Annotated in this window: 43 protein-coding genes (1 of these 43 running past the window's edge); 21 read left to right on the top strand and 22 right to left on the bottom strand. The window is 62.2% G+C overall.

Translation table 11 applies throughout. The features are described from left to right. Positions 1-526 carry the 5' portion of an outer membrane protein assembly factor BamD gene (locus tag ACE04A_RS05740; RefSeq protein ID WP_448715834.1) on the bottom strand. It extends 158 nt beyond the left edge of the window, so the window shows 526 of its 684 coding nt (coding positions 1-526); it begins with the start codon at positions 524-526; its stop codon lies off the left edge, out of view. A gap of 156 nt (positions 527-682) precedes the next feature. Here ACE04A_RS05740 and tssJ point away from each other — a divergent pair, with 156 nt between their 5' ends. The 5 genes from tssJ to ACE04A_RS05715 all read left to right on the top strand — a co-directional run bounded on the left by tssJ (position 683) and on the right by ACE04A_RS05715 (position 12,660). Further along, positions 683-1,300, top strand: a complete 618-nt coding sequence (tssJ, locus tag ACE04A_RS05735) for a type VI secretion system lipoprotein TssJ (RefSeq protein ID WP_259252459.1) — start codon at positions 683-685, stop codon at positions 1,298-1,300. A 64-nt stretch (positions 1,301-1,364) separates the two neighbouring features. Further along, positions 1,365-2,711 (top strand): type VI secretion system baseplate subunit TssK, encoded by a 1,347-nt coding sequence (gene tssK, locus ACE04A_RS05730; RefSeq protein WP_448715833.1) that lies wholly within the window; start codon positions 1,365-1,367, stop codon positions 2,709-2,711. Between the two features lie 16 nt (positions 2,712-2,727). Then, the gene (gene icmH, locus ACE04A_RS05725; RefSeq protein ID WP_100853056.1) at positions 2,728-3,507 is read left to right on the top strand and encodes a type IVB secretion system protein IcmH/DotU; all 780 of its coding nucleotides are present in this window, start codon (positions 2,728-2,730) and stop codon (positions 3,505-3,507) included. Beyond that, a complete protein-coding gene (gene tssI / locus ACE04A_RS05720) occupies positions 3,504-12,134 on the top strand; it encodes a type VI secretion system tip protein TssI/VgrG (protein WP_485819930.1) in 8,631 nt (2,876 codons plus the stop codon). The genes icmH and tssI overlap by 4 nt, the downstream gene beginning before the upstream one ends. A 25-nt stretch (positions 12,135-12,159) precedes the next feature. Then, entirely contained in the window at positions 12,160-12,660 is a 501-nt protein-coding gene (locus ACE04A_RS05715; protein ID WP_279996466.1) for a hypothetical protein, read from the top strand. Between the two features lie 72 nt (positions 12,661-12,732). Here ACE04A_RS05715 and ACE04A_RS05710 read toward each other — a convergent pair whose 3' ends face one another. The 17 genes from ACE04A_RS05710 to ACE04A_RS05630 all read right to left on the bottom strand — a co-directional run bounded on the left by ACE04A_RS05710 (position 12,733) and on the right by ACE04A_RS05630 (position 30,735). Next, positions 12,733-13,593, bottom strand: a complete 861-nt coding sequence (locus ACE04A_RS05710) for a hypothetical protein (RefSeq protein ID WP_448715784.1) — start codon at positions 13,591-13,593, stop codon at positions 12,733-12,735. Continuing rightward, positions 13,578-14,438 carry a hypothetical protein gene (locus tag ACE04A_RS05705; protein ID WP_448715783.1) on the bottom strand — a complete coding sequence of 287 codons (861 nt, stop codon included), beginning with the start codon at positions 14,436-14,438 and terminating at the stop codon, positions 13,578-13,580. Before ACE04A_RS05705 ends, ACE04A_RS05710 begins: the two co-directional genes overlap by 16 nt. Continuing rightward, positions 14,423-15,283 (bottom strand): hypothetical protein, encoded by an 861-nt coding sequence (locus ACE04A_RS05700; protein ID WP_448715782.1) that lies wholly within the window; start codon positions 15,281-15,283, stop codon positions 14,423-14,425. The genes ACE04A_RS05705 and ACE04A_RS05700 overlap by 16 nt, the downstream gene beginning before the upstream one ends. Continuing rightward, positions 15,268-16,128, bottom strand: coding sequence for a hypothetical protein (locus tag ACE04A_RS05695; RefSeq protein ID WP_448715781.1), 861 nt, complete (start codon positions 16,126-16,128; stop codon positions 15,268-15,270). Before ACE04A_RS05695 ends, ACE04A_RS05700 begins: the two co-directional genes overlap by 16 nt. Positions 16,129-16,193: 65 nt before the next feature. Beyond that, positions 16,194-16,997, bottom strand: coding sequence for a hypothetical protein (locus ACE04A_RS05690; protein WP_448715780.1), 804 nt, complete (start codon positions 16,995-16,997; stop codon positions 16,194-16,196). Beyond that, positions 16,966-17,817: a hypothetical protein gene (locus ACE04A_RS05685; protein ID WP_279996460.1), complete on the bottom strand. Its 852-nt coding sequence runs from the start codon at positions 17,815-17,817 to the stop codon at positions 16,966-16,968. The genes ACE04A_RS05690 and ACE04A_RS05685 overlap by 32 nt, the downstream gene beginning before the upstream one ends. 63 nt (positions 17,818-17,880) lie before the next feature. Further along, positions 17,881-18,660, bottom strand: a complete 780-nt coding sequence (locus tag ACE04A_RS05680) for a hypothetical protein (RefSeq protein WP_448715778.1) — start codon at positions 18,658-18,660, stop codon at positions 17,881-17,883. Positions 18,661-18,725: 65 nt separating this feature from the next. Further along, positions 18,726-19,505, bottom strand: coding sequence for a hypothetical protein (locus ACE04A_RS05675; RefSeq protein WP_448715777.1), 780 nt, complete (start codon positions 19,503-19,505; stop codon positions 18,726-18,728). Positions 19,506-19,568: 63 nt separating this feature from the next. Next, complete coding sequence (locus ACE04A_RS05670; RefSeq protein WP_485819929.1) at positions 19,569-20,372, bottom strand: DUF3304 domain-containing protein; 804 nt, start codon at positions 20,370-20,372, stop codon at positions 19,569-19,571. Continuing rightward, on the bottom strand, positions 20,341-21,192 hold the full coding sequence (locus ACE04A_RS05665; RefSeq protein ID WP_448715775.1) for a hypothetical protein: 852 nt from the start codon (positions 21,190-21,192) through the stop codon (positions 20,341-20,343). Before ACE04A_RS05665 ends, ACE04A_RS05670 begins: the two co-directional genes overlap by 32 nt. Then, entirely contained in the window at positions 21,185-21,886 is a 702-nt protein-coding gene (locus ACE04A_RS05660) for a hypothetical protein (protein ID WP_448715774.1), read from the bottom strand. The genes ACE04A_RS05665 and ACE04A_RS05660 overlap by 8 nt, the downstream gene beginning before the upstream one ends. A 95-nt stretch (positions 21,887-21,981) precedes the next feature. Then, positions 21,982-24,300, bottom strand: a complete 2,319-nt coding sequence (locus tag ACE04A_RS05655) for a T6SS phospholipase effector Tle1-like catalytic domain-containing protein (protein ID WP_448715773.1) — start codon at positions 24,298-24,300, stop codon at positions 21,982-21,984. Then, positions 24,293-25,072: a DUF3304 domain-containing protein gene (locus ACE04A_RS05650; RefSeq protein ID WP_279996449.1), complete on the bottom strand. Its 780-nt coding sequence runs from the start codon at positions 25,070-25,072 to the stop codon at positions 24,293-24,295. The genes ACE04A_RS05655 and ACE04A_RS05650 overlap by 8 nt, the downstream gene beginning before the upstream one ends. Beyond that, complete coding sequence (locus ACE04A_RS05645) at positions 25,065-25,847, bottom strand: DUF3304 domain-containing protein (RefSeq protein WP_485819928.1); 783 nt, start codon at positions 25,845-25,847, stop codon at positions 25,065-25,067. Before ACE04A_RS05645 ends, ACE04A_RS05650 begins: the two co-directional genes overlap by 8 nt. Positions 25,848-25,851: 4 nt before the next feature. Beyond that, positions 25,852-26,832, bottom strand: a complete 981-nt coding sequence (locus tag ACE04A_RS05640) for a DUF4123 domain-containing protein (RefSeq protein WP_448715770.1) — start codon at positions 26,830-26,832, stop codon at positions 25,852-25,854. A 5-nt stretch (positions 26,833-26,837) separates the two neighbouring features. Further along, positions 26,838-29,786 carry a type VI secretion system Vgr family protein gene (locus ACE04A_RS05635; RefSeq protein ID WP_448715769.1) on the bottom strand — a complete coding sequence of 983 codons (2,949 nt, stop codon included), beginning with the start codon at positions 29,784-29,786 and terminating at the stop codon, positions 26,838-26,840. A 73-nt stretch (positions 29,787-29,859) separates the two neighbouring features. Then, positions 29,860-30,735: a hypothetical protein gene (locus ACE04A_RS05630; RefSeq protein WP_448715768.1), complete on the bottom strand. Its 876-nt coding sequence runs from the start codon at positions 30,733-30,735 to the stop codon at positions 29,860-29,862. 192 nt (positions 30,736-30,927) lie between these two features. On the opposite strand from ACE04A_RS05630, the gene ACE04A_RS05625 reads away from it, so the two are divergent. The 5 genes from ACE04A_RS05625 (at position 30,928) to ACE04A_RS05605 (ending at position 38,810) form a co-directional block, all read left to right on the top strand. Beyond that, positions 30,928-31,770 carry a M15 family metallopeptidase gene (locus ACE04A_RS05625; protein WP_404976451.1) on the top strand — a complete coding sequence of 281 codons (843 nt, stop codon included), beginning with the start codon at positions 30,928-30,930 and terminating at the stop codon, positions 31,768-31,770. A 10-nt stretch (positions 31,771-31,780) separates the two neighbouring features. Continuing rightward, positions 31,781-33,175 (top strand): hypothetical protein, encoded by a 1,395-nt coding sequence (locus ACE04A_RS05620; RefSeq protein WP_448715767.1) that lies wholly within the window; start codon positions 31,781-31,783, stop codon positions 33,173-33,175. 65 nt (positions 33,176-33,240) lie between these two features. Beyond that, on the top strand, positions 33,241-37,032 hold the full coding sequence (gene tssM, locus ACE04A_RS05615; protein WP_485819927.1) for a type VI secretion system membrane subunit TssM: 3,792 nt from the start codon (positions 33,241-33,243) through the stop codon (positions 37,030-37,032). Then, a complete protein-coding gene (tagF, locus tag ACE04A_RS05610) occupies positions 37,029-38,012 on the top strand; it encodes a type VI secretion system-associated protein TagF (RefSeq protein ID WP_259252477.1) in 984 nt (327 codons plus the stop codon). Before tssM ends, tagF begins: the two co-directional genes overlap by 4 nt. Before the next feature lie 3 nt (positions 38,013-38,015). Beyond that, the gene (locus ACE04A_RS05605) at positions 38,016-38,810 is read left to right on the top strand and encodes an OmpA family protein (RefSeq protein WP_485819926.1); all 795 of its coding nucleotides are present in this window, start codon (positions 38,016-38,018) and stop codon (positions 38,808-38,810) included. Between the two features lie 129 nt (positions 38,811-38,939). On the opposite strand, the gene tssA is transcribed toward ACE04A_RS05605, so the two are convergent. After that, complete coding sequence (gene tssA, locus ACE04A_RS05600) at positions 38,940-40,088, bottom strand: type VI secretion system protein TssA (RefSeq protein WP_448715765.1); 1,149 nt, start codon at positions 40,086-40,088, stop codon at positions 38,940-38,942. Positions 40,089-40,279: 191 nt separating this feature from the next. On the opposite strand from tssA, the gene ACE04A_RS05595 reads away from it, so the two are divergent. The 4 genes from ACE04A_RS05595 to ACE04A_RS05580 all read left to right on the top strand — a co-directional run bounded on the left by ACE04A_RS05595 (position 40,280) and on the right by ACE04A_RS05580 (position 43,350). Beyond that, complete coding sequence (locus ACE04A_RS05595) at positions 40,280-40,534, top strand: hypothetical protein (protein WP_259252479.1); 255 nt, start codon at positions 40,280-40,282, stop codon at positions 40,532-40,534. 81 nt (positions 40,535-40,615) lie between these two features. Continuing rightward, positions 40,616-40,885, top strand: a complete 270-nt coding sequence (locus ACE04A_RS05590; RefSeq protein ID WP_268079729.1) for a PAAR domain-containing protein — start codon at positions 40,616-40,618, stop codon at positions 40,883-40,885. A 152-nt stretch (positions 40,886-41,037) separates the two neighbouring features. Further along, complete coding sequence (locus ACE04A_RS05585; protein ID WP_485819925.1) at positions 41,038-42,525, top strand: NfeD family protein; 1,488 nt, start codon at positions 41,038-41,040, stop codon at positions 42,523-42,525. A gap of 39 nt (positions 42,526-42,564) precedes the next feature. Next, positions 42,565-43,350, top strand: a complete 786-nt coding sequence (locus ACE04A_RS05580; RefSeq protein WP_448715763.1) for a slipin family protein — start codon at positions 42,565-42,567, stop codon at positions 43,348-43,350. Between the two features lie 55 nt (positions 43,351-43,405). On the opposite strand, the gene relB is transcribed toward ACE04A_RS05580, so the two are convergent. Then, on the bottom strand, positions 43,406-43,720 hold the full coding sequence (gene relB, locus ACE04A_RS05575; RefSeq protein WP_448715762.1) for a type II toxin-antitoxin system RelB family anti-toxin: 315 nt from the start codon (positions 43,718-43,720) through the stop codon (positions 43,406-43,408). Positions 43,721-43,939: 219 nt separating this feature from the next. Here relB and ACE04A_RS05570 point away from each other — a divergent pair, with 219 nt between their 5' ends. From ACE04A_RS05570 to ACE04A_RS05540, 7 genes are all read left to right on the top strand, one after another. Next, entirely contained in the window at positions 43,940-44,995 is a 1,056-nt protein-coding gene (locus ACE04A_RS05570) for a glycosyltransferase family protein (protein WP_485819924.1), read from the top strand. A 336-nt stretch (positions 44,996-45,331) separates the two neighbouring features. Continuing rightward, positions 45,332-45,745, top strand: a complete 414-nt coding sequence (locus ACE04A_RS05565) for a helix-turn-helix transcriptional regulator (RefSeq protein ID WP_448715760.1) — start codon at positions 45,332-45,334, stop codon at positions 45,743-45,745. Between the two features lie 410 nt (positions 45,746-46,155). Beyond that, entirely contained in the window at positions 46,156-46,356 is a 201-nt protein-coding gene (locus tag ACE04A_RS05560; RefSeq protein ID WP_448715759.1) for a hypothetical protein, read from the top strand. Then, positions 46,357-48,411: a type I restriction-modification system subunit M gene (locus tag ACE04A_RS05555; protein ID WP_485819923.1), complete on the top strand. Its 2,055-nt coding sequence runs from the start codon at positions 46,357-46,359 to the stop codon at positions 48,409-48,411. Next, positions 48,408-49,754, top strand: coding sequence for a restriction endonuclease subunit S (locus tag ACE04A_RS05550; protein ID WP_448715757.1), 1,347 nt, complete (start codon positions 48,408-48,410; stop codon positions 49,752-49,754). The genes ACE04A_RS05555 and ACE04A_RS05550 overlap by 4 nt, the downstream gene beginning before the upstream one ends. A 52-nt stretch (positions 49,755-49,806) precedes the next feature. After that, positions 49,807-52,932, top strand: coding sequence for a type I restriction endonuclease subunit R (locus tag ACE04A_RS05545; RefSeq protein WP_485819922.1), 3,126 nt, complete (start codon positions 49,807-49,809; stop codon positions 52,930-52,932). Positions 52,933-53,544: 612 nt separating this feature from the next. Then, a complete protein-coding gene (locus tag ACE04A_RS05540) occupies positions 53,545-54,306 on the top strand; it encodes a reverse transcriptase domain-containing protein (protein WP_448715755.1) in 762 nt (253 codons plus the stop codon). A 215-nt stretch (positions 54,307-54,521) separates the two neighbouring features. Here the strand turns inward: ACE04A_RS05540 and ACE04A_RS05535 are convergent. Together ACE04A_RS05535 and ACE04A_RS05530 are read right to left on the bottom strand one after the other, a co-directional pair. After that, positions 54,522-55,726 (bottom strand): IS3 family transposase gene (locus ACE04A_RS05535; RefSeq protein WP_448716133.1). Its coding sequence is split into 2 segments (ribosomal slippage): positions 54,522-55,402 and positions 55,402-55,726, totalling 1,206 coding nucleotides; the frame shifts between segments, so codons are not numbered across the junction. 488 nt (positions 55,727-56,214) lie between these two features. Then, positions 56,215-57,078 carry a hypothetical protein gene (locus ACE04A_RS05530; RefSeq protein WP_485819921.1) on the bottom strand — a complete coding sequence of 288 codons (864 nt, stop codon included), beginning with the start codon at positions 57,076-57,078 and terminating at the stop codon, positions 56,215-56,217. Positions 57,079-57,671: the final 593 nt, after the last annotated feature.

Here is a 57,671-nt window from a genome sequence, read left to right as displayed (position 1 = left end):
GCGCCGTAGCCGCGGGCACGGCGGGTTCCACCTTGCGTTGTTGTTGGCGACGCGGCGGCGGACGGCGGCCTTCGGGAAACAGCACGTCCTGCCCCAGCGTTTCACGCATGGCGGCGGCCAGCGCCACGGCATCCGCACGCGCATTGCCGGCCAGCAACGCATCGGCGCGCAGGTCAGCCAGGGACTGCATCGCCACGCGCAGGCCGCCCACCGCACGCACCGTCTTGGCCACGAAATCCTGCGGATCGCGGCTTAGCGTTTCGTCGGCGGCAACAATGGCCTGGCCGTATTTCTGTTCGTCAAAACGGATCTTCGCAATGTAGGACCAGGGCTCGCCCTTGGTCGGATTGCGTTGGGCAATCTCTTCAAACTGCGCGACGGCCTGATCCGCGCCCTTCTGCTCCAGCGTCTTTTCCGCTGCGGCCATGGACTGCTTGTATTCCGCATCCGACTGCGGTTTTACCGACGCACAACCGGCCATCAAAGCGATGAGGCCGGCAACAACGACGAGGCGGGGAAAGGGCATTTTTTAAGCACCTAGCAAGGTTGTAACTAGGGGCCGTATTTCAACAACCTTTTGTTAGTACAGCGCTACAGCGCGTGTCTTCATGTTACTCGCGTCGAATTTGCACGCATCGTGCAGCCATCTGTATTGCTTCACACACTTCCGGTATAAAGGGCCATGTCCAAACATATCCATTTATCACGTTTGTTCGCAGTGGCCGCTTGCACGCTCGCAAGCACCGCCATCACTGGATGTGCGGCCGTTTCGGCCATCGGCGCGGTGGCGGGTTTGACCGGTAATGCGATGGAGATGGCGGGCTTGAAAAAACAGGAAAACGCGCCCGTTGATGTGAAATTGACGGTGCACGCCGGAGAAAATTTGAACGCCGGCAGCGGACAAGCGACGGCGGTAGTTACAAAAATATACTACCTGAAGAATCCTGAGCAATTCCAACGTGCGCCGCTCACGCAATTGATAGACACTGCGCAGGAGAAAACCGCGCTGGGGGAAACGGTGCTGGGTTCGCGCGAGCTCACGCTCACGCCGGGACAGCGTGTCGAGACCGTTGAAAAAGTCCCCAAGCAGGCGGAATACATCGCGGTTGCCGGGCTGTTCTATGCGCCGGCGCCGATGCGTTGGAAGTACGTATTCAAAGTCGACGACGTTGAAGACAGTGGCATTGTCCTGGGCGCGCACGCCTGCGCGCTGACAGTCGCCACTGGCAAACCCACGTTGCCGGCGGGCATGCCACCCTACGACCCGTCCCGCCTTTCCGGCGTGCAGTGTCCCGGTTGACGCGCACCGCGCGACTGCCCGCCTTCTATATATATAGAGATAGAAAGACCTGAAGGAGCGTCACTTGAGTTATTCAGCCAAAGTCCTCTGGGGTGAGGGCTTGTTCCTCCGCCCGCAGCATTTCCAGCGGCAGGATGCGTATCACGAAGACCGCCTGGCCGAGATGGCCCGCGCGCTGCATCCCTATGCCTGGGGCCTGCGCTCGGCGCGTTTCGATGCCTCGGCATTGGCCAACGGCATGTTGCGCGCCATTGAAATGACGGCCGTGTTTCCCGACGGCGAGCTCTATAACGCGCCCCACGGCGACGAGCTGCCCCCGCCCGTTGCGCTGCCCGCGCTGGATGGCGTGAGCGAAGCGGTGTTCTATCTGGCCATTCATCCGCTCAAGGCCATCGGCGGCAACTACCGCGACGGCCAGGCGGCAGCCAGCTTCGACACCCGCTACACGCACGACAACGCCCCCGCGCCCGATCTGTACACCGGCGCCACCACCGCCGAACTGACCTACCTGCGCAAAGACGTGCGGCTGATTTCCGAATTCGAGCCGCGCGACGAACTGCTGGCGATTCCGGTGGCGCGCGTGCGCCGCACGGCCAGCGCCGGCTACGAACTGGACACCTCGTTCATTGCGCCCAGCTTGTCGCTGACGGCCTCGGGCGCGCTGCACGAACAACTGCGCCGCCTGCTGGACGCGCTACAGGCCAAGGTCAACGCGCTGTACGGCTTTCATCGCGAACCCAGCAAGAACATCATTGAGTTCCGCTCGGGCGACGTGGCTTCCTTCTGGCTGCTGCACACCGCCAACGAAGCCTACGCCACGCTGTCGCACCTGTTCCATCACCCGCAACTGCATCCCGAACGCCTGTTCCAGGAACTGGCGCGGCTGGCGGGCGCGTTGATGACGTTCTCGAAAGTGCATACGCTGGCCGACCTGCCGGTGTACCGCCACGACGCCCCCGGGCCGGCGTTTGCCCGCATGGATGAAATTCTGCGCGACCTGCTGGAAACGGTGATCTCGACGCGCTACTTCTCCATCGTGCTGGAAGAGCTGCGGCCGTCGTTCCACATGGGTCGGCTGGATTCCGACAAGCTCGACGAAACGACCTCGCTCTACCTGTCGGTGCAAGCCGCGATGCCCGCCCGCGAGCTTTCAGAAAGCGTGCCCATGCGCTTCAAGGTGGGCGCCCCGGAAGACGTCGACAAGCTGGTGCTGTCCGCCATGCCGGGCGTGCCGCTGACCTATACGCCGCAAGTGCCGCCCGCCGTGCCCGTGAAGCCCGGCGCGGTGTACTTCGCGCTGCAAACACGCGGTTCGCTTTACGACCGCATGCTGCAAGCGCGCAGCATCGCCATCTATGCCCCCGCCGGCATTCCCGAACTCAAGCTGGATTTGATCGCAGTTACCCGCTGACAGGAACGACATCGCCATGACCGCTGACGCCCCCTCTCTGATGCCCGGCGCAACGCTGCCTCAACGTGCCGCCGAATTCCATGCCAGCCGGCCCGCCAAGTCTTTGCTGGACCTGCTCTACGACGGCTTCCTGATGCTGTTCCTGGTCAAGAGCGGGCAGGAGCCCACCGACGCCGCCGCGTTCTCGGCGCGCGTGCAGCAGTTTCTGGCCGACTACGAACGCGCCGCCAAGAAGCTGGATATTGCGGCGGAAGACATCTACGCCACCAAGTACGCCTTCTGCGCCGCAGTCGACGAAACCGTGCTGAATTCCGGCTTCGCGATACGCGACGCCTGGATGTTGCAACCGCTACAACTGACCTTGTTCGGTGAGCAACTGGCGGGCGAGAACTTCTTTGCGCGCCTGGAAGACTTGCGCGCGCAAGGCGCGCCGCGCCTGCAATCGCTAGAGATCTATTACATGTGCCTGCTGCTGGGCTTCCAGGGCAAGTACCTGATCGAAGGCCAGGAAAAGCTGGGCTACCTGACGGCGCGGCTGGGCGACGAGATCGCGCTGCTGCGCGGCAAGCGCACCGGCTTCGCGCCGCATTGGCCCCTGCCCGACAAGGTTGCCCACACGCTCAAGCGCGACGTGCCGCTGTGGTCGATCATGACGGTGTTCGCCCTGCTGGGCCTGCTGGCCTTCCTGGGCATGGGCCACTTCCTGAATACGGAAATGCAGACGGCGATGGCGCCGTATCACGACATCGTCAAGCTGGGTCCCCGCGCCGCGCACCTGACCATCTCGCTGCCATGAACGCTTTGCCTTCGAACCCGTCAACCGCATCGGCCTACTCGTCGATGAACATCGCCACCCTGTCGCAACAAGCGCGCATGCTGCGCGTCAGCACGCCGCTGGATGCTGAACTGGTGGCCGAACAGATGACGTTGCGCGAAGGCGTATCGCGCCTGTTCACGCTCACGCTGGACTGCCTGGCGGCCAGCGCCGAGCTTGATGTGGCGTCTTTGCTGGGCAAGGAGATCAGCGTCAGCCTGCTGCTGGCGGACGGCTCGATGCGCCGCTGGCATGCCGTCGTTGAAGGCGTGGATGCGTTGGGCGCTGATGGCGGCCTGGCCCGTTACCGCCTGCACGCCGCGCCCTGGCTGGCCGCGCTGGCCTTGCGGCGCGACAGCTACATCTATCAAGACAGGTCGGTGCAGGACATCGTCAGCGAGATTTTCGCGGACTATCCGCAGGCGGCCTTTGCGTTTGAACTTAGCGACACCCTGCCCCCGCTTGCGACCTGCACCCAGTACCGCGAGTCAGACCTGCAATTCGTCCAGCGCATCCTGGCCGAAGCGGGCCTGTCGTATCGCTTTGAACATCAGCAGGATGACGGCCAAGCGGCGGGTGGCGGCGCGCGCCATCGCGTCGTGATCTTCGACGCGGGCGCGGCGCGCCCCGAAGACCCGGCGTCGCCCCTGCGCTTTCATCGCAGCGACGCCACTGAAACCCGCGACAGCATCACGCATTTCTCGGCGGCGCAGGCCGTGCGCCCCAACGCCGTGGCGCGCGCCGCCTGGAACGAACGCACGCTGACCGCGCATGCCGCGCAAAGCCGTTCGCCCGTGCAGGTGGAAGCCTTGCCGGTGCTGGAAGACTACGACTACGCCGGACACGGCCGCTACGCCGATGACGACGCCGCCGAACAAAGCGCGGCGCGTTCCCTGCGCGCCCATGAATCGCGCATCGTGCGGTTTGCGGGCGCGGGCACCGCGCGGTCCCTGGCCCCCGGTCGCTTGTTCGCGATGACCCAGCATGAGCGCTATGCCGACGGCGGCAGTGGTGGCGGCGAAGGAGACAGCAAGCAGGCGATCGATGAACTGGGCGGCAACCGTTATGTGGTGCTGGAGGTGGTGCACGAAGCCAGCAACAACCTGGGTTCCCAGGCCACCCAGGTGCTGAACACCGCCGACATGGAACGCGGCACCTACCGCAACCGCTTCACCGCGCAGCCCGAAGCCGCCGCGCTGATTCCCGCCTGGCGCCCCCGCCCCACCGCCCCCGAGAGCCTGGCCGCCGTGGTGGTCAGCGCCAGCGACGCCCCCATCACGTCGGACCGCGACCTGCGCGTCAAGGTGCAATTCCCCTGGCAGCGCGGCGACAAGCCCCTGACGGGCGGCCTGCCGCATCGCACGCATGGCGACGCCAGCGGCAACGCCCCCGGCGACGAACGCTCGGGCACCTGGCTGCGCGTGGCCAGCGCCCAAGCCGGCCCCAACTGGGGCGCGCATCACCTGCCCCGGGGCGGCACCGAGGTCATCGTGGAATTTATCGATGGCGATATCGACAGGCCGGTTGTTGCCGGTCAGCTTTATAACGACGCCGATCTTCCGCCCTGGTCCGCCGGCGAGAATGCCGAGACCAATCATGCGGGCGTGCTGAGCGGATGGCATAGCCAAGGCCTGGACGGCGCGGGCCGCAACCAATGGGTCTTTGACGACACGCGCGGCAAACTGCGCACGCGGCTGGCCAGCTCCACCGCCGCCACCCAGCTTGGGCTGGGCCATCTGGTTGAACAGGACCTGGACGACGCCAACCGTGGCGCATGGCGCGGCACGGGCTTTGAACTGCGCTCGGACGCCTGGACGGTCTTGCGCTCGGGCCAGGGCATGCTGGTGTCGGCCACCGCGCGCGAACAAGCCAAGTCCACCCAGGCAGACGCGCAAGAAGCCTTGCTGCTGCTGCGCGGCGCGCAAGACGCATCGCGCCGCTTGAATGACAGCGCCGGCCAGCATCAGGCACGCCCGATGGCGGCGGCCGAGGGCTACGACGAACTGCTTGCCGCGCTGGACCCAGAACAAGACGGGCGCTATACCGCCCAGGTCAACGGCCAGGCCGCCGGCAAGGCCGCGAGCGGCCAACGCACCGACTCGGCCGCCGTTGAACGCATCAACGGCCCGCATCTGCTGATCGACGCGCCGAATTCCCTGAACCTGGCCACCCCCGCCAGCGCCGTGCTGCATGCGGGCGAACACCTGCACGCCACCGCGCAGTCAGACGCGCACGTGGCCGCGCAGCAAACGTATTCGGCGGTATCGGCGCGCTCGGCCAGCGTGTTCGCGCAGCAAGGCCCCATTCGCGCCATCTCGGCGCAGGCACCGGTGTCGCTGCACGCGCACACCGACATCCTGGAAGCGCTGGCAGGTCAGGACATCACCGTGACGTCGTCGGCCGAAGGCATCGAGATCTTGGGCAACCAGCGCGTGACCTTGCAGGCCGCGGGCGGCAGCGTCACGCTGGACGGCGCTGACATCGTATTCAAGGGGCCGGGCCTGTTCTCGGTCAAGGGCGCCACGCACAACTTCGTGGGCCCTGGCAGCGACGCCGCCAACCTGCCCGCCTTGCCCAGCACCACCGTCGACGACCCGCTGATCGTCAGCGCGGAACTGGTCCACAAGGACGGCGCGATGGCCTCTGCCGCCAAGAAGGCGGCGTCTGGATTGATGGCGGGCTTCGGCGGTGCAGCCGGTGCTGGCGCTGCCGGCGTTGGGACGGCTGGGCTGGGCGACATCATGCCCAGCGGTTTGGCGGAACTGGGCCAGAAGGCGGCGGGCGCCGCGTCCAAGCTGTCGCAGCTTGCCGGCCAGGCGAATACGCTGGCCGGGATGGCCAAGAACCCGATGGGCGCGCTGTCTGCCGCGCCGGGCTTGCTGGGCAACACCAGCCCTGCCATGGGCGGCTTGCTCAATACCGCCAAGAACACCATGGGCATGGTCTCGCAGGCGCGGGCCTTGGCCGCGAATCCCATGTCGGCCCTGCCGACTGCGTCGAAGCTACTTGGCTCGGTAGCCCCGGGTGCAAGCGGCATGATCGATTCCGCCGCATCAGCGGCCGGCAAGGTGTCACAAGCCGCCGCGCTGATCAAGGACCCGTCGGCCGCACTGCCGGCTGCCACGGAAATGCTGGCTTCGGTTGCGCCGGAAGGGGCATCGAAGATGATTTCCGGAGCGGCGACGTTCGCGGGAATGGGGTCGGGTGCGGGGTCGGGTGTTGGAACAGACGCTGGCGCAAGCGCTGTTGCGGGCGGAACTGCCTCGCAAGCATCTGCTGCCGAAGCCACGTCCGTGGCTGGCGCCGCACCGGCAACGGCCGCTGCGCCGAGTGCGGCGACTGGCGGTACGGTGCAAGCACCGCAGGCGCCTGCCGCATCCAGCCCATCTACTGCACCTGCCGCATCTGCTGCACCTGCCGCACCTTCCACATCCACTGCATCCGCCACATCCGCCGCGCCCTCCGCTGCTGATCCGGCTGCCAGCTCACCCACCGTCGCGTCAGCACCTTCGGTTGCAAGCACGTCCCCATCCGCGTCGCCGCCTGTCGCCAGCGCTGCACCGGACGTAGCCAGTTCCCCCTCGGGTATCACGACGCCCGCGAGCGATGCGGCGCAAGCGTCCCCGACGGTGACCGCTAGTGCTGCCGGTACGGCAACCAGCGCTGCACCGGTGAATGCCGCTACGGCTGCGCCCGCCGCTGGGGCTGCCGCTGTAGATACACCTCCCGCCGATTCGCTTGGCGCGTCACCCATGACAATGGCAGGTTCCGCATCAGCGCCATCGGTCGCAGGCGCGGGTGCATCCTCCATTGCACCTTCAATTGCGACGGCAGGCGCATCCTCGGTTGCCCCGTCGATCGCGACGGCTGGCGCATCTTCCGCCGCCCCCGCGATTCTGGCTACCGGCGCGGCGGGCAGTGCGTCTTCATTGGCCGCTTCGGCCGTACCCACGGGTGCGGCTTTCGATGCGCCCTCCTTGGGTTCGGCTTCAGATTCCTTCGTAGCACCTACCGGTCAAACCGCCGTATCGCCCTCCTCGTTGCCTTCCTCCCCCGTCTTCACGGCGTCCACGGAAAGCGCCGCCTTGCCCGACCTTGCCGCTTCGGCCGCGCCCACGCAAACCGACCCGGCAATAGGCGGCGTCATGGCAGCCACCGCAACGCCTCAGACGATCGTCGCGACAGACCTCGGCATGCCAACTGTCGGCACCAGCCAGATCGCAACGTCCATCCCTGCCGACGCAACCATCAATGCCTTGCCTGCCGGCTCGCTTTCCGGTGCTGATGCCAGCACGGTAGCCACGACGCTTGCCAGCGCGTCCGACATGACGCTGGACGTGGCAAGCGCATCGACGACATCCAATGCGGCAGGCACAGGCTTTTCGCAGTGGTCCACGCAAGACACCGCGGGCATGCCCGATGCCTTGGCGTCTGTACAAGACAACCCGACGCCCACGATGACGGACGCCACATCGACGCTGGCGACAGCGGACCACACGCCGATAGCTGCCGCCGCAACGCTCGCGAGCGCTTCCGGCAGCGGCAGTGGCAATGGCAGTGGCAATGGCCTGCTCACCGCCGCCGTCGCAACAGCAGGCGCAGCCACCTCGCTGCGCGCGCTCGCGGGTGAACAAGGCCAAGCGCGCAGCACCGGCGCTTCCGATGCATCTGGCACGTCTGCTACATCCGATGTGTCGGCCGCTTCTCCTGCTTCGGCCAACACGCCTGGTTCGACTCATTCCTCTGCGTCTGCTGCCACTTCGGCGTCGGACTCCTCTTCTTCTTCGGCCTCATCCCCTGCTTCCGTCAGCCCAACTGGATCCGTCGATTCGGTTGCCAGCGATGCCCCAGCGGCTACGACTGCGGCTGCGACTACGGCTACGGCTGCGGCTGCGGCCGCGTTCCACGCGACGGCAAACGCCGAATTGACGACGCGCGCGCCGTCGGAACCGACGCCTGCTGATGCCCGCATCGCGGCCGGCTCTGCCGCGCTTCACGTCACATCCGACACCGCGTCCGCCCAGGCCAACGGCAGTGCCGCACGCTCGGCGCACGCCGCCAGCCCCACAACCGCCGCGACGACACCTTCCTCGTCGTCCTTCACCGCCCCCGGCACGCCCGTTGTGCAAGACTCGGCTTCAGTCGACGCTCACGCCGATGCTCGCGCAGCGCATAGCGAGTCCGCATTGCCCAGTACCGCGGTGCTTGCATCCCTGGCGGCTAGCGCAGGCGCATTGTTTGCCAGCGCGGCTAATGCAACCAGCAATGCGGCGAACGCGGCATCGTCGGCCACCGCTGCTGGCGGCGCGATGTCTGGCGCCATCGACCTGGGCAACGTTGATGCACAAGCCCCGGCCACGTTGCAAGGCGTCAACCTGCCCGACGCCACAAGCGGCGCGGCGGCGTCGTCCGCCGCAGGCATGGCGCATGACGAAACGCTTGTGCAACTGACTGGCGCGGACCAAGGCACGAGACTGGCGACGAACACTTCCGTCGATATCTCCGCTGACGCAGCAAGCGTTGCCACGCCTGATGCCGACACATTGATCGCATCAAGCAACACCATGCCGACCTCCGGCATCTCCACGCAAACACCTGGCTTCGTTTCCAACACGCAGAGCCCCCTGCCGCAAGGCGCGGGCCTGCCCGGCGGTTCAGGCGACGGTGGGCTGAACCTTCCCGGCACACAAGCCTCTGCTGGCGCAAGCGCGGCGTCCGGCGTGGCGGGCGTCGGTGCGGGTGCGGGTACGAGTGCGGGTGCGGGTGCGGGTGCGGGTGCGGGTGCGGGTGCTGGTGCTGGTGCTGGTGCTGGTGCTGGTGCTGGTGCCGCTAACGCGGGCTTGGGCGCCTCCGGCAGCAGCGCGGCAGGCTCGACCACCGCGACGACTACCGCCGCGACCAGCGCCGCTAACGGCTCCACCAACAGTGCCGCCACCGCCACCGCTCCCTCGACAGCCCAGACTGGCGCCGACACAAGCACAGCAGCCTCTGCCCCCGCGAACGCCGGCACAGCCTCCGTCGCCGGAGACGCTAAGATTGCCGGTGGGTCCGGAAGCGAATCCGCCTCTGTCGCCTCGGCAGGCGCAGGCGCCGACACGCCCGCCGCCGCTGCGGGTGCAAGCTCGACCAACGCCGTTAGCGGCACGGCGCCGGATGCCTCGGCAGACACCGCTGGCAGCGCTGCCCACGCACCAGCCAATGCGACCGGTGACACAACGGGCAATGCGACCGGCAACGCGTCGGCCAGCGCGTCATCAGCCAATACATCGGCCAATGCGCCCGCCAGTGCTTCCGCCGACGCATCGGCCAACGCATCGGCCAGCCCATCCGCCAATCCGTCAACCAACACACCGACTGGCGGATCCGGCCATGGCGCGGCCAACGCACCCGCCACCGCCACCTCGCCCGCGACAGCAACGGCTAGCACCGCCTCCACCAACGGCGCGTCGCCCTCAACCACCCCCACCTCGCCCGTCACCAGCACTCCCGTCCCCAAAGCGCCCACCGCAACCCCTCCCGCCTCGGCAGGCACGGCAATCACCGCCGCCCCCGCCACGCCGGACGCGAACCTGGGCAGCGCTACCGCGCGCGCGGCGGGCATGTCCGACAGCACCCCCGCCACCCGCGCCACGGATCTTTCCGCCGTGGGCGGCGCGGGCGCATCGGCCGCCGCCACCACCGCAAGCGGCTCCGGCGCGTCGGGCATCGCCGCCGTCGCGGGCGCTGGCGGGCTGGCGACGTTCGCGCAGCAAGCCAGCGCCGCGTCCACCGCCCTATCCAGCGCGTCCACGTTTGCGGCGGGCGGCGTCAGCGCCAACGTCAGCGCGGCCATCGTGCCGGTCATGACGCAGGCGCTGAACGCCAGTGGCGACCGCATGGCGGCCCTGAGTTCCGCCGTGGACACGCTTTTCACCCTGCCCGACGTCAAGCAAGCCAACATCCCGTCGGTGGCAGGCGCCATCCTCAGCATGCCGGGCCTGTCTTCGTCGTCGGTGCCGAGCGTGATCGGCGCCATCCTGCAATCGCCCACGCTGGCCACCGAGACGCTGCCCAAGGTGGCCGAGGTGCTGATGAAGATTCCCGGCGTGGCCGATTCCCCGCTGCCGCAGATTGCGCGCGACGTGCTGGACTCGGTCGGGCTGGGTCCCGTGGCGCGCACCCAGGGCACGAACCTGCCCGGCGGCACGCCGCCTGCCGATGGCTCCGGCCGCGTCGTGCCCGGCGTATCGACCTATCGCGCCCGTCAGGACGGCGCGCGCCTGCAATACGTGAACCTGGACCAGGTTGCCGAACGCTGGAACGACGGCAACGCGCTGACCACTACCGAACGGCAGTCGAACCGCCCCCGCATCCACGTGGAGTTCAACCGGCCCGGCCAGCACCGCTTCACCATCACCGTGAAGGCCGACCCGGCCAACATCCCCTACTCCGCCCGTGAACGCGGCCGCCGTGCCAGCTATCAGGAACCGCACAGCAACCCGCGCAGCTACGTCACCAACGCCGACGGCACCCGCATCGTGGACGACATCGCGCTGCCCGCCGCCGGCCTGAACCTGTACCTGTTCGAGGTGCGCGACGAACGCGGCCAACTGATCAAGACCGAGCGCGTCGAGACCGTGCGCCGCCTGTACATCCAGGAAGTCATGTGCATGAGCGCGCGTCCGGCACATCATCTGGCCGATGTCACGCCGGTCACCGCGGAATTCGCGCTGCACGGAATCGACATGATCCAGCTTCCGCGCCTGCAATTCCGGGGCCGCTCGGCAGTTGACGCCGCCGACACCCCCGAGTCCCAGCACGCCATCATGGACGCTGTCCGCGCCGTCTACGCCAGTTCCGCCGGCAAGCAGCGCGAGCCCTACACGCTGGTGGTCTGCCACGTCGACCGCCTGGCCGCGCCGGGCGTCAGTGGCGCCATGCGCCTGCCGGTGCCCGCCGGCCCGGGCGGCCGCGTCATGACCGTGCCCATCGTCAACGACGACCGCAGCCAATCCAGCCTTTGGTACGAGTTCGACGCCAGCGACGACTGGCTGGTGCACGCGCGCTACATCCACACCGACGCCTCGGGCGCCGAGCGGTCGATTCCGATTCCGCGCCACTTGATCACCCCCATCCGGGAAAGCAATGGCTCGGTCTGGTCGGTGTCGGTGGACCTGACCCGCGTGTCGCCCACGCCGCTGACCGGCATACTGAACATCCAGTTCAACACCGTGGCCGCCAGCTACGCCGGCCTTGCCATCACGGGCACCAACTTGCTGTTCGTCTCGACGCTGGACCCTTACGAGCCCAACTCGCAGGCCTACCTGACCGAGACCCTTGCCCACGAAATGGGCCACTTGCTGGGCATGGTGCCCAGCGGCCCCGACTGGCCCGGCCTGCGCACTCAGGACGATTCGGCGGACGATTCAAAGCTGGACCCGCCGCCGCACTTCTACTACAACGCAGGAGGCCACTGCTACTACGGCCTGCCCGACCAGAACGGCGAGTACAACGAAGAAATCGGGCAGTGCGTGATGTACGGCATCACCTGCGCGAACATTCATTTCTGCCCAAGTTGCAGCAAGGCCGTGCGCAAGGTCGACTGCTCCGAAGGCTGGACGGCATTCTGACGCCGGCCATTTTTAGAAAACCGACATGCCCATCATGACGACCGACTGGATTGAACCCGCCACCTTCGCTTCGGTGCCCGCGCACTCGCAGAAGGAACACGCCTGCATGCCGCCGCTGCAAGGCTACGACGCGCAAATGCGCATCGCCGCGCCCACCCGCGTGACGATCCGCGACGGCAGCACGCTGACCATCCCCGTCTGCGCGCGCGGCATCCTGCCCGTGGTGGAAGACCCGCAACTGCCGCGTTTTGTGGCGGTGGATACGCGCACCGGCAAGGTGTACCGCGGCATCGCGTTCAACTACGTCCGACCCAAGCTGCCCAACGTGTCGGTCGACCCCAGCGAGGGTGCACCCCCGCCCAAGATCCCGCTACCGCCCGGCATGACGGTAGAAACGCGCTTCACCACTGATATGGCCGGCGTACTGCACCTGCCCGCCACGCCCGCGACGTACGAGGTGTATATCGAGGCAGAGAACGTGAAGTCGAATACGGTGACGATCGAGGTGGAGGCGGGGAAGAAGTAAGGGTGGCAAAGGGGGGATCTTGCGGCGCTGCCTTAAGCGTTGCTAAGGCGAACTCGCTCCAGTTTTAGCCGATCAACCCTTTACGCATGCTTCACTTCCAGGCATGCCCACCGCATGCACTTTCGCGGCTACGGCAATTCCTTGAACCTCGCTGCACACGTTCTTGTCTCCGGGCGGAGCGCCAGTCGCCTTCATATGGGCGATCTTCTCTTTTGACAGTGCAAACACCGCGCGGCCAAAGTCGCCAGGCTGTCGGTCGGGGGCTTTCAGAATGGATGCTATCTCTGCATCGCTCTCAAAATCAGACGCCACGACAAAGTACAGATACATGTAGGCGCGCATGTCTTCAGCGTCTTCGATGCGATACCGCATCCAGGCTTGCTTCGTGACCTTTGCAAGCACATCGGTCAACTCGTCAGCGTGCTTATAGCCGACCAGCTCGTTACGGTACTTGCCATACAACCAACGCGTCGTCTCGACGATTGGGATTCTTTCTTGCCCCAATAATTGACGGCTCAGAGCAAGCTCCATATGTTCATCGGGATAGATGTGCAGTTCCAGGATTAGCGTGCCATCGCCTTCGGGAATCTTCGTAGCCGGAAAATGCACCAACGCTTCCTTCTTGAACATCACCTTGTCGAACGTGTCATCAAACATGTGCTTGCGAATCAAATCGGGATCGCCCCCACTCCAATTCACGGTGAAGTCAGTTCCCCTGAACGTGTAGCAGCAAGAGACGCTTCCCGCGCCGCCGCCAGAGGGAAGGACGCTGGAACTGGCCACGCTGCCCGACGCGTCACTGAGACGAACCGGCGCCAGGTTCCAAGGGGTGTAGTTGTACGTAATGAAGCTGACGCCTGAGTAAGTAGGCTCGGCATTGCAGCCCGCTAACAGCCCCAGCCAAATCAACACGCCGATCAGTCCTTTACGCATGCCTGATCTCCCATCATTCCAACCGCATGCACCTTCGCTGCCGCGACGACTCCTTGAACCTCATCGCACACGTTCTTGTCTCCGGGTGGTGCGCCGGTCGCCTTCATTTGCGCGATCTTGTCTTTTGATAACGTAGCCACCGCGCGACCAAAGTCGCCAGGCTTTCGGTTTGGCGCTTTCAACATCGCTGATATGTCCGCATCCTTATCAAAATCGGACGCCACGAGGAAGTACAGATACATGTACCCGCGCATATCCTCGGCGTCTTCGATGCGATACCGCATCCAGGCTTGCTTCGTGACTTTCGAAATAACATCGTTCAACTGAGCAGGGTGCTCGTATCCGACAAGCTCGTCGCGATGATTTCTGTACAGCCAGCGCGTGGTTTCGACGATCGGGATCCTGGCATTCCCTGCCAGATTGCGGCTTAACGCAAGCTCCATATGTTCATCGGGATAGATGTGCAGTTCCAGGATGAGCGTGCCATCGCCGTCGGGCATTTTCGTGGCCGGAAAATGCACCGACGTTTCCTTCTTGAACATCACCTCGTCGAACTTGTCGTCGAACATGTGCTTGCGAATCAGATCGGGATCGCCCCCACTCCAGCTAACGGTGAAGTCAGTCCCCTTGAATGCATAGCAGCAAGAAACCCTTCCCGCGCCTCCGCCGGGGGCAAGAATGCTGGAACTGACCTCGTTTCCCGACGCGTCACTGAGGTTAACCGGCTCTAAGTTCCAAGGCGTGTAGTTGTACGTAATGAAGCTGACGCCTGAGTAGGTAGGCTCGCCGTTGCAGCCCGCTAATAGGCCCAGCCAAATCAGTACGCCGATCAGCCCTTTACGCATGCCTGATCCCCCATCATTCCAACCGCATGCACTTTCGCAGCCGCGACGACTCCTTGAACCTCATCGCACACGTTCTTGTCTCCGGGCGGTGCGCCAGTCGCCTTCATTTGCGCGATCTTGTCTTTTGACAGCGCAGCCACCGCGCGACCAAAGTCGCCAGGCTTTCGGTTTGGCGCTTTCAACATTGCCGCTATCTCTGCATCTTTTTCAAAATCGGACGCCACCATGAAATAGAGATACATGTAGGCGCGCATGTCTTCGGCATCTTCGATGCGGTAACGCATCCAGGCTTGCTTCGTGACCCTTGCAAGAACATCTCCCAACTCATAAGCATCCTCGTATCCGACCAGCTCGTCGCCGTACTTCCTATACAACCAGCGAACGGTATCGACGATGGGGATCCTGGCGTCCCCTGCCAGATTGCGGGTCAACGCAAGCTCCATATGTTCATCGGGATAGATATGCAACTCCAGGATTGGCATTCCATCGCCGTCGGGCATTTCCGTCGCCGGAAAATGCACCGACGTTTCCTTCTCGAACATCACCTCGTCGAGCTTGCCGTCGAACATGTGCTTGCGAATCAAATCGGGGTCGGCCCCGCTCCACGTGACCGTGAAATCAGTGCCTGAAAACGTGTAGCAGCAAGAAACCCTTCCCGCGCCCCCGCCAGCAGCGAGCGAGCTGGAACCCGCCACATTCCCCGCGCTGTCACTGAGGCTAACCGGCGCCAAGTTCCACGGCGTGTAGTTGTAGGTAATGAAGCTGACGCCTGAATAGGTGGGCTTGCCATCGCAGCCGGCCAGCAGGCCCAGCAAGATCAGCGCCCCGATCAATCCTTTGCGCATGCTTCGCTCCCGAGCATTCCCGCTGCATGCACTTTCGTCGCGGCGACTATTCCTCGAACCTCATTGCACACGTTCTTATCTCCAGGTGGTGCGCCAGTCGCCTTCATCTGCGCGATCTTCTCTTTTGACAGTGCAAACACCGCGCGGCCAAAGTCGCCGGGCTTTCGGTTCGCATCATTCAACAGCGCAGCGATCTCCGCGTCCTTATCGAAATCAGATGCCACAAGGAAGTACAGATACATGTAGCCGCGCATATCCTTGGCGTCTTCGATGCGGTATCGCAGCCACGCCTGCTTCGTGACCTTTGCTAGAACATTTTTCAACTGGGTCGCGTGCTCGTATCCGCCCAGCTCATTACGGTATTCGCCGTACAGCCAACGAGCGGTTTCGATAATCGGGATCCTGGCGTTTCCCGTCAGCTTGCGGCTCAACACAAGCTCCATATGCTCATCGGGATAGATGTGCAGTTCCAGAATAAGCGTGCCTTCCCCACCGGGTATCTTCGTGTCCGGGAACTGCACCGCCGTTTCCTTCTTGAAGAGCACCTCGTCGAATTTATCGTCGAACAGATGCTTGCGAAGCAAAGCTGGATCCCCTCCGCTCCATTGCACGGCGAAGTCGGTACCCTTGAACGTGTAGCAGCACGAGACGCTTCCTGCCCCGCCGCCCGCGACCAGTGTGCTGGAACTGGCCACGTTGCCCGATGCATCACTAAGGCTAACCGGCTCCAGGTTCCAGGGCGTGTAGTTGTACGTAATGAAACTGACGCCTGAATAGGTCGGTTCGGCATTGCAGCCGGCCAGTAGGCCCAGCCATATCAGCACGCCGATCAATCCCTTACGCATGGGTCGCTCCGAAGCCACCTAACGCCCAGCTTTCATACTGCCGCCGCATCGCTTTAGATTTCTCGTCAGACATTCTTGTCTCCCGCGGGCGCCCCCAATGCCTTCATACGCGCGAGCTTTTCAGCCGGCAACGCAGCAACGGCCCGTCCGAAGTCTCCGGGCTTTCGAGTCGAGTCATTCAACAGCGCAGCGATCTCCGCATCCTTGTCAAAATCCGATGCGACGACGAAGTACAAATACATATAGCCGCGCATGTCTTCGGCGCCTTCGATGCGGTATTGCATCCAGGCGCGCTTCGCGACCTTTGCAAGAACATGCTTCAACTGAGTCGCATGCTCGTATCCAACAAGCTCGTTGCGGTATTCCTCGTACAGCCAGCGAGTGGTATCGACGATCGGGATTCTGACTCGGCCCGCCAACTGACGGCTCAACCCAAGCTCCATGTGTTCATCGGGATAGATATGCAATTCAAGAATGAGCGTGCCATCGCCGCCGGGTATCTTCGTGGCGGGAAAATGTATCGATGTTTCCTTCTTGAATTTCCCCTCGTCGAACTTGCCCTCATATAGATTCTTGCGAAGCAAATCCGGATCGCCCCCGCTCCATTTCACGGTGAATTCGGTGCCCTTGAACGTGTAGCAGCAAGAGACCCGCCCGGCTCCTCCACCGGGAGCCAGTGTGCTCGAACTGGCCACGTTGCCCGATGTGTCACTGAGGCGTACCGGCTCCAGGTTCCAGGGCGTGTAGTTGTACGTAATGAGGCTGACGCCTGAGTAGGTAGGCTCGGCATTGCACCCCGCCAATATGCACGGCCCTATCAGCATGCCGATCAGCCGCTTACGCACCCTCGGCTCCCGCTTGGTCAACATTGACATCGTCCGTTCGCGGCGGATGGTTATTTGACGTCGACTTATCCGCTCGCATCCCCGGCGGCGCGCCCGACGCTTTCATCTGCTCGATTCTCTCTTTCGACAGCGCAGCCACCGCTCGGCCAAAATCACCGGGCTTTCGGTTCTTGTCTTTCAGCAGAGCCGAAATCTCTGCATCGTTCTCAAAATCCGAAGCCACGAGGAAGTACAAATACATGTAGCCGCGCATGTCCCCAGCGTCTTCAATGCGATATTTCAGCCAGACCTGCTGCGTGACCTTTGAAAGGTCGTCCCCAAGCTGATCAATATGCTCGTATCCGACCAGCTCGTCTCGGTGCTTCTCGTACAACCAACGGATGGTGTCAGTGAGGGGGATTCTTTCTTTCCCGACCAGTTGGCGAGTCAATGCAAGCTCCATATGTTCATCGGGATAGATGTGCAATTCCAGTACGAGCATGCCGTCACCGCTGGGCACTTCCGTGGCGGGAAAGTGCACAGAGGTTTCCTTTTTAAAGATAGCCTCTTCGTATTTGCCGTCGAACAGGTGCTTGCGTATCACGTCCGGGTCGCCACCGCTCCAATTCACGGTGAAGTCGGTTCCCGAGAACTTGTAGCAGCATGAGACGCTTCCCGCCCCGCCGCCCGCGATGAGGGTGCTGGAACTTGCCACGTTGCCCGAGGCATCACTTAGCTCTACCGGCTCCAGGTTCCAGGGCGTGTAGTTGTACGCGATGAAGCTCACGCCTGAATAGGTAGGCTCGGCATTGCAGCCCGCCAATAGACCCAGCCAGATCATGACGCCGATCAGTTCTTTACGCATCGCTGGCTCCCGTGTTCCAGCGCCACGTCGCCACGTGGTCGCAACGGTTCAATGAGCTTTAGGTCAGACATTTTTGTCTCCCGGTGGCGCGCCGGTTGCCTTCATACGCGCAAGCTTTTCAGCCGGCAACGCCGCAACGGCTCGTCCGAAGTCGCCCGGCTTTCGATCAGGGTCTTTCAACAAAGCAGGGATCTCCGCATCCTTGTCGAAATCCGATGCCACGAGGAAGTACAGATACATGTAGCCACGCATGTCTTCGGCATCTTCGATGCGATATTGCATCCAAGCCCGCTTCGCGACCTTTGAGAGCACATCGTTTACCTGGTCTGAGTGCTCGTAATCGACCAACTCGTCGCGGTGATTCTTGTACAGCCAGCGCGTGGTTTCGACGATCGGGATCCTGACTTGTCCCGCCAGATTGCGGCTTAGCGCAAGCTCCATGTGTTCATCGGGATAGATGTGCAATTCCAGGATGAGCGTGCCATCGCCGCCGGGTATCTTCGTGGCGGGAAAATGTACCGCCGTTTCCTTCTTGAATTTCACCTCGTCGAACTTGCCGTCAAACAGATGCTTGCGAAGCAAATCCGGATCGCCACCGCTCCATTTCACGGTGAATTCGGTGCCTTTGAACGTGTAGCAGCAAGAGACGCTTCCCGCGCCCCCGCCTGGGATTAGCGTGCTGGAACCAGCCACGTTGCCGGATGCGTCACTGAGCTGAACTGGCTCCAAGTTCCAAGGCGTGTAGTTGTACGCAATGAAGCTGACGCCTGAGTAGGTCGGCTCGGCATTGCAGCCGGCCAAGAGGCCCAGCCCTATCAGCATGCCGATCAGCCGCTTACGCATCCCTGGCTCCTGTGTTTTTCAACGCCAAGTAGCCCCTCCGTCGCGACGTTCCGACGAACAGCACTTCACACATTCTTTTCTCCTGGCGGCGCGCCAGACGCCTTCATCTGATTGGTTTTTTCTTTCGATAGCGCAGACACCACGCGACCAAAATCACCCGGCTTTCGATTTGGGTCTTTCAACAGCGCGGCGATCTCCGCATCCTTGTCGAAATCCGATGCCACAAGGAAGTACAGATACATGTAGCCGCGCATGTCCCCGGCGTCTTCGATGCGATATTGCATCCAGGCGCGCTTCGCGACCTTTGAGAGCACATCGTTCACCTGGTCGGAGTGCTCGTAATCGACCAACTCGTTGCGATAATTTCTGTACAACCAGCGCGTGGTTTCGACGATCGGGATCCTGGCGTCCCCTGCCAGATTGCGGCTTAGCGCAAGCTCCATGTGTTCATCGGGATAGATATGCAATTCCAGGATTAGCGTGCCATCGCCGTCGGGTATCTTCGTGGCGGGAAAATGTACCGCCGTTTCCTTCTTGAATTTCACCTCTTCGAACTTTCCGTCAAACAGATGCTTGCGAAGCAGATCCGGATCGCCGCCGCTCCATTTCACGGTGAATTCGGTTCCCCTGAAGGTGTAGCAGCAAGAGACCCGCCCCGCTCCTCCCCCCGGAATGAGGGTGCTGGAACTGGCCACGTTGCCGGATGCGTCACTGAGCCGAACCGGCTCCAAGTTCCAAGGCGTGTAGTTGTACGCAATGAAGCTGACGCCTGAGTAGGTCGGCTCGGCATTGCAGCCGGCCAATAGGCCCAGCCCTATCAGCATGCCGATCAGCCCTTTATGCATTCACGGCCCCGTGTTGCCAAACGCACCGTAGTCCACCAAAGCGGTGTTTCGTTAAGCCCGACTTCACGCATTCTTGTCTCCCGGAGGCGCGCCGTTCTCCTTCATGTGCTCGATTTTTTCTTTCGATAGCGCAGACACAGCACGACCAAAATCACCCGGCTTTCTGTTCGCGTCATTCAACAGCGCAGCGATCTCCGCGTCCTTGTCGAAATCCGATGCGACAACGAAGTACAGATACATGTAGCCGCGCATGTCCTCGACGTCTTCGATGCGGTATTGCATCCAAGCCTGCTTGGCGACCTTGCCCAACACAAGCCCGACCTCATGAATATTGCGGTAATCGTTCAGCGCATCGCGGTGCGTTGCATAGAGCCACCGCGTCGTATCGATGATCGGAATTCTTACCTGGCCGAACAGCTTTCGGCTCAGTGCAAGCTCCATGTGTTCGTCGGGATATATATGCAGCTCAAGGATGAGAGGGCCGTCGCCGGCCGGCGCAGGCGCGGCAGGGAAATGCACCTTGGTCGCCTTTTTGAACATCACTTCGTCAAGCTTTCCGTCGAACAAATGCTGGCGCATTACGTCCACATCTCCACCGCGCCATTGCACGGTGAAATCCATGCCCTTGAGGGTGTAGCAGCACGAGACACTTCCCTCACCTCCCCCGGGTGGGACGGCGGCAGTTCCGGCTGACGCGCCCGAGGCGTCGACCAGGCGAACCGAGGCCAGCTCCCACGGCGTGTAGTTGTACGTAATGAAGCTGACGCCTGAGTAGGTCGACTCGGCATTGCAGCCGGCCAAGAGCCCCAGTCCTATCAGCATGCCGATCAGCCGCTTACGCGCCCCCGCCCCCCGCTTGATCTGCATTGACGTCGTCCGTTCTCGGCGGCTGCTTTTTTGGCGTCGACTTATTCGCTCGCATCCCCGGCAGCGCGCCAGATGCTTTCATTTGCTCGATTCTCTCTTTCGACAGCGCAGCCACCGCCCGACCAAAATCGCCGGGCTTTCGGCTCTTGTCTTTCAGCAGGGCCGAAATCTCTGCATCGTTCTCGAAGTCCGAAGCGACTGTGAAGTAGAGGTACATGTACCCGCGCATGTCTTCGGCATCTTCGATCCGATATTTCAGCCACGCCTGCTGCGTGACCTTTGCAAGGTCGTCCCCAAACTGATGAATATGCTCGTATCCGATCAGCTCGTTGCGATGGTTCCTGTACAACCAGCGTATGGTGTCGGTGATCGGAATCCTGTCTTGCCCCGCAAGCTGGCGGCTTAATGCAAGCTCCATATGTTCATCGGGGTAAATGTGCAGCTCCAGGATGAGCGTGCCGTCACCGCCGGGTACCTTCGTGGCTGGAAAATGCACCGACGTTTCCTTCTTGAATTTCACTTCGTCGAACTTGCCGTCAAACAGATGCTTGCGAAGCAAATCCGGATCGCCGCCGCTCCATTTCACGGTGAAGTCGGTGCCCCTGAACGTGTAGCAGCAAGAAACGCTTCCCCCGCCGCCGCCCGGCACGAGGGTGCTGGAACTGGCTACGCTGCCCGATGCATCACTAAGGCGAACCGGCTCCAGGTTCCACGGCGTGTAGTTGTAGGTAACCAGGCTGACGCCGCTGTACACCGGCTCCCCGTTGCAGCCCGTCAAAAGGCCAAGCCCCAACAGCGCGCCAACCGCCGCCCTACGCATTCTTGTCTCCCGGTGGGGTGCCAGCTGCCTTGATCTGATCGATCGTCGTTGGCGGCAACTCGGTGATCGCTTTGGCGAAATCGCCGGGTGCGCGTCCTGGCTTGCTGAGTATTTCCTTTACATGCGGATCCGCATCGAAGTTCGAGGCGACGGTAAAGTACAACCGCATGTACTGGCGCATGTCTTGCGCGTCCTCGATTCTGTATTTCGTCCATGCTTGCTTGGCGACCTTCGCGAGGACATAACGCAACTCATGTATGTCTTCGTAGTCGACCAGCTCGTCTCGATGATGCTCGTAAAGCCAACGGGTCGTGTCAGGAATTGGAATTCTGGCCTGACCCAATAGCTGTCGACTCAAGGCAAGCTCGATGTGCTCATCGGGGTAAATGTGCAATTCCAAAATGAGCGGGCCTTCGCCCGCAGGGGCTTCCTGATACGGGAAATGCACCTTCGTTTCTTTGGCGAAGAGCACGTCGTCGAATTTTCCATCGAACATATGCTTGCGCATCAGGTCAGCGTCACCACCGCGCCACCTGACCGTGAAGTCCGTTCCCTTAAGCGTGTAGCAGCACGACACGCTGCCTTCACCGCCGCCAGACCGAATCATGCCGCTTCCGGCTACAGCGCCTGAAGCGTCGATGATTCGGACGGAGGTCAAGTCCCAGGGCATGTAGTTGTAGGTGATGAGGCTCACGTTTGGGTACGTGGGCTCGGCGTTACAACCGGCCAACAAGCCCACGCAACACAGCAACGCGATCCATGCCCTACGCATGTCTGTCGCTCGCCCCGTCAAGGCCGCACGGGGGTCATCTGTTGAATGTTCTGCTCTGCTCGCGCGGCCTGGGCCTCGACCCTTTCCGCGTTGCGCATGTCCTTGGCTCGCTGCGACATTTCCGCCTTGGCGTCGGTCTTGGCGAACACATCCTTGTCGCGGACGCGGAAGTACATCGTGGTGCTGGCCAGCAGGTGATCGGGCCAACTACTCAACATGGCGTCGTGCACCAGCCAGTCGAACAAGGTCATGACCTTGGGGGGCAACTGCGTTTTGCCGTCGCGGGCGTCGCGCCAGGCGGTCAGCAGGCGTTGCTGAACCGCGCGCTCGACCTTGATGTCGGCCAGGGGATCGGCCGCCTTTTCTGGCGGGCCGCCGCCGCGCTTGATCAAGTCGTTGCGCATGTTCTCGCGGTCGCGCATGTCCTGGTCCATCAACTCCATGGTGCGCAACACTTGCGGGCTATTGCGCTCCAGGTCCGCGCGGCGCTGCGCGGTATCGGCATCCTGCTGTTCCGCGCGTTCCAGGCTCTTGTACTCCTCTTCCAGACGCTCCCAGAGCGGCTTGAATCGTTGCGGCGGCAATTCGCCACGGCTTTCCGAGGCGCGTTGCCAACGCTCATTCTTAAGCGCCTCCAGCTCGCGCAAGCGGGCCGTATTTTCCGGCTTGTTGCGTTCCTCGGCGGGCAATGCCGACACGCGCCGCAGCTCTTCGTTGTACTCCTGTTCCGGCGTGAAGAAATCGCGGTCCTTGATCCACGCCTCGGCCGGATCCGACAGTTCGGCGCGGAACGTTGGGTCTTGATAACGCACGGCCAGCCAACGCAGGAATGCCTCCATATGCGGCATGAAGTCTATGCCGGGCTCGTACTTGACCACCTCGCGATACGCTTTGACCAGATCCAGGATCTGGTTTTTCGTACTGCCATCCACAATCGGTTCGGACAGCGAAAACTGCAGATAGGTATCGGGCTTCAGGTCGGCCAGCCGCTCCATGCTATGAAAGGCCGCGCCGTGCGAAAGGGCCTGGTTCATCATGTCGCGCAGCGCCACGCGCGACAGCTCTACGCGCGCATTCAGCGACCCGGGCGGACTGACACCCGTCACATCGCCACTGGACCCCGGATACAGATACTGCAGGCCGCGCGTCTTCTCCAGGCTGTCCATGCGCTGGTTGCGACGCAACTCATGCGCGGCCGCGTAATGCACGCACATCTGCACGGCGGCCGGCACTGTCAGCGTCCGATCCTTGTGCGTCTGTTTGATGAGGTCAGTGACAGGAAAGAAGCCCAGGAACGTGTTTTCGTCCATGATGGACGCGACCGAATCAAGCAGACCCATGAAGCGGATCTGGATATCGGCATCTGACTTGTTCTTTGTTCGGTCGCCAATCACCGCCAGGTCTGCATCGTGACGACGGCGGTACTTCTTGACCAGATCATTGACGAACTGGCGCGCGACCACGCCCCCCCGGTCCGCGCCGAACACGGTGATTTCAATGCGGCGCACATTCTGCCCTTCGCTCACGGCGTCGTAGGCCGCCTTGAACTGCCGCAATGCCGAGTCCACGCGCACGTCAACGCCCGTACCCATCAGGTAGGCCACCGTTTCCTGATCGCGGATGATCGGCACCGTTTCCATCATGGTTGACTTGGCCGCTTCCTTGCCGGCCGTCCATGCGACCTTCAGCGGATTCTTCTTGAAGCCCGACCAGAAGCCGCGAATGGTCGCGCGCGCGCGGTTCACCACTCGCTCGGGGTCCCACGCATTCCAGATCCGGACGGCCTTTTCGGGCAGCGTTCGCACATCTTTCACGACGTCCTTGTACGCCTTGACCATCGGCTGATAGGACGACTCACGCAGCGACTTTTTCACCGCCGCCGTCAGGCGCCCGGTGAGCTTATGGTTCGGAATCTCATCCGTGCGCAAGACATTGCCGACGTTGGCCGATATCGCCTTTTGCGCGTTGCTGGCCGCTTTCATGCCCGCCTTCGCGGCGGCATAGATCATGTCGTCATTCTCCGCATCGGCATTCAGATCCGTGCCCAGGCCCGAGTAGTAAAACCGGAACCAGTGGTGCTTTTCAGGGCGACCGGGATCGCTCTGGACGTAGTGCGCTTCCCATAAGCGGCAGATGTTCGAGTAGTACGTCGGGTGCTTCGCATCTTCATCGCGGCTACGGCCAAAGCCATCAAAGAAGAACCCCATCCGCAGAACCGCACCGCATTCATTGCAGTCGTCCTTGGGGTAAGCCGCCTCATTCTGGGCCATCGCCTTCAGCACCGATGCCGGCGTACGGTTCTCCGGCGGCAAATCACTGGATTGCGCGTCAGACATTCTTATCTCCCGGCGGGGTACCCATGGCTTTGATCTGCTCCAGCTTCGCCTGCGGCAACGCCGCGACCTCCCGGGCGAAATCGCCGGGCGCGCGGCCCGGCTTGTCCAGGATCGCCTTCACCTGCGCATCCGAATCGAAGTTCGATGCCACCGTGAAGTACAACAACATGTATTGGCGCAGGTCTTGCTTGTCTTCGATGCGATATTTCTTCCATGCCGACTGCAACACCTTCGCGGTCGCGCGCAGCAGTTCGGCGTCGCTGCGGTAGGCGCCAAGCGATGCGCGATGCTCGCGCCACAGCCAGTCCACGGTATCGACAATGGGAATCCGCGTCTGGCCCAGCAGTTTGCGGCTTAGCGCCAGCTCCATGTGCTCGTCAGGGTAAATGTGCAGTTCCAGATACAGCGGGCCATCACCCGCCGGGATCTCGGCGGCCGGAAAGTTGATGGCGCCCTGCCGGTCGAAATAGAGCGAGTCGGCTTTGCCATCGTGCAAATGCTTGCGCAGCAACTCGGCGTCGACGCCGCGCCAATCCACAGTGAACTCGGTACCTTTAAGCGTGAAGCAGCAGGTCACCGAACCCTCGCCGCCCCCCGGGCTGACCTGCATCGTCGACGCCACGCCATCACCCTTGTCCTTGACGCTGATGCTGCGGATATTCCACGGCGTGTAGTTATAGGCGATGAAACTGACGCCTTGGTAGACCGGCTCGCTATTGCAACCCGCCAGCATGCCCAGCCACAACAGCGCGGCGATCAATCCCTTACGCATTCGTATCTCCTGAAGGGCTACCCGCAGCCTTGATCTGATCGATCGTTGCTTGTGGCAGCGCCGTAATCGCCGTGGCGAAATCACCGGGCGCGCGTCCTGGCTTGTTCAATATTTCCGTTATCCGCGGATCTGAATCGAAATTCGACGCCACGGTGAAGGCCATCAGCATGTACTGGCGCATGTCTTGCGCATCCTCGATCTTGTATTTTTTCCAAGCCTGCCCGGCCACCTTGGCCAACGCGCGCTGCAAGTCATATACATTCTCGTACTGGCCCAACGATGCGCCATGCGTCTCATACAACCAACGCGTGGTCTCCACGATCGGTATCCGCACCTGTCCCAGCAGCTCTCGGCTCAAGGCCATTTCCATATGCTCGTCGGGATAGATATGCAGTTCTAGATACAGCGGCCCCTCGCCCGGAGGAGTCTTCGTCGGGGGAAACGCGACGGACGTGGTCTTCGTGAAGAAAGCCGATTCGTACTTTGCCTCGTCGTACATGTACTTCTGCATCAATGCGCCATCGCCCCCGCGCCAGCGCACCTTGAATTCCGTGCCCTTGAGCGTGTAGCAGCACGCCACCGCGCCTTCACCGCCGCCGGGGCTGACCGATCCTGTGCCGGCTTTTCCGCCCTGGGCATCCTGGACCTGGACGTACTCCAGGTCCCACGGCGTGTAGTTGTAGGTAATGAAGCTGACGCCCTGGTAGCTCGGCTCGCCATTGCAGCCCGCCACCAGGCCCAGCCCCAGCAGTCCGGCCGCCAGCCTGGTGGTCACGCCCCTACGCATCACGACTATCCTGACCAGCCCAATGCAGGGCCTGCACCTCATCCCACACCGCATCCGGCACGCCCGCCAGCGCCTTTGCCAGCGCGCCGTCATCACCTGGCTGATACCCCCGCAAGCCTTCACGGATCAGCGAATGCTCATCAAAGCGAGGCGAAATCGATATGCCCCACGCCACATAATCAAACGTGTCCTTGTCGCCCGCCACGCCATGTGCGCGCGCGCGTTCCAACTGCGCTTGCACGCGCGGCACCAGCGCGTCCTGATCCGGGTCGCCGGGTAGCAGGCCGGGATACAGGCGGCGTAGTTGCACCGCGAGCTTGTCGGGGTAGTCCAGGTCGAACAGCATCTGGTGCTGCTCGGGCGTGAAGCGTTGGATGCCGTCGGGTTGGTCTGCGGGCAGCCTGCCGGTGCCCGACAGTTCAGCCTGCGATCCGTCACGCAGCGCGTAGCGCAAGGTGATGAGCGGTGCGGCGAAGCGGGCGCGTTGTTCGGCGGTCCAGACTTGCAGGGCGCGAGCCAGGATGCGGGTGTCGTACCAGTGCAGGAAGAACTCGCTGGCGTCGGGCAAGGCGTAGTCGCAGAAGCGGCCGAAGTGGGCGATCAGTTTTTCCAGGGGCACGGCGGACGCGAAGCTCATCATGGCGTAGCGGCCGCTGCTGCGTTCGTGCAGGGTGTTCAGTACGCGGACCAGCGGCGTGCTGAAATCCCCCCGGGGCGGCCCGCGCAGCACGCCCTGCGATGCGCCGTCCACTTCAATCAACAGGGGCGCGACATCGCCGTAGATGTCCAGCCCGGTCTGCGCCCAGACCGAGCCAAAGCTCAGGTCTTCGGTGGCGGTGATGCGGGCCAGCAGATCGGGGTGGCCACGAAAATCAACAATCACGTACGCCCGCGCGGCTTCGCCGTAGGGTCCACGGTGATGCGGCAATTCCGCGAAGCTGGAAAGCAGCGCCTGCTGCCAGGAATAAGCCATCGCCCTTACGCCTTGTCGGTGATGGACTGCACGCTCTCCTGGGCGTCCAGCACGCAGCTTTTGCAGACCGTGAACTGCGGAAACGGATACGGCATCTGCGTGGGGCCGGAGAATTGCTTATTGCCGGTCTTGACGTCGATGCGGCCCGGCGCGGTGACCGTGATGTTGCCGCCTTCGATGACGATGCTGGCGCCCGCCGCGTTGGCGATGCGGATGCGCTTGGGCGAGGCGTATTCAATGCCGGCGTTGGCGCTGATCATGCGCAAGTCCTGCTGCGCCTGCACGGTCAGCACGTCGTGCTGCGAGATCACGTCGACCTCGCCGGTGCCGGCGATGAGATCCAGGCCCGACTCCGCCCCGCCCTTTTGTACGCCGGCCACGATACCCAGCGCCTGGCCCGTATGTACGCGCAGCGAGCCGACGACGGCCAGGTTGTGGTCTTGTCCGGCCGACCAATGCACCAGTTCGCCCGCCGCCACCTGCACATTGCGGCCGGCCGCCTGCGTCAAGCCGGCGCGGCCCGCCATCAGCACCAAGGGGTCGGTCAGGTGCGGCACTTTGCCGTCGACCACTTCCGTGTGTTTGGCCGAGGCGTCGCCCGCCGCGCCGCCGACAGCCTGGCCGTCCACCGTGCCGGAGACGGCGTGCGTCATGGCGGCCAGGGGCGCGCGTTCGCCGTCCAGGCGGCTGGCGCCCGCCGACGTGGTGCCGCGTGCCGAGGCCAGGCGCACGCCCTGATGCGCGCCGATCACGCCATCAAACGACTGCGCCATGATGTCGGCCTGCCCGGCCAGCGCCAGGGGCGCCGCCGCGTCGCCGGCAGGTTCGCTGCCGCCGGCCGTGTAGGTGGTGAGCAGCACGCCCGCGCCGCCGCGCAAGGCGCCGAACGCATCGGTGCGCAATTCCGCGCCCACGCCGCGCACGTTGCCGCGATAGTTGCCGGCCTGGTGGATCAGGTGGCCCAGGTTCAATTCGCTGGCGGACTGCGTGGACTTGATCTGCATGCGCAACTGGCCGTCGCTGTCGTCGAAGACGATCTGGTTGTAGCCGTCGCCGCCGAATTCCTTGCTCTTGAAGCCGCTTAGCGCCGCCGCGTTGCGATGCTGTTCGTCGCCCGCCGCCGCGCCATGCCAGGCCGGTGCGTTGCCGCTGGCCAGGTTGGCCTGCGCGCTGGGCTTGCCGTCCATGGCGGCCGCGTAAACCTCGGTGTTCATGGGCTCGCCGGACTTGCCGCCGGGCGTGGACGGAATGCCGCCTTCGCCGCGCCCGTTGTAGAGCGCGCCGACGACCAGGGGCTGATCGATGTCTTCATCCAAGAAGCGCACCAGCACTTCCTGGCCGATACGCGGCACGAAGCTCATGCCCATGCCCGCGCCCGCCTGACGTTGCGCCACGCGCGCCCAGCGGCTTTTAGCCAAGCCATCGCCATCGGCCTGCCAATGAAAGCGCACGCGCACGTCGCCGCGCGCGTTGCGGTGGATCTCGTCTTCGCCGCTGGCCTCGGTGGCGCCTTCGGCGTTGGTGACGATGGCGGTGTGTACGCCCACGGCGGACGGCGCGCCCGCGAGTCTTGCACCGCGTGCTACGGCGGGCAAGGCTCGCCAGGGGCGGTCGCAGCGCACAGCGCGAAAGCGGTTGGCATAGCCGACCTCGTGCGCGCGAGCCAGCACGGCAGCGTCGGGGCGAGGCTCGCCGATGCGTGCATCGTCTTGATGCAGGCCGGGGGCTATGGCGTCGTCGCTTGCGTCGTCGATGCCGTAGTTGATCGCGTGGCCACTGTCCGCGCCGTGTTCCGCCTCGGACGCCTCGTCATCTTCAAAGCATAGGAAGTCGTCCAGCGCGCCCAGCTTGTCGGCCAGGCTGGCGTCGGCCTGCCCGGGCAAGTTGTTGATGCCGACGTGTTCCAGGCGATCCAGCGCGAAGGCAGGCTCGAACCCTGCCTCGCCCGCTGGCCCCAGCGGCGACATGTCTTGCAGCGTGAAGCGCGTGCCCGATCGGAAGGTGCGCACGTTGCCGCGTCCGATGAAGGTCTCGGCGCTGGCCTGAGCAGCCTGCATCAACAGGCTGGCCTGAAACTGCGCGTGTGCCTGGTTCAGCAAGCCGCCGTGGCCCAGCGGTTCAAACCATTCCAGGCCGGCGCTGTCTTCGTCTGAACCATGGGCGGGGCCGGCCAGCGCCTGGCCGGTTACGGCGTGCTTGCCGCTGTCGTGCCACGCCAGGACCGTTACCCGCTCGACCGCGCGGCGTTGCCTGCGCACCAGCGCCTGCACGCCGTCGCGCGTTTCCGTGGCGTGCGCGCGTTGAAAGCGCACGCCCGCGCTTGCGGATTCGGTGTCTTCGGGCAAGCCACGGCTATCGGCGAAGATCAGCACGGCATGGCGCGCGGGCGCGCCGCTGTCTTCCACGGTGGTCCAGCCCAGTCCCGATTCCGCAAGCAGGCGCGACAGGAAGGCGTAGTCCGTTTCGCGGTACTGCGTGGTGTAGGGGCGCGCGGGCAGATCGGCCAGATGGCGCTCGACATCGTCGGCGACTTTATAGGTGTAGCCCTCGTAGCTGTCCAGCACGTGACGCACGATGTCCAGCACCGGCTGGTTCTCGTAGATGCGGCTGTCGCGCCGCTGAGTGGCCAGCCACAACCAGGGCGCGAGCGTGACGCGGTAGCGCGCCTTGCCCGCATTGCCGCCCAGCATTTCGGCGGCGCGCACGATGCCGCTGCGTCCGGCTTCGCTGCCATCGGCGCGCGTGGCCCACAGCGTGGCCGGGCGCGACACCATGTCATTCAGGTCAAGGCCCGCGTCTTGCGACAGCGCCACCACGCGTGTTTCGCCCAGATCCGACAGGCCTTCGCGCGCGACCCAGCCTTCCACTTGCAGGGACGCCAACGCGCCCTCACCGTCCAAGCGGTAAAGGCGGGACTCGGCGCTGGCACTGCTGTTGCTTGGGTTCACAGCCATAAAGCAAAAACCTTAAGGGGGGACGTCGGTGATAAGGGCCGCAATGGGACGATGACGGTTAAACGATGGCGATTCAGGGTTCGACGTTGGCCTGCGGCGTAGGGCATTCGGCGGCGGTGCCCCACTGGCCCGCGCACACTCTCAGCCGGCATTGCTCGCCTTCAATAAAGCTGAGCTGGCGGCATTCCTTCAAGCGCTCGGACAACGATGATCCCGGCATCACGCGCATGAAGATGCCGTCGGTTTTGTACACGCGGGTGCCGGGTGGCGAAGCAGGCGGCAGACCGTAGTTCATCAATGCCGACAACAAGGCCGCATCGGTATCGGCCGGCTTGGCGGACTTGCGCGCGGGGTTGCTTGTCGCGGTCGGGCTGGCTGCGGACTTGGCCGCGCGCGGGGCGTCATTGCCATGCAGCGTGCCGGCTTGCCGCGCGCGCTGTTCGGCCGCCTGGCGCGTGGGACCAGGCGCGGCCGCCGTAGCGGGCGGCGTCATCGCCAGCACGGACAGCGGGTTGGTGGGTTCGCCCAAGGGTTCAGGATCGCCACGCCCCAGGTCCGCGTCTGGCGCGGGTGGCGACTCATCGATGATGGCGGCGACTTCCGGTGGCTTATCAGCCGGCGCGGACGCCACGCTGGCCACGGGTGCGGGCGTGGGCTGCGTCGTCACGGACGGGTCGTTGGCCTGCGCCTGCAACGGCGCCGCCGTATCTTGATGAATGAACCAGGTGATGCCGCCCGCCAACAACGCCAGCAACAATGCCAGCGCCACCCAGCGACCGGCGCGTGTTCCACGCTGCGTCGCAAGGTGTTTGACCTCGGCTTCGGGCGCGCGCCCTTCAAGCGCGGCCAGGATGCGCGTCGGCTCGGCATCGCCACGCGCACGCGCGGAGCCACTGAGCAAACTCGGCGCGGTCGTCGTAGGGCGAGCTTCTTTTTCGTCTTCTGCCATGCGGGTTCCCGTGTCAGCAGGAGGCGTGTGCAGCCCCCCTGTAACCAAGCCCGTCGAGAATACCCGAACACCTCTTTTCGATCACTCTTCCTTGTTACGATTTCTAAGGGACCGACGCGGTTTGCAACGCCGGATCGCTTGCCTCAAGGGCGAATAGAACAAAAGATTACGCCTTCACATGAGGGACCTATCTTGTTACTGCTACTGCCCCTGTATTTTTTACTGGCGGTGGGCGTCTCCGCTCTCCTGTTTTTTCCGGCTCTGCGCCAAGGCGCGGTGCGGAGTTTGCGCGCGTGCGCACAGGGCGTTGCACGGGGCGCGACGCGTGGTGCAAGCCATGCGGGCGGTGCCGTGGGCGGTACGGCGGGCGCCGTGCAAGGTGGGCTGAAAGTGTCTGCGGGATGGGTCGCGCGGCATCGTTGGCAGGTGGCAATCGGGCTGACAGTTGTATTGCTTCCGTCACTTTTTGCTTTCCTCATGCGACACAATCACACATTCGTTTACAGCCCTCAAATGACGGGTCCGGACCGCAGAATCCAGGCTTTGCTGGAGGGTGAACGGCTGGCGACACCCGCCCCGTTGCCCCCCGAAGCGTTCACCACGCGCGAAGTGGAATTGGTGCGTCCGAAGCTGGGCGGCGCCAGCCGCAATTGGGATCTGCTGGATGCCGATTTCCGTCAGCGCCTGCTGCTGGCCTACCGCATCATGCGCGAGCAGCACGGCTACGAAATGGCGCTGATCGAGGGCTATCGCAGCCCCGAGCGGCAGGAAGAACTGGCGGGCATGGGCTCGCACGTGACGAACGCGGGTGCGTTCCAGAGCTATCACCAATATGGTCTTGCCGCCGACAGCGCGTTCTATCGCGACGGCAAGATCGTCATCTCGGAAAAAGACCCCTGGGCCATGCGCGGCTATGAACTGTTTGGCCAAACCGCGGAACTGGTCGGGCTGACCTGGGGCGGGCGCTGGAAGATGATGGACTTTGGCCACGTAGAACTGCGCCGGCCCGGCGTGATGCAACGGTCGGGAGGCTAAGCGGACACCCATGGGACGCTTGCTGAAGAAAAGTCTGCTGGTTCTGGCGTTGTTCGCCGTGGTGTGGCTGGCCGTCATCATCTGGTGGCAAGAGTCGCGCACCTTGCCCACCGGCGTGGACATCGGGCTGTATCTGTTCGCGCTGCCGCTGGCCGTGCTGGGCGCGCTGTGGCTGGGTGCGCGGGCGGTGCGTGCCGCGCGTGCGCCCAAACCAGAGCCGTTGGCATCCGCGCCCGCCGCAGACGAAGCGCCGGCGGCCTTGGCCCAACTGCGCATCGTCGCCGTGGCGGCGCGCGCAGCCGCCGGCCCGGACGCGGCGGGAATCGCGGAGGCGCTGGCTGAACAGCAACGCCCCGAGCTGGACCCTGAACTCAAGACCTTGCAGGGCTTTCCCATATTTGCGGCGCGCGTGCCGCAGTTGGATGACGTTGAACTCTACGCCGCCGCACGCGAACGGGGCGCGCCCGCCAAGGCGCTGGCCACGGCCGGCCTGCGCGCAACGGCCCTGCTGGCCGACATTGCGGCCACGCTTACCAACGACGCACATCGCCGCGTGACCGAACTGGATGTGCCGGCTCGCGATGAAGACTGGCCCTTGCTGCGCTTTGACATCGTGCTGCCCGCAAGCTGGCCGCAGGCAGCACGCGAGCGCGCGCGTGCGCAAGTGCTGGCGGCGGCCGGAGTCTGGCCCGATACGCGCGTCAGCGCCACCGAGCACGGCGCGCGCGACGCCATGGCCGTCGACATGCTGCTGCGCGAACTGGCCTCGGCATCGAGCAGCGCCGCCGACGCCCCCACATGGCGCATCGTGCTGGCCGCCGACGGTTATGTGGACCAGGACCTGGTGGCGCAATGGGACGCCGACGCCCTGCTGCTGACGCACGCGAACCCGCAAGGCCGCGTGCCGGGCGAAGCCGCCGCGGGCGTGCTGCTGGGCCAGGTCCATGCCACAGCGACCGCCTCGACCGCCGACGCCACCGACGTGCATGTGGCCCTGTCACCCGTGACGCATCGCCAGAAGCCCGCCGATGCCCGGGGCGCGCAAGCCGAACCCGCGTTGGCCGACCTGACGCGCGACCTGGTGCAGCGCGCCGCCATTGCGCCCGACAGCGTCATCCACGTCATCAGCGACGCCGACCATCGCGGCAGCCGCCCGCTTGAAGCGCTGAACGTGGCCTCGCAATTGTTTGAACATCTGGACACCGCCAAGGACTGCCACGCCGTGGGCGTTGCCTGCGGCCATACCGGCGTGGCTGCATCGCTGCTGACCCTGGCCGTGGCCTGCGAAGCCTGCATGCAGGCTGAACCACAGCCCCAACCCGCCGTCGTGACCCTTACCCTGCAAGACCCCGCATTGCGCTGCGCGTCCCTGGTCTACCGACCCGCCGCCAGCACTACCGCCTGACTCGGAAAATAACAGCGAAAACCATGCGTAGCCCCTCAGGATTCCTATCCCGCCTTTCCAGTTCCATGAGCGACATCCGCTATTGGAGCTCACGCGTGTTCGCCAACCCGCGCACCTTCATGGTGATCGGCTTGATCGCGCTTATCGTGTTTCTGTTTCTGTTCGCGCAGACCATGCAGATTGCGCTGGTCTGGGCGGGCCTGCTGCTGGGCGTGCTGCTCGTGCTGTGGTTATGCGTGCATCTGTGGCGGCGGCGGCGCACGCGGCGCGCCAATCAGCAATTGGGCGACATGCTGGAACAGCAGGTGCAGACGGGCGCGGCCGCCAGCCCGGCCGCCCACCGCAATGAGATCGACGCCCTGCGCCAGCGCCTGACGCAGGCGGTGCGCACCATCAAAACGTCCAAGATTGGCCAGGCCTCGGGCAACGAGGCGCTGTATGAGTTGCCCTGGTACATCGTCATCGGCAACCCGGCGGCGGGCAAAAGCAGCGCGGTGATCAATTCGGGTTTGCAGTTTCCCTTTGCCGACAAGAACGGCGCCGCCGTGCGCGGCGTGGGCGGCACGCGCAACTGCGACTGGTTCTTCACCACCGAAGGCATTCTGCTGGACACGGCGGGCCGCTATTCGGTGCACGAAGAAGACCGCAACGAGTGGATGAGCTTTCTGGACCTGCTCAAGCGGCATCGACCCAAGGCGCCGATCAACGGCATCATCGTGGCCGCCAGCATCAGCGAACTGACGGATTCGGGCCCGGAATTCGCCATCAACCTGGCCAAGAACCTGCGCCAGCGCGTGCAGGAACTGACCGACCGGCTGGAAGTGTTTGCGCCGGTGTACGTGATTTTCACGAAGGCGGACCTGATTGCCGGCTTCTCGGAATTCTTTGCCGATGCCGACCCGCGCGAGCGCGATCGCGTCTGGGGCGCAACGCTGCCTTACGGCGCCGATGAAAGCCGCGACGTGCTGACGCAGTTCGACGAACGCTTCGATGAGTTGTATGAAGGCCTGAAGGAAATGGGCACGGCGCAGATTTCGCTGCGGCGCACCGGCCCCCTGCCCCCGGGGCTATTGACCTTCCCGCCCGAGTTCGCGGGGATCAAACCCGCGCTGCGCACCTTTCTGTCGACCCTGTTCGAGACCAATCCCTTCCAGTACAAGCCGGTGTTCCGAGGCTTTTACTTCACCAGCGCCTTGCAGGAAGGCGCCTCGCGCAGCACGTCCACCGAGAAGCTTGCCGAACGCTTCAGCCTGCGCCCGGCCACCCGCGAAGCCACGCAGGCTACGCCGTCGCACAAGGGCCTGTTCCTGCGCGACCTGTTTTCCAGCGTCATCTTCGCGGACAAGAAACTGGTGCGTCAGCATGCCAGCCCCAACAAGGTGCGCATGCGTTACCTGAGCTTCTTCGGCCTGGTGCTTGCGTTGGGGCTGGTGCTGGGCGGCTGGAGCTGGTCGTACCTGGGCAACCGGCAACTGGCCACCAACGTGCAGGCGGATCTGGACAAGGTGGTGCGCCTGCAAAGCGAACGCACCGACCTGCAAAGCCGCCTGGAAGCCATGGAGATTTTGCAGGACCGTATCGAGCAGCTTGATCGCTATTCCTCCAGCCGTCCCTTGTCGCTGGGCCTGGGCCTGTATCAGGGAGATGTGCTTAAGGAACGCCTGCTGGCCGAGTACTACAACGGCCTGCGCCAGTTCATGCTGGTGCCGGTGAAGGCCAGCCTGGAAGACTATCTGGGCCGCGTCGACGTGTCGCAGGTTGCCGCCGCTGGCGCGACAGCCACCGCCACGCCGGCCGTGGCGCAGGCGCAAGCCCAAGCCCAAGCGCAACCCGCTCGCGCCAACGCCGGCGACACCTTGTTCCAGGACGCCTCCCCCACCAACGTCGATGACGCCTACAACGCGCTCAAGACGTACCTGATGATGGCGAACCGCGAACACGTGGATCCCACCCACCTGTCGGACCAGATCACCCGTTTCTGGCGCGGCTGGCTGGAAACCAATCGCGGCGCCATGCCGCGCGACCAGTTGATCCGCAGCGCCGAACGGCTGATTTCTTTCTACGTGGCGCGCGCCGCCGATGCGGACTGGCCGCAGATCGACACCAACCTGGCGCTGGTCGAGCGCACCCGTGGCAATCTGCGCAGCGTGATGCAGGGCATGCCGGCGCGCGAGCGTGCGTATTCCACCTTGAAGGCGCGTGCCGCCACGCGCTTCCCGGCCATGACGGTGGCGCGCATCATGGGCGAGGCCGACGCCGCCGTGGTGGCCGGCAGCTACGCCGTGCCGGGCACGTTCACCCGCGAAGCGTGGGAGCAATACATCGAGCCGGCCATTGGCGAAGCCGCGCGCCGCGAAGTGCAGACCAGCGACTGGGTGCTGGGCGTGAACGCCCGCGACGACCTCACCCTGGAAGGCAGCCCGGAGCAGATCCAGAAGAGCCTGGCCACGATGTACAAGACCGAGTACGCGCAGGAATGGCAGAAGATGCTGCGCGGCGTCTCGATCAAGCCCTTCAACAGTTTTGAGCAGGCGGTGCATGGCATGAACCGCTTGGGCGACCCGCAGAATTCGCCGCTGGTGAAACTGATCAACACCACCTACGAACAGACGTCCTGGGACAACCCTTCGCTGATCAACACCGGCATCGCGCAAGCGCAGACGGGCGTGGTCGCGTGGTTCAAGCGCGTGATCCTGCGTCAAGGCCAACCCAAGCCGGCAGCAACGACGGCGAACGGTGAGCAGATCCCGATGGGCCCCGTGGGACGCGAGTTCTCGGACGTGGCGCGGCTGGTGGTCACGCGCGACAACCAGTCGCTGCTGGGCAACTACATGACCGCGCTGTCGAAGATCCGCACGCGCTTCAACCTGATCAACAACCAGGGCGACCCCGGCCCCGGCGCGCTGCTGCTGATGCGCCAAACGCTGGAAGGCAAGGACTCCGAGCTGGCCGACGCGCTGAAGCTGGTTGACGAGCAGTTGCTGGCGGGCCTGACCCCGGCACAACGCGAGACCCTGCGGCCGCTGCTGGTGCGCCCGCTGATCCAGGGCTATGCCGTGGCGATGCAACCGGCACAGACCGAGCTGAACAAGGTCTGGAACGCGCAAGTGTTCCAACCCTTCTCGCAAAGCCTGGCCGACAAGTACCCGTTTTCGACCAAGGCCGGCATCGAGGCCAGCGGTGAAGAGATTGGCCAGGTCTTCGGCCCGCAAGGCAGCATTGCCAAGTACGTGAACGACACGCTGGGCCCGCTGACCGTGCGCCGGGGCGACATCCTGACCGCGCGCACCTGGGGTGACATGGGCATCGACCTGCAACCCTCGTTCACCGCCAACTTCGCGCAGTGGGTCGCCCCGCTGGCCGGTGGCGCGGCGGGTTCCGGCGCCGCCAGCCAGCCGCAGACGCTGTTCCAGATTCAGCCCAAGCCGGCCAGCGGCGTGACGGAATACACGATTGAAATCGACGGGCAGCAACTGCGCTACCGCAACACGCCACCGCAATGGGTGAACTTCGTGTGGCCCAACGCACAAGGCGCGCCGGGCGCGCGCATCACGGCCACCGCCTTTGACGGCACCGTGGTCGAGATCGTCAACGAACCCGGCCGCTTCGGCCTGGAACGGCTGATCTCCGGATCGCAACGCAAGCCCAATGCCGACGGCAGTTTCGAGATGAGCTGGACCAAGTCCAACATCACGGTGCCGGTCAAGCTGCGCATCATCAGCAACGCCCAAGCGGCCAGCGCCGGCGGCACCGAGCCGGGCAGCCAAGGCCTGCGCAACCTGCGCCTTCCCGCCACGGTGGTGGGCGCTTCCCCTCAAACCCCCGTCGCCCCGACGCCTGCCGGAGCGCAGCAATGAGCCATCCGCAGTCACCCATGTTTCGTACGGCATACTTCGGCAAAATCCCGTCGCGCGGCGACTTCGTGAAGAACACCTCGCACCCCCAGCTGATGGCGACGCTGGATGCGTGGGTTGCGAACACCATGGAGATCCTGGCGCAGGATCCCCACTGGAAGACGCTGTACGACGAGGCCCAGCCCGTGCCCTTCGCGGTGCTGGGCTCGCGCGGCAAGCTGGCCATAGCCGGCCACTTGCAGCCCAGCCGCGACCAGTCCGGGCGGCGCTTTCCGTTCATCACCGCGACGTCGGTGGAGGTGGCGCGCCCGCTGGATTTCATTGCGCGCAGCCCGCTGGCGTTCAGTCGCATGTGGAACCGCATGGGTAGCGCCGCCGCGCAACTGATGCTGCCCGGCGACCCGGCCGCCGCGCTACAGACGCTGAACGATCTGGAAGGTGAAATCCGCACCGCCGCCGACGACGGCTTTGACGCCTTTGTCGACCTGCAAACCATTGAACGGGTCGAGGCCATGCTGCGCAGCAACGGCCACGCCGCCAGCGTGCACGACATTGTGTTGGCGCTGGGCATCCTGCTGGCGCCCGTGATGTCCAGCGGATCGTCGCAGTTGGACACGGGCCTGGCCCTGCCGCTGCCGGACGACCCGCTCTACATCAACTTGGTCGCCACGTACTGGATGACGCTGATTGCGCCGTTCCTGACCCGCGCCGACTTCGAGATTGCGATGTTCGTCGGGCAGGTGGCGGGCAAGCATCGGCTGGTAGTGGGCTTTCGCGGCGCCTCGCCGCAGACGCTGGCCAGCCTGCTGTCCACGCCGCAGACCTTGGCGCAGCACTACATCGTGCTGGAAAACGCCCCCTGGGTGCGCGACCACGTCAGCGCCAGCCATGGCCTGGCCAAGCTGTCGAGCTATCTGGATCAACCGCGGCTTTCCTTGCGCCAGGCGCTGGAAACCTTCCGCGAAGTCTTTATCGGAGCCTAGCGCATGCGCACGCTTATTCTTGCCCTGGCCGCCGCCCTGTCCTGCGCGGCTCATGCCCAGGATGCCGCCACGGTGGTTCCGGCCAATGTCATTCCCCAGCCCGGCCAGGTGGGGGCCAGCGGCGCGGGGCCCGACGAGGCCACCAAGGCCGACGTGCTGGCGCGTCTGCAGAAGGTCTACGGCGTGGGCAACGTGATCGACCGCATCGACGTGGGCGGCGTGGTGGCGCCGCCAAACTGGTCGCAACACGTGAGCAAGTTGCTGGACAGCCCGCTCAAGCAGATCAACCGTGGCCAGCTTGAAATCGACGGCACGCAGATCCGCCTGCGCGGCGAGGTCGATAACGAAGCGTCGCGGCAGCAGATTGCCAGCACGTTCGCCACGTCCCTGAACCCCACCTACAAGATCGTCAACGGCCTGCGCGTATCGGCCAGCAAGGACGAACAGGATGTGCTGGACAACCTGCTGAGCGACCGTGTCGTGGAGTTCGAGACCGGCAGCACGCGCCTGACCTCACGTGGCCGCGAACTGCTGGACCGCGTGGCCGACGCGGTGCCCAAGCTGCGCGCCGACAAGATCCAGATCATCGGGCATACCGATAGCTCGGGCAGCCGCAGCACCAACCTGGCGCTGAGCCAGGCGCGCGCGGATGCGGTGCGTGATTATCTGGTGGACAAGGGCCTGCCGGTGTCGCGCTTCGAGGCCATGGGCGCGGGTCCTGACCAGCCGGTGGCGACGAATGCGACGGCGGAGGGGCGCGCGAAGAACCGGCGCATCGAGTTCCGCGCCGCGCGTTGAGGCGGAGCGGGGTTTGACGTTTCGGCCTTGAGGCTTCGGCTTCGGCTTGGGCTTGGGCTTGGGCTTGGGCTTGGGCTTGGGCTTGGGCTTGGGCTTGGGCCTGGGCCTGGGGGCCTCAGGCCCCGGACTTCAGGAGTTCTCGCCCGCCTTCTTGATGCCCAGCAACTCTTCCAGGCCCGACAGGGTCTCGTCGTTCTTGACCACGGTGCGCAGCCACAGGTGCAAGGACATCTCGCCCCAGCTTGCGGCCTTGTCGGCCAGATAGGCGACGGGGCTGTGCGGCTCGGTGCGGCGAAAGAAATCGGCCACCTCGCGCAACTGCGCCAGGGCCTGCTCGCGCGTCTGGATCGGGCCACGCGCGGCATGCGGCACGGCGTCGACGGCAGGTGCGCCAGCGGGCAGGGTTTCGGCGCCGGGGAATGCGTTGACAGCAGTCAAGGTGGGCTCCACACGGGTGGGAACGGCGGGCGCCCCCTGAGTCGACGTTGGTGTCGGCGCTGGCGTGATGTCGGCGCGCACCAGCAGGCCCGCGTCGCGCGCAAACCGGTGCGCCAGTTCGGTAACGTTGCGCAGCGCTTCACGCACCCGCGAAAACGCCGGGCTTTCATCGCCCAGCCGCTCGTCCAGCGTGCGCTCAAGCTGCGCCAGCGCCTGGGCGCAGCCGTCCAACTGGGTGTCCAGTTCGGAATAAAACGACGGCGGGGTGTCGCGCCGCGCGGCGTCAAAGCGGTCAAGCGTGAGCTTGCCCCGCGTCAACTCGTTGGCATTGTCGGGCGTACGCTTGACGGCGTTGGCCAGTTGGCTGGCAGCCTCCCAGAGCACCGCGCCGTAACGCGCGCCGTCTGCCTGCGTCAGCGGAATCTCGCCGATCAGTTGCTGCGAACGCGACAACAGCCACGCCAGGTTGCCCACGCGCTGCTGCACATCGCCATCTTCCGGCACGGGATGCAGGCCTTCCCAATAGTCGCGGCACAGGCCGTCGATCAGCAGGTAACCGTCGCGCAGGCCCGCGAAGCCGCGCGTCTTGGCCCAGGCTTCGGCCAACCACGAGGCAATGCGGATGTCCTTGCTGCGGTTGCGCAAGGCTTCGGAACAGATGCGCGCGACTTCCGGCCAGTCGGCTTCTTTCAGGTCGATGACCCAATCGCCTTGGTCCAGCTGGGGGTCGTCGTGCCGGCGCGCTTCGCGGATGGCGTCGAACTCGGGGGAAAACACCAGGTCCACGCCGCAGGGCGCATCGCCGGGTATCGGTAGCAACAAAGCGTTGATGTCGGTCATATCGCAACGGAGAGGTGACGAAAGCTGGCGGCGGCACGGCCAGACAGGCGGTGCGGACAGGCGGCCAGCGGCGGCAATGGCGGAAATCATCCCACATTCGCTTACGCATAACGTTCAAAGATGACACGTCCTATTACAAGGCGCATCACGATGCATCGGTATTATTTGCGCTCCTATCCCAAGGAGCGTCCATGACGACGAAATCGATTCGTATGCTGCCCGACGGGCACTTCATCGCCGGCACACCGCGCCGTGCGCCCGACGGCACCTATGTGGGCGGCGAAGGCCCCATCACCCGCGCGCCCGACGGCACCTACGTGGCCGGCACCCCGCAGCGCGCACCGGACGGCACTTACAAAGGCGGCGGCGGCCCCGTGCGCATGGCGCCCGACGGCACCTTCGTGGTCGGCCCGGCCCGGCGCGCGCCGGACGGCACGTACCTGTAGGCCCCCGCTGTAGCTCAAGCTGTAGCGCATGCTGTCGCTCAAGCTGTAGCCCAAGCCATAACCCCAAGCACTCGCCCAGCCATGCCCCAACGCTCTGTGATCCGCAAAGGCGACAAGACGTCGCACGGCGGCGTCGTCGTGACCGGCGATGAAACCGTCATCATCTTCGGCCAACCCATGGCGCGGGTTGGCGACCGCGTCACCTGCCCCAAATGCGGCGACACGCACACCATCGTGGAAGGCGTGCAGAACGTCAGTTCAGACCGCATGACGGCGCTGGAAGGCATGCGCACGTCCTGCGGCGCGACACTGATCGCCAGCCAGAATTTCTATCAGCTTGAGTTTGGCTAGGGGCCGGAACCCTTCCTCCTGCTATTGGCCGCACGCCAATAATGGGAGTACCGTGCATAAGTATGGGAGGCAGCAATTCCCCCATGCACCACGGAGGGACCCAGCTCATGGTCATTGGTCGACCTCAGCGGCCGGCGGTCCGAACGCCCTCGATGCTTCGCATTTTTTGCGGCATCGCCTTGTTGTGGATGCTGGCCATCGCCAGCGCCTGGGGCGAAACCCCACCAGATAGCGCCCAGCGGCGATCCGCCATCGTGCTATCCCTGGACGGTATCGTCGGCCCCGCCACGGCGGATTATCTGATTCGCGGCCTGGCCGCGGCACACGGACAAAATGCCGCGGTGGTCATCTTGCGCATCGACACGCCCGGCGGGCTTGATACGTCGATGCGCGACATCATCCGCGCGATACTCGCATCGCCCGTCCCCGTGATTGCCTATGTGAGCCCCAACGGCGCACGCGCGGCCAGCGCCGGCACCTACATTCTTTACGCCAGCCATGTCGCGGCCATGGCGCCCGCCACCAACCTGGGCGCTGCGACGCCCGTTGCCTTAAGCGGTGGGTTTCCCAAACCCGACGAGAAAGAGCCCGGTTCTGGCGACAAGGCCGAGGAAAAGCCTGCGCAAGAGCCTGCCCAAAAGCCCGCGGATAAGGCCACGGACAGCAATGGCGACAAGTCCTCGGCAAAGCGAGCCGCAGACAAGCCGCCGGCTGCGGCCCCTAAGGACGCCAGCGAATCCAAAGCCATCAATGACGCAGTCGCCTACATCCGTTCACTGGCTGCCTTGCGCGGGCGCAATGCCGACTGGGCGGAAGACGCCGTGCGCTCGGCGGCCAGCCTGTCGGCCCGCGAAGCCCACGCGCAGCAGGTGATTGACCTGATCGCCGACGACATCCCGGACCTGCTGGAACAAGCCGACGGGCGCACCGTCAGGGTCGGCAATTCCCAGACCGAGCTGCAAACCAAGGGGCTGAGCGTGCAGCACAGAGAACCGGACTGGCGCACGCGCGCGCTGAGCGTCATCACGAATCCCAACCTGGCGCTCATGCTGTTGATGGTTGGCGTGTACGGCTTGATATTCGAATTCATGAACCCGGGCGCCCTCTATCCCGGCGTGGTCGGCGCGATATGTCTGCTGGTCGGCCTCTACGCCTTGTCCGCGCTACCGCTGACCTATGCCGGACTCGCGCTTGTCTTGCTGGGCGCGGCGCTGATGGTGGCGGAAATATTCACGCCGTCGATCGGCATCCTGGGAATCGGCGGCGCCATCGCTTTCGTGCTGGGCTCGCTCTTGTTGGTCGATACGGATGCACCCGCCTATGAGGTATCGCTTCCGCTGGTGGCGGGCGTGGCCGTGGCAAGCCTGGGGATGACGTTCCTGATTGCCCGGCTGGCGCTGCGATCGCGCCGCGCGCCGATCGTAAGCGGGGCCGAAGCGCTGATCGGGCAGCACATCAAAGTGCTTAGCTGGAACGGAGAGCAAGGCCATGTCGCCGCGGCCGGAGAACGCTGGCGCGCGGTGGGGCCGGCGGGTCTGGCGGCGGGCGACACGGTCGTGATCACGGCCGTGCACGGCGTGACCTTGCATGTGCGCGCGGACACCCACCTGTTACCGCCCGAGCCTGCCCGGAGAGGATGAAGTTCGACGCAACGCCAACCTTTTTTTCAGGAGCCTGCCATGTTCACGCAACTCGCCTTCTACGGCCCTATCGTTGTCCTGATAGTCGGCATCTTCGCCCTGTCGGTCCGGATCCTGCGCGAATACGAACGCGGTGTCATCTTCACGCTGGGCCGCTTCACCGGCGTCAAAGGCCCCGGCCTGATCCTGATGGTTCCGGTGATCCAGCAAATGGTGCGCGTGGACCAGCGCATGAGCGTCTTCGATGTGCCCAGCCAGGACGTCATCTCGCGCGACAACGTCTCGGTCAAAGTGAACGCCGTCATCTACTTTCGCGTGATTGATCCGGAACGCTCGGTGATCCAGGTAGAAAACTTCCGGCAAGCCACCAGCGAACTGGCCCAGACGACCCTGCGCTCGGTCCTGGGCAAGCACGACCTGGACGAAATGCTCTCCGAGCGCGACAAGCTGAACAACGACGTGCAGGAGATTCTGGATGCGCAGACCGACGCATGGGGCATCAAGATGGCGAACGTGGAAATCAAGCACATCGACCTGAACGAAAGCATGATCCGCGTCATCGCCCGCCAGGCCGAGGCCGAACGCGAACGGCGCGCCAAGATCATCCACGCCGAAGGCGAAGAGCAAGCGGCCCAAATGCTGCTGAACGCCGCCCGCACCCTGGCCCAACAACCCGAAGCCATGCAGTTACGCTACTTGAGCACCCTGGCCATGATCGGCGCCCAGAACAACTCCACCATCGTGTTCCCCTTCCCTACCGAGCTTGGCCAGGTGTTGAAGGGAATGGTGGGGAAGAATCAGGGGGATGCGACGGCGGCGGGATAGATCGGGGGTGGATGCGGGTCGCGGAAGTGAAGACACTGACGCGACGCCGGGAGCTTTACGCGGCCAGGTCGGAGAAGTTGGTGATCTTTACGGCTCCGTCCGGGAACCGAGCGATCACCTCAAGTTCGCCTCCCATTGCCTCAATGTGGCTGCGTAGCGTTGAGATATACATGTCGGTGCGCTTCTCCATTTTTGCGATGGACGGCTGTTGGACATGCAACACATCAGCCAGAACCTTCTGCGACAAGCCCCGCGCCTGCCGCAATTCATGAAGCGGCATTTCCCGAAGCATTTGCTCAGTAGCCGCCTTGGCACGAAGCTGCAATTCCGGCGACATGGCGGCACGGAGCGTTCCAAATTTCTTAGCCATTTATCTGCCCTTCCTTTCGCGGTAGTTATAACCTCCAAGGAATATTCCATCAAAGGAATACCAGATTTGTTTTGATGGATAAGTCCACAGCTCACACCGGCATCGAGCCGTCTCCGTCGGCCATATGCTCGACTAGGACGGTCGCTGGGCGCTCTTCCAGCAGGGCGAGAAAACAGGCAACGCCGCAGCCGAGGCGCCCCGGCTCTGCCCAAACCGCCCGTGATAAAGTGCGGCCGGAACTTTTTGCCAGCCGGACCATTCGCGTCCTTAACACCAGAACTTATGCAAGCCCAAAAATTCGGATACCTGGAATTTCGATACGGGAACGACCCCAAGCGGCGCACCGTCAATGTGGGCGACAACATCCAGTCCATCGCGGTACGCCGGCTGCTGGCGCACCTGAATGTTGACCCGGCCGACATGGTGGGGGTGGATCGTGATTCGCTGCGGAACTACGCCGGGCCACCCGTGAAGCTGATCATGAATGGCTGCTTTCATGACGACTGCTTCCCGCTTCCGCCCCAGATCGAACCGGTGTTTTTCGGATTCAACGCGGAAACCGAATCTGTCATCACGGCGAACAAGAGGCTGTTCCAGGAACACCAGCCGATTGGGTGCAGGGACAATGCCACGAAGCAGATGTTCGATAAGCACGGCATTGCGGCGTTCGTCACGGGCTGTGCGACGCTGACGCTAAAGCGCCGCGACCCGCAGGTGACAGGCAGCAAGCCGGTCATCGCCTTCGGCTCCGGCGCGGGCGTGCTGCACCAGAACCTGTACGAATACATTCCCCGATCCCTGCTGCAACGCGCGTCCCTGGTTTTTCAACGGGAGCCGGTGCCCAAGATTCCGCTCTCGGACCAGGCCGTGACCCAGATGGACGAGCTGGCGGCCAGCTACCTGGATCTGTACCGCAATGAAGCCAGCATCGTGGTGACGCCCTTGCTGCATGTGGCAAGCCCTTGCCTGGCGATGGGCATCCCTGTGGTGTTGGCACGGCGTGACCACGATGACCGCTTCACCGCGATCGACCGCCTGCTTCCGCTGTACACACCGGCTGCGTTTTCGACGATTGAATGGGACGTGCGGGCGCTTGGGATTGAAGGCTTGAAGCAGGCGATGTTCGACGTGGCTGGGGCCTTGGTTCAAGGAAGCAAACCCGGGGCGGAAGCGTTGGCGGTGCTGGCAAAGACGTATGACGCGCCGCCGATTCTGCAAGGGGCTAAACGACGGAAACATCGGTCGTTGCTGAAGAGGTTGTTTTCCAGGGGATGATGGGCGCTGTTCTTCGTTGGCAGGCGATGCCGACGAAGAACGCACCCAGAAGAACTCCTCTTGCACGTGGAAGACACCCGCGGGGGATACAGGCGGAGGACACACGCGGAAAACAAAAAGGCCGTTAGCGATTGCGCGCTAACGGCCTTTGAAATTCTGGTGGGCTGTGAGTGGCTCGAACACTCGACCTACGGATTAAGAGTCCGTTTTAGGGGTGTTTTGCCAGGGGCAGGCCAACATGAATATCTATAAAAATCATGAGCTTAGCTTACCGGAACTTACCGCGACCTAACGCACTTTACTGCGGCCAGTGCGTTAAAAGTGCGGTCAATTTCGATGGCGCCGGGGCGGATTGTACGGCCTACCGGGAGGTACTACCAGGCGGCCATGGCTACCCTTGCCTGTCTATACTTTTTGCTGGCATGTGCCAGTGCCTTCGCGAAAGTAAAGATGGACAAACTTCTTACCTCCGATCAACTGGCCGCCGTTCTGGGCGTGTCTGTGCAAACTTTGTACAACCGGCGTACGCGTGGAGAACCTCTCCCTCCGTGTGTGAAGGTGGGAAGACTGCTGCGCTACGAACAGACGGAGGTCCTTGCTTGGGTGGCATCGCAACGCGAGACTTCACATGTCCAGCAAGTAGCGCTTTCCAAACAACGACCGGCTACAACGCCACAGGTTGCACGCCGACGTGGCCGGCCAGCCAAGGCTGAACAAATTCGACGACGGCTGCTTGAACAGCGCGACTAGACGTTAAGTCGCAAATAGGCCAAAAGGCCCAGCCATTGCATGATGTTCCTGCTGGGAGAGCCCGCCACATACCCGGTTTTGGAAAAGCAAACCTAAAATCCGCTCCAACCGCAGCGCACCGCCCCCCGAATGACCTCGTGGCGGACAGCGAATGTCACTTTACCGAAAACGCTCGACACCCATTTCGACAAGCCATCCCTGCTCGCCAGAGCGGTAGCGATTGCCCCGAGCGACTTTCACCGCCTTGCCTAAAAAGGGCGGATCTCCTGCGTAAACCACCCGAGAAGTACGAGGCCGGCAGCTCCGCTTCACACGGCCATACTTCAGTGTTTTGACAACCAAAATTTGACGGTAACGAATCGCAAATGATACCGTTTGCAATACAAACGATTGCGAATGGTATAGCCTTCATGACCCAGCCCAAATCCGCGCTTATGTCCTTGCGTATGACACCTCAAGGCAAAGCGCTGCTTGCCTTGTGTGCGCAACATGAGCACCGCAGCATGGCTTCGATGATGGAGCACATGGTGCATACCTATGCCGCAAGCCATGGCATCGCCTTGCCAGCAGCCGAGCTCGAGCTCGACAAGAACACAACCAAGAAGCTTTGAATGTCCAAGTTAGCCGACCTCATCTGGAAAAACGCCGAACTACTGCGCGGCGCCTACAAGGAAAACGAATACCGCAAGGTCATCCTGCCGTTCACCATCTTGCGTCGTCTCGACTGCGTATTGCAGCCCACACGCGAAGCCGTACGAGCGCGCCATGCCGCCGTCCACGGCAAGGGCTACGACCTGGACAAGATGCTGACCCCTGTCAGCGGCTACCCGTTTTTCAACACGTCCAAATTCACGCTCCCAAACATCGCGGAGACCCCCGACGACGTGCGGGACAACCTGGAAGCCATGGTTAACGGCTTCTCGCAGAACGTGCGGGATATCTTCGACAAGTTCGGCTTCACCGCCACCCTAGACAAGCTGGCCGAGAAAAACCGCCTGTACCTTGTGGTGCAGCGTTTCGCGGAAACCGACCTCGCTCCTCAGAAGGTAACGAACCACGACATGGGGCAGGCGTTTGAAGAGCTGCTGCGGAAGTTCAACGACGTGTCCCCGGCGGGTGAGCAGTACACCCCGCGCGACGTGATTGAACTCATGGTTACGCTGCTGTTCAACGGCGACGACGACATCCTGTCCGTGCCCGGCGTGGTGCGCACCATGTACGACCCCACCGCAGGCACCGGGGGCATTTTGAGCGTGGCCGAAGAGCACCTGCGCAAGTTCAACGACCGCGCCACCTTGAAGCTATTCGGGCAGGAGCTGGAAGACGAGACCTACGCTATTTGCAAGGCCGACATGCTCATTCGTGGGCAAGACCCGGCCAACATCGAGAACGGCGACACGCTGGAACTCGACCGCCATCCTGGCAAGACCTTCGAGTACCAAGCCGCCAACCCCCCGTATGGCGTGGAATGGAAGCCCGCCGAAACCGCCGTCAAGAAAGAGCACGCCAAGGGCGCGGTGGGGCGCTTCGGTCCTGGTCTGCCCGCCATCCGCGATGGGCAAATGCTGTTTTCCCTGCACCTGTTGTCCAAGATGCAACCCGTGGTTGCTGGCAAGGGCGGCGGGCGAATCGGCGTGGTGCACAACGGCTCCCCGCTCTTCACCGGCGACGCGGGCAGCGGCGAGAGCGAAATCCGCCGCCACATCTTGGAGCATGACTACCTCGATTGCATCGTGGCGCTGCCCACGGACATGTTCTACAACACCAACATCACTACCTACCTGTGGTTCATGACGAACCGCAAGCCCGCCGAACGCAAGGGCAAGGTGCTGCTGATCGACGCCAGCGCCATGAGCGTGCTGATGAAAAAGAACCTGGGCAAGAAGCGCCGCGAATTCACGCCCGATTGCGTGGAGCGCATCGCCAAGGCGTATGCCGACTTCCAATCCATGGAGTGGCAAGAAAGCCCTGGCGCCAAGGACGGCAAGACCAGGCGCGTGCTCAAAGCCAAGGTGTTCGACCACGACCATTTCTTTTACCGCCGCATCACCATTGAGCGTCCCTTACGCATGCGCTTCCAGGCCAGCGCGCAGGGCTTGAAGATGCTTGGCTACGACACCGCCTTCGGCAAACTGCCGCAGGAGCAAAAAGACCTGCTGACCCAAACCATCCAAGGCATGGATGCGCAGGCCGCGTACATGGATGCCGACTCGTTCCGCGCAGCGCTGCATGCATCCGCCGCTGTGGTGACCGATGCCAGCGGCTTGACCGGCAAGGCCGGCAAGCTGGCGGCCAAATCCGTGGAACTGGCACGCAAGTACCTGGGCACCAAGGACAAGAACGCCGAGCCCACCACAAACGAAAAGGGCGACATACTGAGCGATTCCGAATTGCGCGATGCCGAGTACGTGCCCTTTAACGACGACATCGAGGCGTACTTCGAAAGCGAGGTGCGCCCGCACTGGAGTGATGCGTGGATTAACCACGACGTAAAGGACGTGAAGGACGAAAAGACCGGCGTGGTGGGTACCGAAATCAACTTCAACCGCGAGTTCTACGTGTACACGCCCCCGCGCAGCCGCGAGGCCATTGCGGCGGACATCGAGGCCAAGGAGCACAAGTTCATGGAACTGCTGCGCGGTATCAAGGGCGAGGTACGCCCATGAAGCCGTATGCGAGCTACAAGCCTTCAGGCGTGCCGTGGCTGGGGGATGTTCCGAGTGATTGGACCGTTGAGAAGTTGAAGTTCTTTGCCAAATTCGCTGGCGGAGGCACCCCGAGCAAGGATGAGCCAATTTACTGGGGCGGCGAAATTCCATGGGTTTCACCAAAGGATATGAAGCGGCCCCTTATCAGGGAGACTGAGGACTACATCACTTCCGAAGGACTTGGGAATAGCCCCTGCGCCTTGATCCCTCCATCTTCTGTACTAACGGTGGTACGTTCAGGAATTCTGCAACACACCATCCCGGTAGCTATCAATACCGTGCCGGTTACGTTGAATCAGGATATGAAAGCGCTCATTCCGGATGACAGGATGGATAGCCGATATCTCGCGTACCAAATCGAGGGGTGCCAGAAGGAACTACGAGAGGAATGGGTTAAGCAAGGGGCAACCGTCGAGAGCATTGAACACCAGCGAATGGTTGATTCGCGTTTGGCTGTTCCATCTCCAGATGAGCAGCAAGCCATTGCCGACTATCTTGATGCCGAAATTGCCCGCATCGACACCCTGATTCATGAGAAGGATGAGCTGATCGGGTTGTTGCGGGAGTGGCGGCAGTCGGTGATTGTGGAAGCCGTTACCAAGGGGTTGGACAAAAGCGCAGCCATGAAGCCATCGGGCGTTTCTTGGCTTGGCAATCTACCCGCGAATTGGGATGAAGCACAAATTCGACACGTCACCTCGCGTGTAACTGATGGAGCGCATGTTTCTCCCGATACATCTTCTCCCGATATGCCCTTTGTCTCAACTGTCGATATAAAGAATGAAAAAATTGACTTCGACAATTGCTTAGGCACTACGAGTGCTTCTTATGAAATCCTGAAGCGCACAGGATGTAAACCATTTAAGGGTGACGTTCTGTTCAGCAAAGACGGAACTATCGGCAGAACCTGCGTAGTGGATTACGAGCGTGAATTTGTCGTAGCTAGCTCTCTGGTTATTATTTCGCCTGAAATTGATTTTATTGAATCTCGTTACCTTTCATATTGGCTTAATAACAGCCTTTTGAAACAGCACTATGAACTTTTATTGGCCGGTGCCGCATTAAGAAGAATCTCAATTGAAAAAGTTTCGAGATTGCCAGTGTTCTTACCGACGACTTCGGAGCAGCAAGCAATCGCCGACTATCTGGACACTGAGACCGCCAAGATTGACGACCTCATCGCCCACACCCACGACGAAATCGCACTCTTGAAAGAACTGCGCGCCGCGACCATTGCGGATGGGGTGCTGGGGCGCATCGATGTTCGAGGTAGTGCAAAAACGATAGCCGCTTGCGCTTGATGGATAAACGCCAGCGGTCAATTTGATTAAGAAAAATGCGAGTGGGACACCCATGGCAGCCATCCACACCGAAGAGCAGTTTGAAGACGAAGTTTGCGAAGTCCTGAAAGCCCAGGGGTGGCTGATCGATGGCCCCTTGCCGTTCCAAAAAGGCTTTGCATACGACAAGGACTACGACCGCCGCACGGCGCTGTACCCCGAGGACGCAATTGCCTGGGTGAAGGACACCCAGCCCGATGTCTGGGAGAAGTTCGCCAAGAACCACGCGAAGAACCCCGAGGCGGTGTTCATCCAGCGGCTGGCGGAAGAACTGGACAAAGACCGCCCGACCATCAAGAAGGAAACCCCGCAGCTCTGGGGCACGCTCTACGTGCTGCGCAAGGGCTTCAAGGACATCAACGCCACGTTCAAGATGGCGCAGTTTGCGCCCAGCAACCAGCAGAACCCCACCACCTGGGAGCACTACAAGAAGAACCGCCTGCGTGTGGTGCGTCAACTGCATTACTCGCTGCACAACCAGTTTTGCATCGACTTCGTCCTGTTCCTCAATGGTCTGCCCCTGGCAACCATCGAGCTGAAAACCGACACCACGCAGAACATCGAAGACGCGGTGCGGCAGTACAAGTACGACCGCAACCCGGTGGACGTGGCCACCAAGCAGCCCGAGCCTTTGCTCTCGTTTGGCAAGCGGGCGTTGGTGCACTTCGCCGTGAGCACCGACGAAGTGCAGATGGCAACCAAGCTCGCGGGCGCGGCCACGCGCTTTTTGCCCTTCACCCGCGGCAACCCCGACGGCATGGACGGCGCTGGGGCGGGCAATCCTCCCGATGATGCTTTGGGCTATTCCACCGGCTACCTGTGGCACGAGGTGTTCCAGCGCGATGCGTGGCTGGCGGTAGTGGGCAAGTTCTTGTCGGTAGAGGTGTCCGAGTCCAAGGACGCCAAGGGCAAGAAGGTGTTCAACACGTCGCTTTTGTTCCCGCGCTACCACCAGTGGGATGCGGTCAACAAGCTGCTGAATGCCACCCTAGCCGAAGGCGTGGGGCATACCTATCTGGTGCAGCATTCGGCGGGGTCGGGCAAGTCCAACACCATAGGATGGCTGGCGCACCGCCTTGCGTCTTTGCATGACGCCAAGGACCAGAAGGTGTACAGCAGCGTGATTGTGATTACCGACCGCAGGGTGTTGGACACGCAGTTGCAGGACACCATCTACCAGTTTGACCACCAGCAAGGCGTGGTTGAAAAAATTGACGAAAACAGCACGCAGTTGGCCGGTGCCCTGGACAAGGGCAAGCTCATCATCATCACGACGTTGCAGAAGTTTCCCTGGGTGTTGGACAAGGTGGGCGGCCTGGGCGACAAGCGCTTTGCGCTCGTCCTGGACGAAGCCCACTCCAGCCAGGCGGGCAAGAGCGCGGTAAAGCTGCGCGCGGTGCTGACCAAGGGCAAGACGGGTGCTGCGAGTGCGGACACGAAAGCCGATGGCGCGATGGTGGTTCCCGATGGCGATGACGACATCACCGATGAAGACGTGCTCAACACCATCATGGCATCGCGCCAGCGACCGCCCAATGTGTCGTACTACGCTTTTACGGCGACGCCCAAGCCCAAGACCATGGAACTGTTTGGGCGCACGGGAATGGATGGAACGCCCGAGCCCTTCCATGTGTATTCCATGCGCCAAGCCATCGAAGAGAAGTTCATCTTGGACGTGCTGCGTGGCTACACCACCTATGGCTTTGCCTTCAAGTTGGAGCAGGCGGGCGACGACAAGGAGGTGAAGGCGGGCAAGGCCAAGGCCAAACTGTTCCGCTACGCGCAGTTGCACCCGACCAGCATCGCCCAGAAGGTAACGGTCATTGTGGAGCACTTCCGCGAGCACGTCATGCACCAGTTGAGCGGGCAGGCCAAGGCCATGGTGGTGTCGGATAGCCGCGTGGCCGCGGTTCGCTACAAGAAGGCGTTCGACGACTACATTAAGAAGATGAAGTACACCGACTGCAAAGCGTTGGTGGCGTATTCGGGCGAGGTCACGGACGAGAAATCCAAGGTGCTCAAAGCCAAGGAAGGCGACCTCAACGACCACAAGGAACACGACGACGGCATCAAGGAGGCGTTCAAGACCGAGACCTATCAGGTGCTGATTGTCGCATCGAAGTTTCAGACGGGCTTTGACCAGCCCAAGCTCTGCGCCATGTACGTGGACAAACGCCTGGACGGCGTATTGGCGGTGCAAACCCTGTCGCGTCTAAACCGCATGTACCCCGGCAAAGAAACCGCCTTCGTGCTGGACTTCCGCAACGAAGCGGATGGCATCCTTAAAGCCTTCCTTCCGTTCTACCGCACCGCCAAGATGTCGGCCGTTACCGACCCGAACCTGGTCCACACCCTGCGCCAGAAGCTGGACGACGCGGGCATCTACCTATGGGAAGAAGTGCTGGCCTTTGCCAAAGGCTACTTCGACCCCAAGGGCAAGCAGGCCACGATTCAAGCGCCGTTGAAGAAGGCGCACGAGCGGTTCAAGGCGCAAACCAAGGAGGTGCAAGACCTGTTCCGTGGCGATGTATCGTCGTACATCAGCGCCTACGATTTCCTGTCGCAACTGCGCTCCTACGACGATGCCGACTTGGAACGCCTGCATGCGTTTTGCCGCATGATTTTGCCCCGCTTGCAGGGCAACGCCGGAGGCGATGAGGCGCTGGATGAATCCGTGCGGCTGGCGGGCTACAAGGTGGTCAACGAGCAAAAGCACAAGCTGGACATGGAGGCGGGTACCGCCGAACCGATGAAGCCCATGGGCACGGGCGGCGGACAGGCCTGGGACGACCCGGAAGACCGGCTGTCGGCCATCATCAAGAAGATGAACGAGGTATTTTCCGGCAACCTGTCGGATGCCGATTTCAAGGGCTACGCCACTACCTTGATCGGCAAGATGGTGAACGACCCCACCTTGCAGGAGCAGGCGCAGGCCAACGACACGGTTACAGCATTCTCAAATGGCGCCTACGAAACCAAGCTCAACAATGCCGTCGTAGATGCCCTCGAGGGCCACAACACCATGGCTGACCAGGCATTGAGGCATGAAAAGGTATTCAAAGGGTTGGCGAATCTCTTGGTAGATGAGGTGTACCGACAGTTGCGAGACAAAGGTGAAGAAGCGCTAAGTGGGACCTGACGGGCGGAGATCCTGATGAAAATGTCACCAGGATTAGCCAGGGACTAGCTACCCACCTGGTCAGCCGTCGTACCTCATCCTCAGATCACTGAGCACCTGGCCAGATCCTCAGCACCGGCCGGCCAATTTTGGCGTGTCTGCGCCGGCATCCGCTCCGATAGGAAAGACACTAGCAAAACGGCTGGCTGATTAAAGAAGTGCCGCTGGCTATTCTGTTCCTTGGACACTAGAGGGACGGCACGTTAAGCATAAGATGCGCTTGCCGAGCATTCCTTGCCGAACTGCGCTCCAACAAATTACGTCTTGTCACTACAATAGTTTTGTCGATATACTGACCTTGCTCTAGCGATAGGCATTTCGCCTATCCTCTACTCCGTCACTCAGTGATTCCGTAAGACGATTATCCGATTACATTGATATCGTCATGTCGTTATTGGTTATGTGACCATGCGCTTAGCGCTAGGCAAGCTAGAGCTTGAGTAGAGGAGGATCTGACAATGAAAAAATTCATTCGCAAGACCCGCCTAGTCTACGCGTGCATCAACCTAGTGGGTGGATTGTTCCGCCTGCTGGCCGCACTCGTAGACATGGCATCTAACTACCCCAACTCATATGCCTCTCAAATGGTCCACTCGCTTCGAGCTTAAGCCAGGCCGTTGGGTGTTCGTCCCTACAGAGGAAGCCAGAGACGCTGGCCTCAACATAAAACAAAAAATCGCTTCACTCTGGAAGCCTCCAAGCTTCTATTTCCACCTTAGGGATGGTGGCCATGTTGCAGCAATTCGCAGCCACCTCCAAAGCAATTATTTCTACCGGATTGACCTAGATGATTTTTATGGCCAAGTCAATCGTACGCGAGTGACTCGGTGCCTCAAAACGTGGTTACCGTACTCCGAAGCGAGAGCGATAGCAAACGAGAGTACAGTTAAACGCCCTGCCTCAGATACGTTTATTCTTCCATATGGCTTTGTGCAATCGCCGATTCTAGCTTCGCTCGCACTTGAAAAAAGCAAGCTAGGTTCATGCTTGAGAAAACTTGATAGAAGAAGCGATGTGGTCGCCAGCGTTTATGTCGATGACATAATCATATCTAGTAAGAAAAAAGCTGTTCTTCAAGAGATTGCACCACAATTGGAAAAGGCCGCTACTGATGCTCGGCTCCCCATAAATGCCCAGAAAACGGAAGGGCCCGCCATAGCCATCGGAGCGTTTAATATTACCGTTTCGCACGGAATTATGGAAATAACAGAAGATCGACTAAGGATGCTGCTCGAAGCATACAAAGCAGCAAGCAGCGACAGCCAAAGAAATGGGATTGACAGCTACATCAAATCGGTCAACCATAGCCAATCTCCAAGTCACGTTCAAGCGTAATATTTGAAGTTGTGTTTCCACTTATCTGACGGCAAGCCTGGGTTGGCAAGCAGAATCTCCCCAACACGGTCAGAGTATTTAACCGTAATGGGCCGCCCTTCACCCAACTGGCAAGAGTTGTAGTTCAGTTTAGTCAAGCCCAAGATATCTCTCGCCACCTGTACCAGATCTGCGTCACTGGATTTGACCCTGTATCGCCGGACACCACTTCACCGTTAAGTTGATAAAACGGCGAGACGCCGGAACTCTCGGGGAGAACGATACTTCAACGCACTGTGTGGATGCGATTCGTTGTAGTGCTCGAAGGCCAGAGCCAAGTTATGTGCGGCAGTATTGGCATCGGGCTTGGGCATGAAGGCAACATAATCGCGCTTCATGGTCTTTACGAAGCTCTCGGCCATTCCGTTGCTCTGCGGGCTGCACACGGGCGTGGTCAATGGATGCAGGCCGATCTCGGTGGCGAACGAACGCGTTTTTTCGGCGATGTAGCCCGAGCCGTTGTCGGTTAGCCACTCAATGGGGTGAGGCGGTTTCAACGTGCCACCGAAGCGGTTTTCAACGGCGGCCAGCATCACATCGCGGACGATGTCGCCGCTGTGCCCCGCAGTGGTGGCCGCCCAGCTCAACGCTTCGCGATCGCAACAGTCCAGCGCAAACGTCACCCGCAGCGGTTCACCGTTGTCGCATCGGAATTCAAAACCGTCAGAACACCAGCGTTGATCGCTGCGCGCGACGGCCACGCGGCCATCGTGACGGCGTTCAGGCCGCGCCGGCTGGACCTTACGGGCGATCAATAGATCGTGCGCGCGCATGACCCGATAAATGCGTTTGGCATTCACGGCAGCCTCGCCCGCAGATTCGCGAGATCGACGTATCAAGCCCCAAACTCGTCTATAGCCGTAGCTTGGTAAGTGGGCCACGGTTTGTCGGATTTCATCGAGCAGGGCACGATCATCGAGCTGTCGGCGCCGACGGCCATCGGACCAGTCGGATTGACGGACAAGACGTTGAGCAACATTTGAGCGCGCTACACCAAGGACGTCGCAGACCGTTTTCACTGGTCGTCCTCTGGCAACGAGGGTGAGCGCGCAATCCACTTTCGGGATTTCATGACGTCGACCGCCTCCCGCAGGATTTCGTTCTCCATCGTCTTCTTGCCCAGCAATCGCTGCAGTTCACGTACCTGGGCCAGCGCCTCCGACAGTTCTGAAGCAGGCACCACCTCCTCTCCCGAACTGACCGCAGACAGGCTGCCGTTCTGGTACAGCTTGCGCCAGCCAAATAACTGATTCGGGTTGATGCCGTGCTGGCGCGCGACCGTCGAGACGGTCTTACCCGGCTCGAAACTCTCGCGCACCATCGCCAATTTTTCTTCCGCCGACCAGCGGCGCCGCCTCTCGGGCCCGGTTAACACTTCCATCACTGCTTGCTTGGTGTTAGTCAAAAACACAGTCATATGCCTAGTCAGTATTCTAGGTGAGTGATGGTGTCCGGTGACTCAGGGGGGCATTCCAGCATGAATGTCGATGGACGAGTCTAAAGGATCGTTTAGATGCGCCGGGGTTGCAAAGAAGAGCTTTCGATTGAGGAGAAGTTCCCAGGTACGTTGCGCACAGTTTCGGTATTTGTAGACGAGCATGTTTGTCGGGGTGCTGCATAATTTAAGTTAACTGATGTTCGAGCAACTAATCATCGCACCAAATGCCTGCTTTTGGACGGGAGCCGTCTGCAGGCCGCTCCCGACCCCAAGGCGGACTCTTGCGGCGACGCATCCGAGCAATGAAGGCGCAGCAGACTCAAACAGTTTTTTGCTTAGCGACCCAGCATGAGTCGATCGCCTGACGCGTGGCCTAAACGTCGTACGCGGTCCACACTAAAACATGCCATCACCTCATACATGTCATCACCTCATGGCGTCGAAGACGGTTGCGCTAGATACTTGGTTTCTTCGTATTGAGGTGACGACATGTCGCTAAAGTGAGCCAACATCTGGCGGCGAAATTCTGTTATCGAGCGATACGGTGATGTGTCTCCGTGCGTCTCCAAATAGCACTCAACGTTGAGAGCGAGATCTGCTGCCGTCTTCTGGTAGTCGAAACCCGTTCCGGCACTGCTCCAAGAGAATGCGTCGATCTTCACTTCAAGCTCATATAGCCTACGCGAAGGGACATAGATAAGTCGGGCACTTCTGCTTGCAGGGCTGGTTCCCCACCTCACGTCATACTTGTCGTAGTCCACCGCCGAGCCGCTCTTGCGATCCCACACGCACGCATCTAGAAGAGCGATAACAGCGGCAATCTGACAGTCATCAGGGAGCATGAATTCCATATGATTACGCCAAGCGTTCAGCTTCTCTGTCTCTTTGTAAAGCTCTAAGATGCTCGCGTAAGAAATATCGATGAGCGAATCCTCTTTCGTTCTGGCGATCACCCCAGCTTTGGAAAGGCTGACAGGCGTAAGAGAAAGCTCGGCCTTTTTCCTAATCCTCTCCACCAATACGTTCGCACCATATTTGACGCGCGGCATCTGGACTTCGACCAGAATGTTCAAACGTCGGAGCGCGAGAGAATCACCGAAAAATATCGGGCCATTTGTCCGATGAAAGCCTGACTTGTACAAAGCCTTAATTGCGGCCGGCATGGCCGGTTCCAAGACGGAAATGAAAGAGCTTTCCCTCGCCAAGTTCACCTTCGACGCTTTCAGGATGCCCACGACTGTAGCGACCGCATTTTTTTTTGCTGCGGCACTGCTGTCTAGATATTCCGGGTGCATGGGAGTTGTTCCAGAAAAAAGGTCTGATCACCCAATATTATAAAAGTGGATGAAGGCTTGGTAGTAAGGAGAAAAACTACATATCATTGCATCGATCACGCACGTCGCTGATAAACACGTTAGTCTACAGCCCTACTGGGCTGAGACGGGCAGGACGGCGCGGCCCAGAGGCCATGCCAGGCGCGGGTGTAAGCCACCGATATCGGCCGTGGCCCTGCCGATTCAGGTGGTGGCGGTCATCAACAGCTAGACGCCAATCACCGCTTAACGGCCTAGGCCCGCGTGGCGCTGCGGCTGCCCGCCGCGACAAGCAAACGATGGTCAAAATTCGCGTAGGCGTGCCGATGCGGTCAAGCTGGAACCCGAGCCGCCTGACAGGCAGCAAGGGCCACATGAACTGCCGACGTCAAGCGTCCCCTCGTGCCAGATTGGCTTAGACCGCCAACGGTCAGCGTTGGGGCTCAAATTCGCAAAACCTGAGTTGACCAACTCACGGGGAAGAACGTTATCTGACCGAAGTAGATGGGTAGGAGTCACCTGCGATCGTCCGCTTCTGGCCGATTCTGTTGAAAAACTCGATTGCTCGTCGCGAT

The organism is Achromobacter colocynthidis (assembly GCF_057334535.1).
This window is presented reverse-complemented; position numbering and strand designations above follow the sequence as displayed.

What these genes read in the sequence shown, in the direction of transcription:
- ACE04A_RS05565 (WP_448715760.1), top strand. Translation starts at nt 45,332, where the DNA reads ATGGCGCCGGGGCGGATTGTACGGCCTACCGGGAGGTACTACCAGGCG.
- ACE04A_RS05605 (WP_485819926.1), top strand. Translation starts at nt 38,016, where the DNA reads ATGCGCACGCTTATTCTTGCCCTGGCCGCCGCCCTGTCCTGCGCGGCT.
- ACE04A_RS05665 (WP_448715775.1), bottom strand. Translation starts at nt 21,192, where the DNA reads ATGCGTAGGGCGGCGGTTGGCGCGCTGTTGGGGCTTGGCCTTTTGACG.
- ACE04A_RS05680 (WP_448715778.1), bottom strand. Translation starts at nt 18,660, where the DNA reads ATGCGTAAGCGGCTGATCGGCATGCTGATAGGGCTGGGCCTCTTGGCC.
- ACE04A_RS05710 (WP_448715784.1), bottom strand. Translation starts at nt 13,593, where the DNA reads ATGCGTAAAGGACTGATCGGCGTGTTGATTTGGCTGGGGCTGTTAGCG.
- ACE04A_RS05640 (WP_448715770.1), bottom strand. Translation starts at nt 26,832, where the DNA reads ATGGCTTATTCCTGGCAGCAGGCGCTGCTTTCCAGCTTCGCGGAATTG.
- ACE04A_RS05655 (WP_448715773.1), bottom strand. Translation starts at nt 24,300, where the DNA reads ATGTCTGACGCGCAATCCAGTGATTTGCCGCCGGAGAACCGTACGCCG.
- ACE04A_RS05650 (WP_279996449.1), bottom strand. Translation starts at nt 25,072, where the DNA reads ATGCGTAAGGGATTGATCGCCGCGCTGTTGTGGCTGGGCATGCTGGCG.
- ACE04A_RS05540 (WP_448715755.1), top strand. Translation starts at nt 53,545, where the DNA reads ATGCCTCTCAAATGGTCCACTCGCTTCGAGCTTAAGCCAGGCCGTTGG.
- ACE04A_RS05585 (WP_485819925.1), top strand. Translation starts at nt 41,038, where the DNA reads ATGCTTCGCATTTTTTGCGGCATCGCCTTGTTGTGGATGCTGGCCATC.
- ACE04A_RS05590 (WP_268079729.1), top strand. Translation starts at nt 40,616, where the DNA reads ATGCCCCAACGCTCTGTGATCCGCAAAGGCGACAAGACGTCGCACGGC.
- ACE04A_RS05545 (WP_485819922.1), top strand. Translation starts at nt 49,807, where the DNA reads ATGGCAGCCATCCACACCGAAGAGCAGTTTGAAGACGAAGTTTGCGAA.
- tssM (WP_485819927.1), top strand. Translation starts at nt 33,241, where the DNA reads ATGAGCGACATCCGCTATTGGAGCTCACGCGTGTTCGCCAACCCGCGC.
- ACE04A_RS05690 (WP_448715780.1), bottom strand. Translation starts at nt 16,997, where the DNA reads ATGTTGACCAAGCGGGAGCCGAGGGTGCGTAAGCGGCTGATCGGCATG.
- tssJ (WP_259252459.1), top strand. Translation starts at nt 683, where the DNA reads ATGTCCAAACATATCCATTTATCACGTTTGTTCGCAGTGGCCGCTTGC.
- ACE04A_RS05700 (WP_448715782.1), bottom strand. Translation starts at nt 15,283, where the DNA reads ATGCGCAAAGGATTGATCGGGGCGCTGATCTTGCTGGGCCTGCTGGCC.
- tssA (WP_448715765.1), bottom strand. Translation starts at nt 40,088, where the DNA reads ATGACCGACATCAACGCTTTGTTGCTACCGATACCCGGCGATGCGCCC.
- tagF (WP_259252477.1), top strand. Translation starts at nt 37,029, where the DNA reads ATGAGCCATCCGCAGTCACCCATGTTTCGTACGGCATACTTCGGCAAA.
- tssI (WP_485819930.1), top strand. Translation starts at nt 3,504, where the DNA reads ATGAACGCTTTGCCTTCGAACCCGTCAACCGCATCGGCCTACTCGTCG.
- ACE04A_RS05705 (WP_448715783.1), bottom strand. Translation starts at nt 14,438, where the DNA reads ATGCGTAAAGGGCTGATCGGCGTACTGATTTGGCTGGGCCTATTAGCG.
- ACE04A_RS05685 (WP_279996460.1), bottom strand. Translation starts at nt 17,817, where the DNA reads ATGCGTAAAGAACTGATCGGCGTCATGATCTGGCTGGGTCTATTGGCG.
- relB (WP_448715762.1), bottom strand. Translation starts at nt 43,720, where the DNA reads ATGGCTAAGAAATTTGGAACGCTCCGTGCCGCCATGTCGCCGGAATTG.
- ACE04A_RS05635 (WP_448715769.1), bottom strand. Translation starts at nt 29,786, where the DNA reads ATGGCTGTGAACCCAAGCAACAGCAGTGCCAGCGCCGAGTCCCGCCTT.
- ACE04A_RS05550 (WP_448715757.1), top strand. Translation starts at nt 48,408, where the DNA reads ATGAAGCCGTATGCGAGCTACAAGCCTTCAGGCGTGCCGTGGCTGGGG.
- ACE04A_RS05560 (WP_448715759.1), top strand. Translation starts at nt 46,156, where the DNA reads ATGACCCAGCCCAAATCCGCGCTTATGTCCTTGCGTATGACACCTCAA.
- ACE04A_RS05670 (WP_485819929.1), bottom strand. Translation starts at nt 20,372, where the DNA reads ATGCAGATCAAGCGGGGGGCGGGGGCGCGTAAGCGGCTGATCGGCATG.
- ACE04A_RS05695 (WP_448715781.1), bottom strand. Translation starts at nt 16,128, where the DNA reads ATGCGTAAGGGATTGATCGGCGTGCTGATATGGCTGGGCCTACTGGCC.
- ACE04A_RS05555 (WP_485819923.1), top strand. Translation starts at nt 46,357, where the DNA reads ATGTCCAAGTTAGCCGACCTCATCTGGAAAAACGCCGAACTACTGCGC.
- ACE04A_RS05620 (WP_448715767.1), top strand. Translation starts at nt 31,781, where the DNA reads ATGGGACGCTTGCTGAAGAAAAGTCTGCTGGTTCTGGCGTTGTTCGCC.
- ACE04A_RS05715 (WP_279996466.1), top strand. Translation starts at nt 12,160, where the DNA reads ATGCCCATCATGACGACCGACTGGATTGAACCCGCCACCTTCGCTTCG.
- ACE04A_RS05630 (WP_448715768.1), bottom strand. Translation starts at nt 30,735, where the DNA reads ATGGCAGAAGACGAAAAAGAAGCTCGCCCTACGACGACCGCGCCGAGT.
- icmH (WP_100853056.1), top strand. Translation starts at nt 2,728, where the DNA reads ATGACCGCTGACGCCCCCTCTCTGATGCCCGGCGCAACGCTGCCTCAA.
- ACE04A_RS05580 (WP_448715763.1), top strand. Translation starts at nt 42,565, where the DNA reads ATGTTCACGCAACTCGCCTTCTACGGCCCTATCGTTGTCCTGATAGTC.
- ACE04A_RS05530 (WP_485819921.1), bottom strand. Translation starts at nt 57,078, where the DNA reads ATGCACCCGGAATATCTAGACAGCAGTGCCGCAGCAAAAAAAAATGCG.
- ACE04A_RS05675 (WP_448715777.1), bottom strand. Translation starts at nt 19,505, where the DNA reads ATGCATAAAGGGCTGATCGGCATGCTGATAGGGCTGGGCCTATTGGCC.
- ACE04A_RS05595 (WP_259252479.1), top strand. Translation starts at nt 40,280, where the DNA reads ATGACGACGAAATCGATTCGTATGCTGCCCGACGGGCACTTCATCGCC.